This is a genomic window from Paenibacillus sp. AGC31 (genome assembly GCF_057334655.1).
Genome location: NZ_JBHFJH010000009.1, coordinates 1 through 57,671, shown reverse-complemented (window position 1 = coordinate 57,671; position 57,671 = coordinate 1). Strand labels below are relative to the sequence as shown.

The 57,671-nt window shown below is 48.0% G+C and carries 50 protein-coding genes; 29 read left to right on the top strand and 21 right to left on the bottom strand.

The window, feature by feature from the left end:
* The first annotated feature begins 121 nt into the window (after nt 1-121).
* Entirely contained in the window at nt 122-511 is a 390-nt protein-coding gene (locus ACE04G_RS05995) for a nuclear transport factor 2 family protein (RefSeq protein WP_339306065.1), read from the top strand.
* Nucleotides 512-738: 227 nt separating this feature from the next.
* Here the strand turns inward: ACE04G_RS05995 and gntK are convergent, their stop codons facing one another.
* The 4 genes from gntK to ACE04G_RS05975 all read right to left on the bottom strand — a co-directional run bounded on the left by gntK (nt 739) and on the right by ACE04G_RS05975 (nt 5,672).
* The gene (gntK, locus tag ACE04G_RS05990; RefSeq protein WP_339306063.1) at nt 739-2,289 is read right to left on the bottom strand and encodes a gluconokinase; all 1,551 of its coding nucleotides are present in this window, start codon (nt 2,287-2,289) and stop codon (nt 739-741) included.
* A 265-nt stretch (nt 2,290-2,554) separates the two neighbouring features.
* A complete protein-coding gene (locus ACE04G_RS05985; RefSeq protein WP_036612996.1) occupies nt 2,555-3,382 on the bottom strand; it encodes a carbohydrate ABC transporter permease in 828 nt (275 codons plus the stop codon).
* A gap of 20 nt (nt 3,383-3,402) precedes the next feature.
* Complete coding sequence (locus tag ACE04G_RS05980) at nt 3,403-4,269, bottom strand: carbohydrate ABC transporter permease (protein ID WP_449005175.1); 867 nt, start codon at nt 4,267-4,269, stop codon at nt 3,403-3,405.
* 128 nt (nt 4,270-4,397) lie between these two features.
* A complete protein-coding gene (locus ACE04G_RS05975; RefSeq protein ID WP_449005166.1) occupies nt 4,398-5,672 on the bottom strand; it encodes an ABC transporter substrate-binding protein in 1,275 nt (424 codons plus the stop codon).
* Nucleotides 5,673-5,995: 323 nt separating this feature from the next.
* Between ACE04G_RS05975 and ACE04G_RS05970 the strand changes: the two genes are divergently transcribed.
* From ACE04G_RS05970 to ACE04G_RS05950, 5 genes are all read left to right on the top strand, one after another.
* Nucleotides 5,996-6,763 (top strand): GTP cyclohydrolase II, encoded by a 768-nt coding sequence (locus ACE04G_RS05970; RefSeq protein WP_449005165.1) that lies wholly within the window; start codon nt 5,996-5,998, stop codon nt 6,761-6,763.
* Between the two features lie 184 nt (nt 6,764-6,947).
* Nucleotides 6,948-7,517, top strand: a complete 570-nt coding sequence (locus tag ACE04G_RS05965; protein WP_449005164.1) for a glycerol-3-phosphate responsive antiterminator — start codon at nt 6,948-6,950, stop codon at nt 7,515-7,517.
* A 28-nt stretch (nt 7,518-7,545) separates the two neighbouring features.
* Complete coding sequence (glpK, locus tag ACE04G_RS05960) at nt 7,546-9,033, top strand: glycerol kinase GlpK (RefSeq protein ID WP_449005163.1); 1,488 nt, start codon at nt 7,546-7,548, stop codon at nt 9,031-9,033.
* 400 nt (nt 9,034-9,433) lie between these two features.
* A complete protein-coding gene (locus tag ACE04G_RS05955) occupies nt 9,434-11,092 on the top strand; it encodes a glycerol-3-phosphate dehydrogenase/oxidase (protein WP_449005162.1) in 1,659 nt (552 codons plus the stop codon).
* Nucleotides 11,093-11,160: 68 nt separating this feature from the next.
* A complete protein-coding gene (locus ACE04G_RS05950; protein WP_449005161.1) occupies nt 11,161-12,165 on the top strand; it encodes a Gfo/Idh/MocA family protein in 1,005 nt (334 codons plus the stop codon).
* 104 nt (nt 12,166-12,269) lie between these two features.
* Here ACE04G_RS05950 and ACE04G_RS05945 read toward each other — a convergent pair whose 3' ends face one another.
* Nucleotides 12,270-12,569: a winged helix-turn-helix transcriptional regulator gene (locus ACE04G_RS05945; protein WP_026081419.1), complete on the bottom strand. Its 300-nt coding sequence runs from the start codon at nt 12,567-12,569 to the stop codon at nt 12,270-12,272.
* A gap of 423 nt (nt 12,570-12,992) precedes the next feature.
* Between ACE04G_RS05945 and ACE04G_RS05940 the strand changes: the two genes are divergently transcribed.
* Complete coding sequence (locus tag ACE04G_RS05940; RefSeq protein ID WP_449005160.1) at nt 12,993-13,373, top strand: DoxX family protein; 381 nt, start codon at nt 12,993-12,995, stop codon at nt 13,371-13,373.
* A 126-nt stretch (nt 13,374-13,499) separates the two neighbouring features.
* On the opposite strand, the gene ACE04G_RS05935 is transcribed toward ACE04G_RS05940, so the two are convergent.
* The 5 genes from ACE04G_RS05935 to ACE04G_RS05915 all read right to left on the bottom strand — a co-directional run bounded on the left by ACE04G_RS05935 (nt 13,500) and on the right by ACE04G_RS05915 (nt 16,910).
* A complete protein-coding gene (locus ACE04G_RS05935) occupies nt 13,500-14,303 on the bottom strand; it encodes a DNA alkylation repair protein (protein WP_449005174.1) in 804 nt (267 codons plus the stop codon).
* Between the two features lie 111 nt (nt 14,304-14,414).
* Nucleotides 14,415-15,110 carry a Crp/Fnr family transcriptional regulator gene (locus tag ACE04G_RS05930; RefSeq protein ID WP_449005159.1) on the bottom strand — a complete coding sequence of 232 codons (696 nt, stop codon included), beginning with the start codon at nt 15,108-15,110 and terminating at the stop codon, nt 14,415-14,417.
* Nucleotides 15,111-15,237: 127 nt separating this feature from the next.
* Nucleotides 15,238-15,756 carry an AbrB/MazE/SpoVT family DNA-binding domain-containing protein gene (locus ACE04G_RS05925; protein WP_047840820.1) on the bottom strand — a complete coding sequence of 173 codons (519 nt, stop codon included), beginning with the start codon at nt 15,754-15,756 and terminating at the stop codon, nt 15,238-15,240.
* A 105-nt stretch (nt 15,757-15,861) separates the two neighbouring features.
* A complete protein-coding gene (locus tag ACE04G_RS05920) occupies nt 15,862-16,542 on the bottom strand; it encodes an LrgB family protein (protein ID WP_076209664.1) in 681 nt (226 codons plus the stop codon).
* On the bottom strand, nt 16,539-16,910 hold the full coding sequence (locus ACE04G_RS05915; RefSeq protein WP_017691758.1) for a CidA/LrgA family protein: 372 nt from the start codon (nt 16,908-16,910) through the stop codon (nt 16,539-16,541). Before ACE04G_RS05915 ends, ACE04G_RS05920 begins: the two co-directional genes overlap by 4 nt.
* Before the next feature lie 161 nt (nt 16,911-17,071).
* Between ACE04G_RS05915 and cidR the strand changes: the two genes are divergently transcribed.
* From cidR to ACE04G_RS05895, 4 genes are all read left to right on the top strand, one after another.
* Nucleotides 17,072-17,956, top strand: a complete 885-nt coding sequence (cidR, locus tag ACE04G_RS05910) for a cidABC operon transcriptional activator CidR (protein ID WP_124116663.1) — start codon at nt 17,072-17,074, stop codon at nt 17,954-17,956.
* A 111-nt stretch (nt 17,957-18,067) separates the two neighbouring features.
* On the top strand, nt 18,068-18,925 hold the full coding sequence (locus ACE04G_RS05905) for a carbon-nitrogen hydrolase family protein (protein ID WP_449005158.1): 858 nt from the start codon (nt 18,068-18,070) through the stop codon (nt 18,923-18,925).
* A gap of 261 nt (nt 18,926-19,186) precedes the next feature.
* A complete protein-coding gene (locus tag ACE04G_RS05900; protein WP_449005157.1) occupies nt 19,187-19,861 on the top strand; it encodes a GNAT family N-acetyltransferase in 675 nt (224 codons plus the stop codon).
* Between the two features lie 43 nt (nt 19,862-19,904).
* A complete protein-coding gene (locus ACE04G_RS05895) occupies nt 19,905-20,576 on the top strand; it encodes a GNAT family N-acetyltransferase (protein WP_449005156.1) in 672 nt (223 codons plus the stop codon).
* 565 nt (nt 20,577-21,141) lie between these two features.
* Here the strand turns inward: ACE04G_RS05895 and ACE04G_RS05890 are convergent.
* Nucleotides 21,142-23,124 (bottom strand): LTA synthase family protein, encoded by a 1,983-nt coding sequence (locus tag ACE04G_RS05890; protein WP_449005155.1) that lies wholly within the window; start codon nt 23,122-23,124, stop codon nt 21,142-21,144.
* A gap of 170 nt (nt 23,125-23,294) precedes the next feature.
* The gene (locus tag ACE04G_RS05885) at nt 23,295-23,792 is read right to left on the bottom strand and encodes an antibiotic biosynthesis monooxygenase family protein (RefSeq protein ID WP_449005154.1); all 498 of its coding nucleotides are present in this window, start codon (nt 23,790-23,792) and stop codon (nt 23,295-23,297) included.
* Nucleotides 23,793-23,929: 137 nt separating this feature from the next.
* On the opposite strand from ACE04G_RS05885, the gene ACE04G_RS05880 reads away from it, so the two are divergent.
* Both ACE04G_RS05880 and ACE04G_RS05875 read left to right on the top strand, forming a co-directional pair.
* Nucleotides 23,930-26,242: an ATP-dependent DNA helicase gene (locus ACE04G_RS05880; protein WP_449005153.1), complete on the top strand. Its 2,313-nt coding sequence runs from the start codon at nt 23,930-23,932 to the stop codon at nt 26,240-26,242.
* Between the two features lie 204 nt (nt 26,243-26,446).
* Complete coding sequence (locus ACE04G_RS05875; RefSeq protein WP_449005152.1) at nt 26,447-27,928, top strand: alpha-amylase; 1,482 nt, start codon at nt 26,447-26,449, stop codon at nt 27,926-27,928.
* A gap of 115 nt (nt 27,929-28,043) precedes the next feature.
* On the opposite strand, the gene ACE04G_RS05870 is transcribed toward ACE04G_RS05875, so the two are convergent.
* Entirely contained in the window at nt 28,044-28,787 is a 744-nt protein-coding gene (locus tag ACE04G_RS05870) for an MBL fold metallo-hydrolase (RefSeq protein WP_449005151.1), read from the bottom strand.
* A 203-nt stretch (nt 28,788-28,990) separates the two neighbouring features.
* Between ACE04G_RS05870 and uxaC the strand changes: the two genes are divergently transcribed.
* The 4 genes from uxaC to ACE04G_RS05850 all read left to right on the top strand — a co-directional run bounded on the left by uxaC (nt 28,991) and on the right by ACE04G_RS05850 (nt 34,978).
* A complete protein-coding gene (uxaC, locus tag ACE04G_RS05865) occupies nt 28,991-30,433 on the top strand; it encodes a glucuronate isomerase (RefSeq protein WP_449005150.1) in 1,443 nt (480 codons plus the stop codon).
* A 401-nt stretch (nt 30,434-30,834) separates the two neighbouring features.
* A complete protein-coding gene (locus ACE04G_RS05860; protein WP_074092645.1) occupies nt 30,835-31,377 on the top strand; it encodes a MarR family winged helix-turn-helix transcriptional regulator in 543 nt (180 codons plus the stop codon).
* Nucleotides 31,374-33,101 carry an ABC transporter ATP-binding protein gene (locus ACE04G_RS05855; protein ID WP_339180245.1) on the top strand — a complete coding sequence of 576 codons (1,728 nt, stop codon included), beginning with the start codon at nt 31,374-31,376 and terminating at the stop codon, nt 33,099-33,101. Before ACE04G_RS05860 ends, ACE04G_RS05855 begins: the two co-directional genes overlap by 4 nt.
* Entirely contained in the window at nt 33,098-34,978 is a 1,881-nt protein-coding gene (locus ACE04G_RS05850; RefSeq protein ID WP_339180243.1) for an ABC transporter ATP-binding protein, read from the top strand. The genes ACE04G_RS05855 and ACE04G_RS05850 overlap by 4 nt, the downstream gene beginning before the upstream one ends.
* 356 nt (nt 34,979-35,334) lie before the next feature.
* On the opposite strand, the gene ACE04G_RS05845 is transcribed toward ACE04G_RS05850, so the two are convergent.
* From ACE04G_RS05845 to ACE04G_RS05835, 3 genes are all read right to left on the bottom strand, one after another.
* Nucleotides 35,335-36,198 carry an IS3 family transposase gene (locus tag ACE04G_RS05845; protein ID WP_449005149.1) on the bottom strand — a complete coding sequence of 288 codons (864 nt, stop codon included), beginning with the start codon at nt 36,196-36,198 and terminating at the stop codon, nt 35,335-35,337.
* 11 nt (nt 36,199-36,209) lie between these two features.
* A complete protein-coding gene (locus tag ACE04G_RS05840) occupies nt 36,210-36,527 on the bottom strand; it encodes a transposase (RefSeq protein ID WP_036673079.1) in 318 nt (105 codons plus the stop codon).
* 313 nt (nt 36,528-36,840) lie between these two features.
* Nucleotides 36,841-37,434 (bottom strand): hypothetical protein, encoded by a 594-nt coding sequence (locus ACE04G_RS05835; protein ID WP_339180241.1) that lies wholly within the window; start codon nt 37,432-37,434, stop codon nt 36,841-36,843.
* Between the two features lie 315 nt (nt 37,435-37,749).
* Between ACE04G_RS05835 and ACE04G_RS05830 the strand changes: the two genes are divergently transcribed.
* The gene (locus ACE04G_RS05830; RefSeq protein WP_405130984.1) at nt 37,750-38,646 is read left to right on the top strand and encodes a diacylglycerol/lipid kinase family protein; all 897 of its coding nucleotides are present in this window, start codon (nt 37,750-37,752) and stop codon (nt 38,644-38,646) included.
* 40 nt (nt 38,647-38,686) lie between these two features.
* Here ACE04G_RS05830 and ACE04G_RS05825 read toward each other — a convergent pair whose 3' ends face one another.
* The gene (locus ACE04G_RS05825; protein WP_449005148.1) at nt 38,687-39,277 is read right to left on the bottom strand and encodes a GNAT family N-acetyltransferase; all 591 of its coding nucleotides are present in this window, start codon (nt 39,275-39,277) and stop codon (nt 38,687-38,689) included.
* A gap of 160 nt (nt 39,278-39,437) precedes the next feature.
* On the opposite strand from ACE04G_RS05825, the gene pdxR reads away from it, so the two are divergent.
* Nucleotides 39,438-40,907 (top strand): MocR-like pyridoxine biosynthesis transcription factor PdxR, encoded by a 1,470-nt coding sequence (gene pdxR / locus ACE04G_RS05820; RefSeq protein ID WP_449005147.1) that lies wholly within the window; start codon nt 39,438-39,440, stop codon nt 40,905-40,907.
* Here the strand turns inward: pdxR and ACE04G_RS05815 are convergent.
* Entirely contained in the window at nt 40,904-41,530 is a 627-nt protein-coding gene (locus ACE04G_RS05815; RefSeq protein ID WP_221819673.1) for a TetR/AcrR family transcriptional regulator, read from the bottom strand. The genes pdxR and ACE04G_RS05815 overlap by 4 nt on opposite strands.
* A 178-nt stretch (nt 41,531-41,708) precedes the next feature.
* On the opposite strand from ACE04G_RS05815, the gene ACE04G_RS05810 reads away from it, so the two are divergent.
* Complete coding sequence (locus ACE04G_RS05810) at nt 41,709-43,940, top strand: MMPL family transporter (RefSeq protein ID WP_449005146.1); 2,232 nt, start codon at nt 41,709-41,711, stop codon at nt 43,938-43,940.
* 269 nt (nt 43,941-44,209) lie between these two features.
* Nucleotides 44,210-45,163, top strand: a complete 954-nt coding sequence (locus ACE04G_RS05805; protein WP_017691781.1) for a nucleoside hydrolase — start codon at nt 44,210-44,212, stop codon at nt 45,161-45,163.
* A 146-nt stretch (nt 45,164-45,309) separates the two neighbouring features.
* Here the strand turns inward: ACE04G_RS05805 and ACE04G_RS05800 are convergent, their stop codons facing one another.
* The 3 genes from ACE04G_RS05800 to ACE04G_RS05790 all read right to left on the bottom strand — a co-directional run bounded on the left by ACE04G_RS05800 (nt 45,310) and on the right by ACE04G_RS05790 (nt 49,287).
* Nucleotides 45,310-47,028, bottom strand: a complete 1,719-nt coding sequence (locus tag ACE04G_RS05800; protein ID WP_449005145.1) for a methyl-accepting chemotaxis protein — start codon at nt 47,026-47,028, stop codon at nt 45,310-45,312.
* A 273-nt stretch (nt 47,029-47,301) separates the two neighbouring features.
* Complete coding sequence (locus tag ACE04G_RS05795; RefSeq protein ID WP_405130978.1) at nt 47,302-48,048, bottom strand: DUF3105 domain-containing protein; 747 nt, start codon at nt 48,046-48,048, stop codon at nt 47,302-47,304.
* Between the two features lie 321 nt (nt 48,049-48,369).
* The gene (locus ACE04G_RS05790; protein ID WP_449005143.1) at nt 48,370-49,287 is read right to left on the bottom strand and encodes a hypothetical protein; all 918 of its coding nucleotides are present in this window, start codon (nt 49,285-49,287) and stop codon (nt 48,370-48,372) included.
* 374 nt (nt 49,288-49,661) lie between these two features.
* Between ACE04G_RS05790 and ACE04G_RS05785 the strand changes: the two genes are divergently transcribed.
* The 8 genes from ACE04G_RS05785 to ACE04G_RS05750 all read left to right on the top strand — a co-directional run bounded on the left by ACE04G_RS05785 (nt 49,662) and on the right by ACE04G_RS05750 (nt 57,644).
* Nucleotides 49,662-50,006: a DUF2294 domain-containing protein gene (locus tag ACE04G_RS05785; RefSeq protein ID WP_449005173.1), complete on the top strand. Its 345-nt coding sequence runs from the start codon at nt 49,662-49,664 to the stop codon at nt 50,004-50,006.
* A gap of 249 nt (nt 50,007-50,255) precedes the next feature.
* Entirely contained in the window at nt 50,256-51,326 is a 1,071-nt protein-coding gene (locus ACE04G_RS05780) for an ABC transporter substrate-binding protein (RefSeq protein ID WP_221820266.1), read from the top strand.
* 100 nt (nt 51,327-51,426) lie between these two features.
* Nucleotides 51,427-52,365: a nucleoside hydrolase gene (locus ACE04G_RS05775; RefSeq protein WP_339306029.1), complete on the top strand. Its 939-nt coding sequence runs from the start codon at nt 51,427-51,429 to the stop codon at nt 52,363-52,365.
* A 220-nt stretch (nt 52,366-52,585) separates the two neighbouring features.
* On the top strand, nt 52,586-53,407 hold the full coding sequence (locus tag ACE04G_RS05770; protein ID WP_036612869.1) for an ABC transporter permease: 822 nt from the start codon (nt 52,586-52,588) through the stop codon (nt 53,405-53,407).
* Between the two features lie 4 nt (nt 53,408-53,411).
* Nucleotides 53,412-54,203, top strand: coding sequence for an ABC transporter permease (locus ACE04G_RS05765; protein WP_017691790.1), 792 nt, complete (start codon nt 53,412-53,414; stop codon nt 54,201-54,203).
* Nucleotides 54,204-54,221: 18 nt separating this feature from the next.
* Complete coding sequence (locus ACE04G_RS05760; RefSeq protein WP_047840797.1) at nt 54,222-55,280, top strand: ABC transporter ATP-binding protein; 1,059 nt, start codon at nt 54,222-54,224, stop codon at nt 55,278-55,280.
* A gap of 174 nt (nt 55,281-55,454) precedes the next feature.
* Nucleotides 55,455-57,194, top strand: coding sequence for an adenine deaminase (locus tag ACE04G_RS05755; RefSeq protein WP_449005142.1), 1,740 nt, complete (start codon nt 55,455-55,457; stop codon nt 57,192-57,194).
* A gap of 129 nt (nt 57,195-57,323) precedes the next feature.
* Nucleotides 57,324-57,644, top strand: coding sequence for a transposase (locus ACE04G_RS05750; protein WP_221819655.1), 321 nt, complete (start codon nt 57,324-57,326; stop codon nt 57,642-57,644).
* The last annotated feature ends 27 nt before the right edge of the window (nt 57,645-57,671 follow it).

The window sequence follows — 57,671 nt, the reverse complement described above, 5'->3', positions numbered from 1 at the left end:
GTCTCAACTTATATATTTCTTGCAGGCAGTATAAGAAGTATGATACATTTCTTTTCAATAGTTCGAAAATATTCGAACTTAAAGATTGGAAATCGGATTTTTTATTCTAGGAGGAATATGAATGAGTACTATAAATACCACTACACTGTTGAACAACTATTTCCGTTTATTTGATGCTTCACGCACAGACGAGCGCGCCATGGAGGACTTATTGTCCCTGTTTACACCGGACGCAGAGATTGTGCTTAACGGCACCAGTCGAACAGGATTCGATGGTTTCATGAAGGCTTTCTACGAATACAATAAAGACGTAAAACATATGTGGGACGCGTGGGTGCAACAGCCTGACGGCAGCTACCAAACGAACTGGGCAGTATGCGGACAAACGGCAGACGGATCGGTATATGCCAAAGCAGGCATTGATATCGCGCGAGTGAATGATACGGGCCAGATTGTGTATCTGGAGAATGTACAGGCCGATCAGAATGCGTTCAGCAAGTATAATCAGTAATAGTGCAGAAGCCCCACAGTCTTTCGAACTGTGGGGCTTTTTTTGTGTGGCATATTTAGCTAATTTGATAGACACTGAGGACGAAGGCTTCATCTATCCAATAACACAGTTTCTGCAAGAAAATTGGTACATAAAAACTGTACATGAAGATATGTAAATGAAAAAGACCCTCCCGCATGTCTAAAACATGGCGGGAGGGTCCTCATAAACGTACATGCACGCCTTCCCTACCCCTGCATCGTCTTATTCTGAAAGGCAGCGATATCTGCATACTCTTCTTCGAATTTGCGGGAGATGCGGATGAAGATCGGCAGCAGTTCACGGTACACGCGGACACTTTCCGGGTCAGGCTGGTGCCGATGTGTTGATCCGATCATGCCGGAGACGGCACTCAGGGAATCGATGCGGCCAAGGGCGTACAAGCCCAGTACAGCTGCGCCGAGGCAGGAGCTTTCGATACTTTCAGGAATGATGACATCCTGATCGAAAATATCTGCCATCATCTGACGCCACAACTCAGAGCGGGCGAAGCCGCCTGTCGCCTGAATTTTCTTCGGACGACCGATCTTTTCTTCAATTGCCAGCATGACGGTATAAAGGTTGAACAACACACCTTCGAGCGCAGCGCGAATCATATGTTCTTTCTTATGATGCAGCGTCAGGCCGAAGAACGAACCCCGTGCGTTCGGATTCCAGAGCGGAGCCCGCTCACCTGTCATGTACGGATGGAACAAGAGACCTTCCGAACCGGGAGGTACGTTCTCAGCAACACGAGTGAGCACTTCATACGGATCGATGCCAAGTCGCTTCGCCGTTTCCACCTCGGAAGCCGCAAACTCGTCCCGAATCCAGCGGAAAATAACACCGCCATTGTTAACCGGTCCGCCAATGACCCAGGCATCCTCCGTGAGCGCATAACAGAAGAAACGTCCTTTTGGATCGGTCACTGGTTTATCCACGACCGTACGAATCGCTCCGCTAGTACCAATGGTTACGGCCACGACGCCTGGGTCAATGGCATTCACGCCCAAGTTGGAGAGCACACCATCACTGGCTCCGATGACAAATGGTGTGGTGACCGCAATGCCCATCTCCTTGGCGTATTCCGGGTGCAGTCCATGTTTCAACACATGTGTGGTTGGGACCAATCGGGATAGGTGTTCCGGCGTAATGCCCGCCACATGTAGCGCTTCTGCATCCCAGTCGAGTTTCTCCAGATTCATGAGCCCGGTGGCGGAGGCCATCGAGTGATCAATGACGTATTCAGAAAATAATTTATAGAAAACATATTCTTTCATGGATATGAATTTGTACGTCTGTCTGAACAGTTCCGGTTGATCCCGGGTGAGCCACATGATTTTGGTGAGAGGGGACATCGGGTGAATCGGCGTACCTGTTCTCAGATAGATTTCGTGACCATTCATCTCCAATTTGAGTGCTTCGGTCCACTCGGCACTGCGATTATCTGCCCAAGTCATGGCCCGCATTAGCGGTTTGCCGTGTTGATCGACAGGCAGAATGCTGTGCATGGCCGAACTGAAGGATACAAACAGGATGTCCTCTGGCTTCACTCCCGCTTTGGACGTGGCCTGTTTAACGGATTCGATGACTGCTTTGAAAATATCTTCCGCATCCTGCTCCGCAATCGCAGGTGTGGGGGTGTGTAGCGGATAATCGGCACTGCCTTGAGCCACAATGGTTCCGTTCTGTTCGAACAAGACGGCCTTGGTGGAGGTCGTGCCGATATCTACGCCGATCATATAGGGTGAAGAAGCCATTTTGTCATCCCTCTTTCTTAAATATATAAGTGAATGAATGCTGTTACACGTTAACACTTCGGGTACAGAAAGCCTTCCGATCGCGTAAATGCGAAGCATATGCTTTCGAAGTAGCTTTCCTCTGGAAAGCTTTTTACTCCATTTCTTCAGGCTCTTTCTGTCCCCTCCGCCAACGTGGCGCCATTCATCCAACTTATATGGCATCTGTTATTTCATCTATAGATAAGAATATCAGACTTGAGGGATGGATCAAAATGCCACAATCTTAGTCCTTCACTGCTCCTGCGGCGATATCCGAAATAAACTGACGGCTAATGAACAGGAACATGACGATAAGCGGAATAACGGCGAGCAATGTACCCGCGATAACCATGGCATAGTCTGTATTATACAGTCCGTTCAATTGAGACAACGCAATCTGCAACGTATACTTGCGTTCATCTGTCAGGACGATCAAAGGCCACAGGTAGTCATTCCATACCCCGATAAAGGTGAATGCGCCGAGGAAAGCAAAGGCAGGTCGCAAGATTGGCAGTGCCACGTTCCAATAGAGTCGGAAGAAATTACAGCCGTCGATGCGGCCTGCATCCAGCAGATCGTTCGGAATGGACTCCGTAGCATATTGGCGAATCCAGAAGATGCCGAAGGCGTTCACCATGCCCGGAATAATCAGGGCCTTGAAGGAACCGACCCAGCCGAACGTAGCCATCAGCACGAAGGAAGGCACCAGCGACAGCTGCGAAGGTACCATCATGGTGGCGAGTAGCAGGATGAAGAGCCACTTTTTGCCGGGAAATTCAAACTTCGCAAACGCAAACCCCGCCAGTGAGTCAAAAAACAGCACCAGGATCGTTACGAGGCCTGACACAAACAACGTATTCAGAAAAGCTCCCCAGAAATCAATCTGCTGCAACACCCGCGTGATGTTATTCCACAGTTCACCCCCGAACCAGAGCTGGGGCGGGAACTTATAGATATCGGACGTTGTCCGGGTGGACATTACAATCAGCCAATAGAACGGGAACATGGATATGAGCATGCCCCCGATAAGACCGGTATACAACACCAGCGATTTGAGGTGTTTGGTCGCCATGTGCGCTCCCCCTTATCACATCAGGATGATTTGCCTTGAACAAGCTTCCAGTTCACAATCGAGAACAGGGCGATAATGAGGAACATACCCCAGCCAACAGCAGCCCCATATCCGAAGTAATTGTTAATGAAGGATTCACGGTAGAGGTACAGTACAATCGTCATACCTGCTGCACCCGCGCCACCATCGTTACCTACCAATACTTGTGGCTCGGTGAACAGCTGCATACCGCCAATCGTTGATGTAATGACCGTAAACAGGATCACAGGACGCAACATCGGAATCGTAATTCGGAAAAAGGACTGTATCGCTGATGCACCGTCAATTTTGGCTGCTTCGTATAATGTCTGCGGGATACTCTGTAATCCCGCCAGATAGATGACGGCGTTATATCCGGTCCAGCGCCAGACCACCATGGAGGAGATTGCGACTTTGATGCCCCATGGTGCATTTAGCCACTCCACAACCGGTAGCCCGACCGACTGCAACAGATAATTGAGAAAGCCATAATTGTTGGCAAACAAGGCACCGAAGATGATGGCCACCGCCACGATGGACGTGACGTTCGGCAGGAAATAACCAACCCGAAACAGGGTGCGGAACTTCACAAATGGTGCATGCAGCAGAAAGGCAATAATCAGGGCGAAGAAGAGCATTGGAATCGTCGAATAGATCCAGATCATGAACGTATTGCCCACGGCTTGCCAGAACTCGGCATCGGTCAGCATGTAGTTGAAATTGTTGAACCCGTTGTACGTCATGACACCGATGCCATCCCATTTATGAAAGGCCAGATAGAGTGAGAACCCGATCGGGAACAGGCCAAATACCGCAAACAGAATATAAAACGGCGATATCGCAACATAAAGTGCACGATGCTCCCACATCCTGGACCACAGTGACTTCTGCCGATCCAGATCAGGTCTTGCATTTCCGGGATCGGGAGTAAGACGAGGTTCAGTTACAGCCATATGAATTCCTCCTTTGCGGATAACGAAACCACACGTTCTTCAGGTTAACGCTGTAATTCCCGCTCGACGCGGTGCACCGTATCCGTCCAGACCTGCTGAGGATCGGCATTTTGCTTCGCGACATCATTCAGCCGCCGGGTGATAATGTTGTGTACGGATGGGTATCGTTCGCCAAAGAAAGCATCCGGCACCTCCTGTGCCGATTCGGCAAATACAGGCCCTGTCGCCTGTCCACCGAAGAAAGGTTCTTTTTCTTTCATGGCAGGATCATCAAATACACCTGGGGCAGAAGGGAACAGGTTCAATGTCTGATATTGCTCGAGCTGATTCTCGGGACTTTGCAGCCAGCGAACCAGTTCAAAGGCTTCCTGAGGATGTTCACTCGACTTCAGGATGGACAGGAAGGATCCCCCGTTATTGCCATCTCCCCCTGGTGCCCGAGCGACCCGCCACTTCCCGGATGTATCGGGAGCGGCTTCCTGAAGAACTTGTTTCATCCAGACAGCACCTACGAACGAGGCGATTTCGCCATTATTCATTGCGGCGTTCCAGCCCGGAGTCCAGCCGTCTGCATTGGCAAGTAGTCCCTTCTCTTTGAAAGCTATGGAGGTATCCCAGCTTGTTCGTACCAGAGCAGAATCCATGCCGATGAATGAACCATCCGGACGGAAATAACGTTCAGCTCCTTGGGACAGCACTTGGTTGTAAACGCTTCCAATGTTATCGGTCAGATATACCTTGCCTCCGAATTTCTCCTTGAGCTGTTCTCCAGCAGCGGCATATGCATCCCAGCTGTTAATCTGGCGTGTAACGTCTTCGGGTTCAGATGGCAATCCGGCTTCCTTAAACAGATCTTCCCGGTAGAAGAGGGCAGTCGGTCCGGTATCCATCGGAAACCCGATCATCTGTCCACTTGGTGTAACGCCTTGCTTCCATTTCCACGGCAGATATTGGTCTTCAATATCTCCTGCACCGAGATCATACAGATTATAGAAACGGTCCTCACTGGGGAATAGCTCCATGATCCAGTCGTTCAATGCCACAATGTCTGGTTCACCTGAGCGTGCAGCGAGTGTTGTTTTGAGCTTTGCTTTGAAATCACCGCCGATTTTCTGAGCTGTCAGTTCAATATTGGGGAACTTTTCCTTAGCCCTGGCAATCAACTTATCATCGATGGAACGATTCCAGTACCATAGTGTAAGCGCTACCTTTTTGTTGTTCGCTGAATCGTCCTGTCCGGGCCAGATGGAGCATCCGCTTATGAGCAGGACGCAGACCATCAGTATGGCTGTCCAGCATGTTCTTTTCCGGCGGATCATGTGCATAACCCCCTCATTGTTAAGTTCGAGGCATGAAGTGCTTTGGACTACAACATTAGTGTATGAGCAGTTTATAAACTCATACCCAATATTCCCGAAATGAAACACATATTTGTGTCCGTTGCGTAACATAATTTTAGTAGTTACTTTAAAAATAAAAGTTACTTGACACTTTATAATTTTTATTCTAAACTAACTTACATAAAGTAACTAATGATGATGAGAATAATATAGATACGTACTATATAACATCCAAGTGATCCAATTTCACGCTGGATGCGAATCAATCAACATACAAGTTGGCCTAAACAGGAGGAACGACAATGATCAATTCACATATTATTCAACTACTTGCCCCCAAAATTCAGACTTTTCCGAGTGGAAAAGAGTTTATATACCTCGTGGGGCCGATTAAGCTCCCCGTAAACCTCAATGGAGAGACCAAGACATTCCAGTGGTACAGCTGGATGAAATCAGACAAAGCGATGGAGAGCGGCGAGTTAATTGAATCTCTTGCTGAAGCTGAACTGGCAGAGCGTCAACAATCCAGTGTTCTGGTGTATGGTGACTTTGCCAACGCACAAGAAGCGCTGATCCGGATGCATAGCATCTGTCATACAGGCGACATCTTTGGCAGCAAACGCTGTGATTGCGGCTTCCAATTGGAGCAATCCATGAAAATGATCGCCGCTCATGGAGCGGGTGCACTGTTTTATCTTGCGAACCATGAGGGACGTGGCATTGGTCTGTTCAGCAAAGCGATGGCGTACATTTTGCAAGAAGAAGGTCTGGATACGGTAGATGCGAACTTGCAGCTCGGATTCACGGACGATGCTCGTAATTATGATGATGCAATTGCTGTGTTGCGTGCGCTTCGCTCTGCACCAGTTACACTGATCACCAACAATCCACGGAAGCTGGCTGCCTTGCAGGAAGCGGGATTGAATGTGGGCGGACGTGTCCCACTCTGGGGAGATCGCTCTGCTTTCAACGAGAAATATCTGCAAACAAAAGTGAATCGTTCCGGTCACTTGTCAGAAAATGATGGCTGGGCTGGGGCAGAGACGCTACTTCCGCATGCGCAGGCTTAATCATTATTAATAGACGTAATTGATTAGTCGTTGTAGTACTCTTCGTTCTGGAGAAGTACAGCAGCGGCTTTTTGCTATGGATGATAGGGTAGCGATCAGGGTTTCCTGATTCACGGAATGGCTTGCCGTTCCCGCAGTGCGGATTATACAATATAGGCATCTGATGAATGCGGGAGGAACGAAGGTGCCATTTGAGGGACAACGTATATTGCCGGCTGCAAAGAGCATGAGGCAGTTTGAAGCGATGATTGAAGGCCCTTATACCTATGGGGTGATGCTGGAAACCCATATTGCACAGCTTCAGAGTGTAATGGACGAGGCGCGGCGGTATGACAAAAAGATACTTTTGCATGCAGATCTGGTACAGGGATTGAAAAACGATGAGTATGCGGCAGAGTATCTGTGTCAGCACATTCGTCCGGCAGGACTGATCTCTACAAGGGCAAGTGTAATTCAAAAGGCGAAGCAGAAAGGCATTACAGCCATACAACGTATTTTTCTGCTGGATACCCATGCACTGGAGAAAAGTTATCTGCTGCTGGCTAAAACCCAACCGGATTATATTGAAGTACTACCTGGTGTCATTCCGCATATTATTGCGGAAGTATCTGTACGTACAGGTATCCCCATTATTGCGGGGGGACTGATCCGTTCACCGGAAGAGGTTGAACTTGCGCTTGGCGTCGGGGCTACGGCAGTGACCACATCCAACACAGATCTGATCCGACACTTCGAGAAATCGCTTACATCGTAAAAAGAACCCACAACTGGAGGTTGTCTGTATGGAAAAATATATTTTGGCTCTGGATCAAGGAACGACGAGCTCCCGGGCCATTCTATTTAACCACGGCGGGGAGATTGTGCACATTGCTCAGCAGGAATTCCCCCAATATTTCCCTAAGCCGGGTTGGGTAGAGCAGAATGCCAATGAAATCTGGAGTTCCATTCTTGCCGTGATGGCTTCATGTCTGGCAGAGAGCGGGATCAAACCTGTTCAGATTGCCGGGATTGGAATTACCAATCAGCGGGAGACCGTTGTGGTATGGGACAAAGAAACAGGCAGACCCATCTATAATGCAGTGGTATGGCAATCCAGACAGACCGCAGATATCTGTGAAGAATTGAAGACGCAGGGTCTCGGGGACCTTTTTCGCCGCAAAACAGGATTATTGATCGATCCCTACTTCTCGGGAACGAAGGTCAAATGGATTCTGGATCATGTCCCTGGTGCCCGAGAGCGGGCAGAGAAGGGTGAACTGTTGTTTGGCACGATTGATAGCTGGCTGATCTGGAAACTAAGCGGGGGCACCCACGTTACGGATATATCCAATGCTTCACGTACACTGATGTATAACATCTATGATCTGCAATGGGATGACGAATTGTTAAGTATTCTCGACATTCCTAAGGCCATGCTGCCAGAGGTGCGAGGTTCATCCGAGGTATATGCACACACGACAGACTATCATTTCTTCGGTCATCGGATTCCGATTGCGGGGGCCGCAGGAGATCAGCAGGCAGCGATGTTTGGTCAGGGCTGTTATACCAAGGGCAGTATGAAAAATACATATGGTACCGGATGTTTCATGCTCATGAATACAGGAGAGAACCCGGTAGAATCGGATCACGGACTGATTACGACCATTGCCTGGGGGATGAATGGCAAGGTTGAATATGCGCTTGAAGGCAGCATTTTTGTTGCAGGCTCAGCGGTTCAATGGTTGCGTGACGGATTAAGAATGCTTCGCTCTTCAAAAGATAGTGAGGACTATGCCTCACGCGTGCCTTCGACAGATGGCGTGTATATGGTACCTGCATTTGTGGGACTGGGCAGTCCGTATTGGGATAGTGAGGTCAAGGGTGCAGTGTTTGGCCTGACCCGCGGCACGACGAAGGAACACTTTATCCGCGCTACACTGGAAGCATTGGCGTATCAGACCAAAGATGTACTGGAGGCTATGGAATCCGACTCGGGTATTCCTGTGCATGCTCTGCGTGTCGATGGCGGGGCGGCGGCTAATGATTTTCTCATGCAGTTCCAGAGTGATATTCTGGGCATTCCTGTCGAACGCCCAACGGTGAACGAAACGACTGCATTGGGTGCGGCTTATCTGGCAGGTTTGGCGGTTGGGTATTGGACGAACGCGGATGAATTGGCCGATCATGAGAATACGGAGCGTGTCTTCCATCCTGTTATGGCTGAGGAACAACGGACAGAACTGTATACAGGCTGGAAGCGTGCAGTGAATGCAGCAATGGCTTTTAAATAAAAGGAATGAAATGAATATCTCTTGGTGTGGGTATTTGTACTTTTTAACTAAACATATGTTATAAATGATATTTACTGGTGGAAAATGATGCATGATTTACAGGGTTATTCTTCCTGGAGAGAGCAAAATATATACCCACTATAAGGAAAAAAACAAGGTTAGTGGATTCATTTGAAATTCCATCCTTTGGCAGAACAACTTTTTGAATTTTTTTTGAATAATGTGTCATTTCAGGACTTCACGCCGTCAAAAATCTGTGATAGGATAAAGGCACAAGTTAAAAAATGATGTCTGGAGATCGGGAGGGACCACGTGCCGCTCAGCAATTGCTGAGCGAATGACGTGGTCCTTTTTTTGTTTTTTTACGGAAAGATTAAGGAAATCAGTGGGAGGTTCAAGAATGACAGAAACGTTCTCGTCAGCACACCGGACCGAATATTTGCAAAGCATGGCGAATGCACATTTTGACGTATTAATTATTGGCGGCGGGATTACAGGCGCAGGGATTGCATTGGACGCGGCTTCCCGTGGATTGAAGACGGCGCTTGTCGAAATGCAGGATTTTGCAGCAGGTACATCCAGTCGTTCGACCAAACTTGTCCATGGCGGATTGCGTTATTTGAAGCAATATGAAGTGAAGATGGTTGCTGAGGTAGGACGGGAGCGGGCTGTCGTTTATGAGAATGGGCCACATGTGACAACACCGGAACCGATGTTGTTACCGATCTATACGGCAGGTACGTTCGGCCGCTTCAGCACATCCATTGGATTGATGGTGTATGACCGGCTCGCCGGGGTGAAGCGCAGTGAACGGCGCCAAATGTTGAATGCTGGAGCGGTGTCGGATAGTGAACCTTTGCTGCGCAAACAGGGGCTGTTGGGTGGTGGACTCTATGTGGAGTACCGGACTGATGATGCCAGGCTCACCATAGAAGTTATGAAAGAAGCTGTCAAACGCGGGGCACAGGCAGTGAACTACGTCAAGGCGAAAGGTTTCCTGAAGGAGAATGACAAGATTACAGGTATTGAAGCCATGGATCAGATCGATGGGCAGATCTATACGCTAAAAGCAAGCAAGGTGATCAACGCTTCCGGTCCATGGGTGGACGGTCTGCGGGAATTGGATGGTTCGCGCCAGGGGAAAACGCTACAGATGACCAAAGGCATTCATTTGGTCTTTGATGGTGAACGATTCCCATTAAGACAGGCCGTCTATTTTGATACACCAGATGGTCGAATGGTGTTTGCTGTCCCACGTGATGGCAAAACCTATGTAGGCACAACCGACACCGTGTATCAGGACGATCCTGCACACCCGCTAATCTCCGACTCGGACCGCGATTATGTGATTGATGCAGTTAATGGCATGTTTCCAGATGTACACATTGGTACCGAGGACGTGGAATCTGGATGGGCGGGTGTACGACCACTAATTCATGAGGAAGGCAAAAATCCTTCCGAAATTTCACGTAAGGACGAAGTCTGGGTATCCGATTCTAACCTGATTACGATTGCCGGGGGCAAATTAACCGGATACCGTAAAATGGCCGAGATGGTTGTTGATCTGGTCGCACGCCAGATGGAGCAGGAGAGTGGGCATTCCATAGGCCCTTGTGTAACGAAGAAGATGCCCATCTCCGGCGGTGATGTAGGGGGATCGGCTGGATTTGTATCGTATGCGGAGCGCAAGATCAAGGATGGTGTTGCCCTGGGGCTTGCTCGACCTGCTGCGGAGCGGCTGGTCCGTACGTATGGTTCCAACGTGGAAGCATTATATGAGCGAATGCCCGATCCACGAACCAAGTCAGAACTTCATGGCATGCCACAGGAGCTATTGCTTATGCTACATTACGCGATTGATGAAGAGATGGCTGTAACCCCATCTGACTTTTTGGTACGAAGAACAGGTGATTTATTCTTCCGTATTGATGAAGTTCGTCGCTATAAAGCAGCAGTTATCTCGTATATGGCTGGTCGTCTGGACTGGTCTGAAGAGCAAGCGATTAAACATACACAGGATCTGGATCAGCTGTTGCTGGAAGCATCCGGCAAAATCTGAGGCAGGATTTCAAGGCCGAGAGTCGAATGGAACATGTAAGCGTGTAACATAGAGAGGGGATTACATCCATGACATTACAGATCGGAATCATTGGAACAGGCTGGTTCAGTAAGGTACACGCGGATATTCTCGCACGGATGGAAGGTGTTCGTGTTGCGAGTGTCTGTGGAACATCGCTCGAAAAGGCAGAGGCTATGGCCTCCGTATATGATGCTGTTGGTTACGGGGAACTTGAACATATGCTGGATGGTGAGAAGCTGGATGCGGTGTATATCTGTGTGCCTCCGATGTCTCACGGATTGATTGAGTCCGAATTAATCCGCCGCGGTATTCCATTCCTGGTGGAGAAACCTTTGAGCACTGGAATGGATGTTCCGCGTCAGGTATTGGATCAGGTACAGAAGAGCGGTTTGTTAACCTCTGTAGGTTACCATTTCCGTTATCAGGAGGCTGCGCAGGTCCTGCAGCAAGCGATGAAAGAACAGACGGTTGGCATGGCACTTGGCCGCTGGATGGGCGGAATGCCCGGAGTTTCCTGGTGGCGGCGTCAGGAAGGTTCAGGAGGACAATTCGTAGAGCAGACTACACATATTGTAGATTTGCTTCGGTATTGTGCAGGAGAAGTTACGGAGGTATATGCTGTAGCAGCTCAGCGAAGCATGCATGAGAAGCATGAGCATGTCACCGTTGCCGATGTGGCAAATGTGACGCTCAAGCTGGAAAGTGGAGCAATTGCAAGTATCGCCAATACATGTCTGTTGCCAGATGGAGAGGGCGGTGCTGGGCTCCAGTTCTACACGGATGCAGGTGTGTGGGATTGGACGCCGGAACGTTTGCTTCTGCCAAGTGCGGCAAAACATGCGATGGCAGGCCTGGAGATTCCGGCAGGACATAATCCATACGAGCGTGAGAATGAAGCATTCATTCACGCCCTGCGTACGGGAGACCGTTCACGAATTCTGTCCGATTACACGGATGCCTGCCGTACACAGGAGATTACAACGGCAGCGCTCGCATCGGCAGATTCCGGTCTGCCTGTACAGCTTCAGCCTTCTAAACATCTTTCTCATTAAAAGGTTGAAGGTAATATAAATACGCCTGAATCAGGGAATGATCCGCAGATCAGCCTGATTCAGGCGTATTTGTGTTGAGTAGAGATTATTGAGCAGCAATTCAACTACTCGGATTTCTGCTGTTTCAACCAGTCGGATGACCAACTGTAGATCTGATCAATGACAGGTTCAATGGCTCTGCCTTTCGGTGTCAATTCATACTCTACACGGGGAGGTATCTCGGGAAACATGTGTCGGGTTACGATACCTTCCGTCTCCATTTCCTTCAATCGCTCCGATAAAAGTCGTCCACTGATCGCCATCTCTGCTTCAAGCTCCGTAAACCGCTTGGGTCCGGACAACAGTTGGTACATGATTAACAGTACCCACTTCTTGCCTATGATGTCTATGGCTTGAGTGATCATACAGGGACTTGGTGCTTTTACTTTTTTCAGCTTCAACGTGTTCACCTCGATTCATAATTATTTTCTTCAAAGTTGTATATGAAAGGACATGATTTCTGCCGCTTTAAGAATATAGGACATCCAAGTAAATGAGGGTTACTACAAAATATACTGTAACATACCTTTTGTATGTATTATACATCATACTGCGAAAAATTACTTGAAGAAATTATCTTATCATTGTATACTAACTTCATAAAAGTAAGTTGGTGATAAATAATACGTATAATATGAACGCGTACTATTCTGAAAATTGAACTGGGCTGAACGGTTGAAAACAGAGTGACCTTTGGGAGCTTTTACATAGATTCTTTTTTTACTATTTATCGCAAAAATAATCATTACATAGTGGGAACATTCAATTCGCTTTAGGAGGATCTACATATGAACAAGATTTTGGGTTATATTTTTCTGGTTGTGCTAGCAGGTGTATTCGTCATGACTGGGTTTAACAAGATTAGTGGGGCGGACATGATGATTCAGACCTTCGAGAGTTTCTCTTATCCGACATGGACGATGTATCTGCTCGGTGCTGCGGAGTTGCTTAGTGCAGTAGGATTGCTGATTCCACGTACTCGCATCCTGGCTTCTGGCATACTGACATTCATTCTGATTGGGGCCGTGGGAAGTCACCTGATCTATGCACAATACGCTGCTGTTCCGTTCCCGGCTGTGTTGTTGGTAGCTAATATCATTGTCCTGATTGTGGGCATGCGCAGATTGGAAGCGGAAGAAAAAGGCCAGATGGACGCGATTCAGGCGTAAGTCAAAGGTTAAGAGGGAACGTTATTGGGCTGTTCACCGTGGAAAAGGTATTCCTGTCAAAAGGAATGTAAACGCGGATGCCTATGCAGAAGATGACCACTGCCAGTGGAGCGGTGGTCATCTTTTTTATGTAAGACTTCGCGTGGCACGTGTAACGATTCGCCGCGTATGTTGGGTATCCGACTGCTGAGTCCAAGTGGCACAGACCTGCTTCACCCACTCTGGATTGGTCTTGCTGGCATCGTTCAGCCAGTTACTTACCGAATCCTGCACATACTTATGGGCATCGGATTTCACCGCGTCAAGCAAGGGAAGGGCCATGGCCGGATTTTCTTTTAACTCCTGAATATGCTTGGCCCAGACGCCGCGAGGTCTGATTGATTCTATGGCAAAGCGACGGATCAGTGGATCAGGGTCAACGCTCCATGGGATTAATTGTTGCAATGCTGAGGCTAATTTGGCAGAGATGGACTCCCGTACAGCCATCCAGGCGATTTCTCTCACACCAAAGTGATGATCTGCTGCAAAGAGCCGAATATGCTCCAACTTTTCAGTCAGGTTCAGACCGGAATCCAGCCCAATGATATAAGCCGCCCAACAGCGAACGCTGTCTGAACGATGTTCTGCAATGGAACGAAAGAGATTCGTTTGTTCATTGACTGATAGACGTTCCAACAGATCAAGCCATTGCATGGCTATGACCGGGATGATTTTCATGATCCGCTGCTCATCCATCTGTTTTAACTGCTCTGTAATTGCGCTGGTTTTGGCATCCATTCCCCATTCATGGGTAACCTTCTGAAAAAGAGAAACATGATCTACAGCCAGCCATTCGGTCAAATTAACCGATTCAATATGTCCTGCTTGCAGCCCATTGCGGATATGCTCCGGGATTTCCGTTGCTTTACGGGCACCTTTGCGAAGAAGAATGTCTTCAGGGATAAATAGATCTGATTTAGCATCCAACAGTATTCCTCCTTGGTTGTATAACATGATCAGTTATACAATACAACTTGCTGGAGAACAGGGATGTAAGGCATCTTACAAGTGGGCAGTGATTTTCCGGAGGGTAGCAATTTCGTCACGATGAAGGGAAACTGATTTGAATCCGGTACGAATACGGCCAGATTTTGCCAAGTCTTGCATGACAATCGTAACCGATTCCCGTGTGGCTCCCGCCATCCAGGCAATCTCCTGATGGGTAAGCCCAAGTTGAATCCGGCAGTACTCATCTTCTTCGATCCATCCCATCTGTTCAGCCAGCCGGAAGAGATTATGTATCACCTTTTCATGCAGGTTTCCGAGTGCGAGCGTCTGTGTCAACTCGCTCATTCGTTTGATCCGCTCGCTTAGTACGTTCATCAGTCTCATCATAAACTGTGGATGTTCAATCAGAAACTGTTCAAAACGTTGTTTGTTCATCAGGCAAATATCACACTCCTCCATTGTTTCGATATAAACAGCACGTGTTCCGAGTGAGATCCCGTTCATTTCTCCAAACACGTTACCTTCCGTCAAAATATCGAGAGTGAACTGCTTGCCCTCCGGATTTAATGTATATAAACGAACCTTTCCCCTTTTTACAAAATAGAAACCTTCTGTAAACGTATCCGGTGTCTGGATCTGTCTGTTTTTGGGTATGGTCGTAATAGAAGTCATCCCATCCATTTCAATCAGGTCTGCCTCGGACAAGGAGGACATGAGGTCGAATTGTGATAAATACAGAAGTTTATCCATAGAACTCCTTTTCATGACAATATGAATATAAAAAAAAGAAGAACCCACGAAAAACAACGGGTTCTCTTGCAGCGGGACTTCCTGATCGGAAGGTCTTCTGACTATAAATGATCAAATGCCATTTTAATTATAGTAACTTTTTTAATTGAGAGACGCGTCCTTGGCTGATGCCAAGCTTTTCCGCAATTTGCTGTTGAGCCAAACCGGGATTCTGTTCAACAATTTCTTTCATCTGTTGCAGCATACGTGCCGTCTTGGGCCGCAGGTCCGGGTATTCTTGGTTGTCAGCTGTGGTCCCTTCTTCCCTAGCGGGAGATGAGACTGGGGCGGATTTGGAAGCAGGACGCTCCACGGGTGCAGGAGCCTGTTTGTTCTGAGGTACGAACCAGTCGGGAGAGTCATCCGGGTGTTTTAATTGAATTGCACAAGTCCGGCAGATGAATTGTTCTTTGAAATACATTTCCGTATCTACATCACCGCAAAAAATACATAATGTTGATTTGTACTTTCTTAAAATCAACTCTTTTCCTTCAATGAAAAACTCAAGCGGATCGCCGATATGGATTTCCATCGTATCCCGCATTTCTTTGGGAAGGACAATTCGTCCAAGACGGTCCAGAGATCTCTTCATTCCGGTTCTTTTCATCGCATCTCCCCCGCAATATTCACAATTAAAAACCTGTCCTTATTGTAAGGAAGAAAGGGCTTTAATACAACAATAATATTTCAAAAAAGTGGATAATTCCATCCATTATGGGAAAATAAGTTTAGAAAGGACGGGTGCAACGGCTAAAGTGAACAAGGCAGCGAGCACCATGGAGATGCTGGAGATGGTACCCGTCAGGGAACTCAGTTCAAACGCCTTGGATGTCCCTGTGCCATGGGCACCGGTTCCAAACAGTGTGCCTCGTGCAATCTCCCCATCGATGCGCAGCATCTTAACGATCGAAGGGCCCATAATCACTCCGAGCAGACCAGTCATAATAACAAAAACAGCTGTCACTGCGGGAATGCCACCGATGGTAGCCGAAACGTTCATGGCAATCGGGGTGGTGATCGATCTTGGGATCAGACTATGAATGAGACCGGAATCCAGGCGCAACCATTTGGCGAGCAGGGCAGAAGAAAGTACAGCAACCACCGAGCCGGTCATGACACTGAAGACAATCTCGGAAATATGTTTTTTGAGTACATGGAAAAAGGTATAAAGCGGTACGGCAAACGCCACGGTGGCCGGTTGGAGAAGCAGACTCAGCCATTTGCCGCCACTGCTATACGTGGTATAATCCGTTCCCGTTGCGAGCAATATGCCAACGACAAGCAGCGGCGTAATGAGCAGTGGAGACAGATATACTTTTGGCAGACTACGATACATTCGTTTGGCGACCGCATAGATACCGACGGTTAACAGCAGGCAGAGAAATCCAATCATCCGGTGTGACGCTCCTTTCGTTTCGCGATTCGTGTAGCCACCAGGCCTGTGCAGGACATGACCAGAAATGTACTAAGCAGTACGATGAATAAAATCTGCAGACCGTCATGCTCCAGCATGGGCATATAGTTCATAATGCCAACGGCTGACGGGATAAAAAATAACAATAGTTCACCGAGCAGCCAGGCAGCTCCAACTTCAATCCAGCGCAGCTTCACGACACGAGTCTGAAGCAGAATGAATAACACGACCATACCGAGTATTGAACCTGGTACAGGAAGATGGAGAGTACGGGCCAGCAGGTCCATGAGCAGTGAAAAAACCATTAAGAGCGCAACTTGTGCAATACCAAGGCCCCATTTTTTCACTTCAATCCCTCCTTGTATAATCAACGTAATCCTTTGAGTTAATATGAAAATGAAAATGATTCATTTGATATCATAAATTTTACATGGCATTCTTTCATGAGTAAAATGCATATTAAGAATGTTTACTATTCCATTTATCTATGAGAGGTGGGAATCAACCGATGGATATCCGCCATTTGCAATATTTTCTGGAAGTTGCCCGGCAGCAGAGCTTCACTAAAGCCGCCGAAGTCCTGTATATCACTCAGCCCACGATCAGCAAGACGGTCAAGAGTCTTGAAGAGGAGTTGGGTATCACGTTGTTGGACCGTTATGGTAAGAAAGTGGAACTAACCGATGCAGGTCATGTGTTTTTTCGGCAGGCACTGGAGATTGAAAAATCATTCCGCAGTCTGTCGTCCGAATTGGACGATCTAATGAACTTGAAGAAAGGACATCTGCGGATCGGCTTGCCACCGATGGTAGGATCAAGCTTTTTCCCCATGATCATTGGTGAATTTCACAAAGCCTACCCGCAGGTGACCATTCAGCTGTTTGAGGATGGTGCCAAAAAAGTGGAGGCCGATGTGATCAGTGGTGCACTGGATATTGGCGTTGCCGTATTGCCAACCGTGGATGAGCTGTTGGATCATTTTGTGTTTGTGAAAGAGAAGCTGAACCTGCTTGTACACCCTTCACATCCGCTTGCAGGTAAAGAGTCGGTTGCGCTGCATGAACTGGAGAACGACGCCTTTGTGCTGTTTCGGGAGGATTTTGCGCTGCATGACCGGATTATTGTGGCCTGTCAGCATGCTGGGTTCCAGCCCCGGGTGGTATATGAGAGCTCCCAGTGGGATCTGCTCAGCGCGATGGTTGCCGCCAATCTGGGGGTGGCCTTACTGCCGGAGACGATCTGTCGTGAGGTGGACCATATGCGTGTACGCATCATACCGGTAGTGGAACCGGTGATTCCATGGCAGCTTGGTATGATCTGGCGGAAGGACCGCTATCTTTCATTTGCCACGAGAGAGTGGATCGCATTCACACAGTCGATGCTGGGTGAGTAAGGAAGCGATCGGAAGGTAGTTCTGTCATTGTAGTGACCGGTGTAAATACTCTTTTGTTGACCCCGGATCGTTGTTACAATGGAAGCATAATCATGATGGAGGTGTACGAACATGAAACTGCGGGTATCCGCTGTACAATACCAATTGCACACAATTAGCTCGTTTGAGCAGTTCGCCGCTCAGGCTGAGCATTACATACGGACAGCGAGCGAATACGGAACCGAATTTGTGCTGTTTCCGGAATTTTTCACAACACAGTTAATGTCCATTGGGGACAAACAAGGCAATGCACTGACAATTGAGGATCTGCCTAACTTTACGGAGCAATATGAACAACTGTTCACGTCACTTGCTGCCAAGTACGGCATGCACGTCATCGGGGGAACCCACGTCATTCGCCGTGAAGGGAAGCTGTATAATACAGCCCACATGTTCTACCCGGATGGTCGCATCGCGCGCCAGGACAAGATTCACATTACGCCAACCGAAGTAGAGGAATGGAATATGGCTCCCGGAGACGGACTTGAGGTGTTCGACACCGATAAAGGCCGTATTGCGATGCTGACCTGTTACGATATTGAATTCCCGGAAATTGTACGGATGGCCAAAGCCAAAGGCGCTGATGTGATTTTCTGTCCTTCCTGTACGGACGATCGTCACGGATTCTTCCGTGTACGTTATACGAGTCATGCCCGCGCGGTGGAGAATCAGGTGTATGTTGTGTTAACCGGAACAGTGGGTAACCTGCCAACAGTAGATTTCATGCGTGCCAACTATGGACAGGCTGCCATTATTACGCCGAATGATATCCCGTTCCCGCCACGTGGCATTCTGGCCGAGGGTGAGATTAACAACGATATGATCGTGACCGCCGATCTGGATCTGGACTTGTTGTATGAGGTGCGTGAACGTGGATCGGTAACGACTTGGCGTGACCGCCGTACTGATCTGTATACCGATTGGGAGTAGGCAGCAACGCTTATAGAGGTTGTTCAAAAAGTCCGCTTTTGATTACGAAGGATGCCCAGTGGCATCATCAGCATCGAATATGGAATTCAGCCGAAATGTCCGTTGCTCACGTAGTCTTCCCTACGCTCCGCTACTCCATTTCTAGCTTCATCCCATCTTCTCGGTACTGAAAACCGACCTTTTTGAACACGTAATAAAAACTGAACGGAACAGAGCAGAGCAGGAAATTCATTTGTCAGTGGAAAGGGGTGACCCGGCAACATGTATACCAAAGAAATGCTGATCACCGACCCGGAGCAAAGTGGCAAAAGGGGAAAGGCAGTTGTTCGCAATTATATTGCAGCCGACTTTGAGGAACTCATTCGCATTCAGGCGGAGAGTTTCCCTCCTCCTTATCCAGAAGAGCTGCTCTGGAGTCACGAGCAGCTCACCAGTCATGTGCAGCATTACCCGGAGGGTGCTATCTGCATTGAAGTCGATGGAGAGTTGGCTGGCTCAATGACTTCGCTACGAATGCAGTGGGACTCTGCACATCCAGCAAGTCATACTTGGGCCGAAGTAACGGATGACGGCTATATTCGTAACCACCAGCCAGATGGCAGCACGCTGTATATTGTGGATCTCTGTGTTCGTCCAAAGTACCGCAAATGGGGACTGGCTCAGCTTATGATGCAGGCGATGTACCACCTTGTCATCGCTCAGGGGATGGATCGGTTACTGGGTGCGGGTAGAATGCCCGGTTATCATCTGGTTGCAGACCAACTGTCTGCGCAGGTATATCTGGATCAGGTAGCAGCGGGAGAGAGGCGTGACCCGGTAATCTCGTTCCTGCTTCGCTGTGGTCGCATGCCTGTTGGTGTGTCTGCAGACTATCTGGACGACGAGGAATCCTGCAATTATGCTGCCCTGATGGAGTGGCGGAATCCGTTCAAATAAAAATTCAAATGAAATACATCATCAATTGAGGGGGTATTTATTCATGGAGTTCACGCGTATTACATCTATTAAAGATCCATTGTTTGCCCAAATGCACAAGTTGATGCAGGAGATTTTCCCGCGGGAAGAAGTGCTGGACTTCCCCCTTTGGGAAGAACCACTGGAAGATCCGGGTATTCGGGTGTTCGTGGCTGTGCATGAGGGACAGGTTGTTGGAGCGACAGAGTACCGTTATTACGAGGACTGGAACGTTGCCATGACGGACTTCACGATTATTGGGCGCGAAGGTCTGGGAATTGGCAGTTTCCTGGCGAATCACCGCAAGCGTGATCTGCAAAAGCTGGCTGCGACAAACGGGAAAGAATTGTTCGGTATGTTTGCCGAAATCTATAATCCTTATCTGAGTCAGGATCACGAGTTTGGCGGCATTAAGCCAATGGACCCGTATGTACGTCGTGAAGTATTGTCCCATCTGGGGTACCAGCGTCTGGACTTCCCGTATGTTCATCCATCTTGGCAAGGTGACGGTGAAGCAGTTGGCGGACTGGATCTGTGCTTTATGCCAGGCGATGAGTCGCTTGGTGAATTGCCAGCAAGTCTGGTGGCTGATTTCCTGAATCGATATTATGCGGTGTTACCAAACAAACCGCAGGAATGGCTTGCCATGGTAGACCAATTGACTGCTCGCAAGTCGGTTGCGCTACTGCCGTTGTAAACGGAAGCAGGGCTGTCACAGAGAATGGCGTTGTAATGTCCTAAGCCACAATAAAACCAAGAAAAGACCCGTTAATCAGACCGTGATCGGTTCTGTTTAGCGGGCTTTTTCGGTTGTATTAAGGATATTGGAAGTAGATATAAAATGATCGCTAAACTTGTGGTTGGAGCAAGGCACGAAGCGAGTCCTAACGAATCTGAGGCGCCTTATTCAGGGATTTGAAGCATCCGCAGAAATCTAAGGAACCTGAGAAACGCTATATCCGAATAAACAGCCGTTTGCAGCATTTTTTCGGGGGATTTTGGGAAATAACGTGTCTGATGTTCTTTACAATGTATAAAGAGGATCTAAAGGTCAAATAAGACGTCCTGAGTTCCTTAGAAAATTGTCTACCCATTCGCCAGGATCCGGCCGGCAAGCTGGGACCTCAAGATGGGACTTCGAAACTTTACTTTCTGTATGCTGATATCTATCATCATATAGCTTGCCTAATTTTGAAGACATACTTTAGATTATTATCTATTGTTAATGAAGCCTATTTAACAGTACATTTAACGATTAGTTTTTATTTCGCTTCCTTTCGGTCCGGTAACTGGCTTAAATAACTGTTGGACAAGTGTGCAAGATCCAATGCCCGATCATATTGTTCCTTCGTTATAAACCGTGAAGAAGACTGCCCACTGTTATTGGGTGTGGTGATAGTTGGAGATTCCTCTTCTCCTGAATTCTTCGGCATCTCTTCTGAAGGAACATTCATCTGCTGTTGCTGGGCATCTTGTCTGCCCGCATCAGCTAGGGAATAATGCGTCCCATCCCCGTATCCTTTCGCCGGAATGAAGAGAGAAGCGTCGTTTAGCACCGACCCGGAGGGAAGGTAATAGCGTTCGGGTAAGAGATTTCCACCTTCGTGTAACAAATCCTGTCCGAAGTGTAATTGGTCCTTCAGCGATACTCCGGTGAGTCCCGCAATCGTTGGCAGAATGTCCACCTGGCCTCCGATCTGCTCCAGCTGTACACCGGGAGTAGCACCCGGGGCCGAGATAATGAGTGGAATATTAATCATATCTGCTGATGTGTATTCCCGACCATACAACTCTTTCATAAGGACTTTGTCATCCCGATCCAGTGAGTAGATGGGAAGCCCCAGGTGATCCCCGTACAAGACGAACAAGCTATTTTCCCATAATCCCCGTTCTTTCAATCCAGCAATCAACTGTCCAACTGCCTCATCCGCATAATGCTGTGATATCAGATAATCACCGGGCAACGTATCCTTGTAACGCTCTGGCAGCGTCAGCTTCACCTTGTTTTTAGGCAAAGTGTACGGGTGGTGGGCTGACATGGAGATGATATGGGCATAGAAGGGATCACCCGAAGATTGCATGGATTCCAGCTTATCCAGTGTTTTGGAATATAAGACTTCATCCGAGGCCGAAAACGCGATAGAGTCCTGCATGCCGAAATAATTAATATCATAATACTGGTCGAATCCAAGTGCCTTGTATAACTGATCCCGATTCCAGAAACGAACATCATTTGTATGGAATGTAGCTGTCTGATATCCGTTTGCTGACATTAGCTTGGGTAGACTCGGCAGAGCTTTATCCGCATATACAGTTGTTGCTGCCCCGTTTGGCGGGGTGTAGAACGATGTGTTCACAACAAATTCTGCATCTGATGTATTTCCCTGTCCCACTTGCTGATAGAAGTTCGGAAAATACAGGCTCTGTCTAGCCAATTGATTCAGATTAGGCGTGATCTCCTGTCCATCTACCTCTAATCCAATCAGAAAGTTCTGGAACGATTCCAACTGGAGCATAATCACGTTGCGTCCGCTCGCGGCACCCTGCTCCACAATCGAAGGAAGTTCGGTCGTTTGTTTCAGTTGGTCAATGTCAGTCTGATCGATGTGAGCAATGGGTACAGGTTTATCAGGTCGATCCAGGATGGTATATGCCTCGTAACCGAGGATACCCATCTGTTCTGCTTGTGTAAGCTCACTCATGCTGGCCCGATTGGGATAGATGTTGAGCATGCACAGGATCATGGACAAGGTCAGAATGACCGAGGCAACCCGTCTTCTGGCACGTCGTTCAAGCGGAATGCGGTTCGGGCGTTCTGTACTCCCGAGCTTGATCCGGCGACGAATGAGTATCCCCCCAATGATCAGAACGTCTGCAAAAATAAACAAATAATAGGGATCAAGCAAAGAGAACATGCTGCTCTTGACCGAGGTCACCTGATTCACCTGTGCCAACGCGTGATAGTTAACGATTACGCCATAGTATTTGTAGTACATGATGGCTGCAAAGAAAATCCCTGAGAGCAGCAAATTCATGGCAAGGTATATCCACATCCGCCGCTTGGCAGCAAACCACTCAATTAGACAGAAGCCGATCCAGATGAGCGGCAATTCGGTCAGCAGTGGTTTCCAGACAGGGATGTCATCGAAGATAACAATCCAGGCCAGTGAACTTTTGATCATCATGATAATGGTAAAGAATATAAACGGTCCGCTTAGAAATCGGGTGAGTGAACTGCGTGACAAGGTACCGCCTTCCCTTCCGAAGTTTCATTTAACAAGTATTATCCTATCTGAGCATGGCTGTGTCAAAAATGAGAGCCTTCAACAATTGACGGCAAAAAACCTCTTCCATACAGGAAGAGGTTTGGAAAAACATGGGCTACTGCGATAAACGCCAGAGGTGACCCAATCCGTTATTCTATAGTGTACGTTGTAACGTAAGAAGGTCTAGGGAACATGGTGGGCTTCTGTGCGGTCAGCCCTTCGCTTGTACTGCGGTTACGATGAGCGTGACTATATGCTTGGGATTCCTGCCAGCCTTTGAAATTTTCCTCCGACTGCCAGAGTGTAAGTACAACATATGTGTCATCCTTCAGAGGACGAAGCACACGAATACCGACAAAGCCAGGCTCTTCTTCTACCTTGCGGGCACGGTTCTTAAACCGTTCTTCAAAATCGTTACGACCATCCTCTGTAACAGGGATATTGTTGAGAACAGCGTAACCACCGCCAGTCCAGGAGCCTGCGGCATCGAAAGCTTCATATGCGGCTATTTTATCATCAGACTCGATATTCATCAGGCGTTCTGCGGATTCAATAGCCAGACGCACGTGCTCTTCGCTTCGCAGAGTCAGATGCGGGTATGCAGCAAGTGCATCCGGAATCGGTGAAGGAACCAAATAGATATACATAGAAGCGGCCTCCTCATTAAGTACATACTATCTCAAGATAGCATATGGGATTGTGCGAGTCCAATCGGCGGATCAACTGGTTTGAGTACGTCTTTTCATGATAAAGTATAATCACTACAAACAGAACGGGTGATCGTATGACAACAACAATTCGGATATCGGTTAGACCTTTGGTGGAGTATGTGTACCGCAGTGGCAGCATACGTCCAGGGTTCCGGACCAATGCCTCGATGCAGGAGGGAACTCGAATTCATCAGCGGGTACAGAAGGAGTACACGGAAGAGGATCTGAAAGAGATTGTGCTCGAAGCTGAGATTCAACATGGGGATCTGACCTATGTGGTGGAGGGACGATGTGATGGCCTGATCCGGTTGGAGGGTCAGTTGACGGTGGATGAGATCAAATCGACTGCGGGCAATCTGGATGATCTGGGAGAAGGTCTTCCCGTGCACTGGGCGCAGGCCATGATGTATGCCTACATGTACGCCGTTCAACAAGATGAACCACGCATGCAAGTGCAGTTGACGTATGTGCATTCGGTAACCCATGAAGAAAGACGGTTTCGCCGAATGGCAGAGCGACAGGAACTGGAGCAGTTTGCGGCAGAAGTGATTGCTGGTTATGCGCCATATGCAGAGATGATCGCTGCATATGAAGAAAAGCGAGATGTCAGTGTGCGAGAGCTGCCGTTTCCTTTTCGCAAATATCGGGAGGGACAGCGGAAGCTGGCAGGAGCTGTGTACAAGACCATTCGTGAGGGCCAGGGATTGATGGCCAAAGCACCAACAGGCATTGGTAAAACGATGTCCGTACTGTTTCCCACGGTCAAAGCGATTGGCGAAGGCGAAGCCAGCCGATTGTTCTATCTGACCGCGAGGACGACGACACGAGTGGCGGCAGAAGAAGCTTTTGCCCGGATGCAATCGGAAGGATTGAAGATGCATGTGATCAGTCTGACCGCGAAGGACAAGATTTGTTTTAAGGAAGAGGAAGCTTGTGATACGGGGCAGTGTGGCATGTGTGAAGGATATTATGACCGTATTAACGGGGCCGTGCTGGACATGCTGGAACATGAGACGTTGATGACACGTCCGGTCATCGAGCAGTATGCGCGCAAACATCGGGTGTGTCCGTTTGAGTTTTCCCTGGATGCGGCGTATGCAGCCGATGCGGTGATCTGCGATTATAACTATATTTTCGATCCGAGGATCTCTCTGAAAAGAATGTTGGAGGAGCAGAAACGCAAGACGGTGTTACTGGTGGACGAGGCTCATAATCTGGTCGATCGTGGCCGAATGATGTTTTCCGCCGAGCTGGAGAAGGCAGTATTTCTGGATGTGAAAAGAGAGTTCCAGTCGCTGGACAGCAGTGTGCCTGCTGCCAAAGCCATTGTTGATTACACCGGGGCCATTGATAAGTATCTGATTACCCTTCGGAAAAACGGTGGAGAAGAAGGGAAGATCATCCAGCAGGAAGCACCGGAGGAACTGATTGAACGGCTGGAGCCTTTTGTCAGGGTCGCGGAGCAATGTCTTGTTGAAGGTGGCTCGGGGAATGCCGAGACGGATCAACTGCTGTTGGATGCCTACTTCACGGCACAGAATTTCCTGCGTATTGCCAAGCTGTATGATGAACGTTTTATTACGTATGCAGAGTGTGTTCGAAGTGAAGTGAGAGTGAAGTTATTCTGTCTCGATCCTTCGGTACTGCTTCGTCAGACGGCCAAAGGATTCCGCTCCCTCATTCATTTCTCGGCCACATTGTCACCCCTTCGCTATTATCGGGATATGCTGGGTGCAGAGGAAGAGGATTATACATTGCAGATTCCATCTCCATTTCAGCGGGAACAATTGGATGTGAGGCTCCTGCCCTTATCCGTGCGTTATAAGGATCGGGAGCAATCCCGGCGACCCATTGCGGAGATGCTGCAACAGCTGGTGACCGAATGGCCGCGCAGCAATCTGATGGTGTTCTTCCCTTCTTACCCTTATATGCGCGAGATATACGAAACCTATGCACAGCTTCCAAGTGAAGCGGATACGGTCATACAAAAACAAGGCATGAACGAACTGGAACGGGAGCAGTTTTTGGATGGATTCCAGCCAAACCCTGAACGGACACGATTGGTATTTGCCGTCATGGGTGGTGTATTCTCGGAAGGTGTCGATCTGCCGGGAGACCGCTTGAATGGCGTCGTTGTGGTAGGTGCGGGGTTGCCGCAGATTGGTCTGGAGAACAATGTGCTTCGTGATTATTATGACCGTACAGGCCGCAACGGGTTCAATTATGCTTATATTTTCCCCGGTATGAACAAGGTGCTGCAGGCAGGAGGAAGGCTGATTCGAACGGAAGAGGACAGGGGCGTGCTGGTGCTGGTCGACGATCGTTTTATCCAAGAGCCGTATCGTTCCCTGCTGCCCGAGGAGTGGCGGGACTACAAGCGAATTTGAACATGATGTATCTTCACAGCAATTTCAATGGAATCAGGCAAATGCTGAACCAAGAAGTTTAACATTTTTCTCAGATTTCTTTCCTTTACATGATTGAAGGGTAGGGTGAAAGGGTTATAACTTGGTTAGCAACGAACGAACAACGGCGAATTACCCTATCCGTTCCGCGGTCCGCTTCGAAAGCAATCAAGGAGGTCGGTTATAATGAAGAGAAATCATACCATGATGCAGTTTTTTGAATGGCACCTGGCTGCAGACGGAGATCATTGGAAGCGACTGGCTGAAATGGCCCCGGAACTGAAAGCCAAAGGTATTGACTCGGTATGGGTACCACCCGTAACCAAGGCAGTGTCAGCAGAAGATACAGGTTATGGTGTATATGATCTGTATGATCTGGGCGAATTTGATCAAAAGGGTACCGTACGAACCAAATATGGCACCAAGCAGGAATTGGTGGAGGCCATTGCTGAGTGTCAGAAGAACGGCATAGCCGTCTATGTGGATCTGGTTATGAATCACAAGGCCGGAGCAGATGAGACGGAAGTGTTCAAAGTGATTGAGGTTGATCCGAATGATCGGACGAAGGAAATTTCCAAACCGTTCGAGATTGAGGGCTGGACCAAATTCACATTCCCGGGTCGCGGAGATCAATACTCCTCCTTTAAGTGGAGCTCTGAACATTTCAACGGTACAGACTTTGACGCCAAGGGAGAACGAACAGGTGTATTCCGCATCGCAGGAGAGAATAAAAAATGGAATGAGAATGTCGATGATGAGTTTGGCAACTATGACTATCTGATGTTCGCCAATATAGATTATAACCACCCGGATGTAAGGCGCGAGATGATCGATTGGGGGAAATGGCTGATCGATACCCTTCAGTGTGGTGGGTTCCGGCTGGATGCCATTAAACATATCAACCACGAATTCATTAAGGAATTCGCAGCAGAGATGATCCGCAAACGCGGTCAGGATTTCTACATCGTAGGTGAGTTCTGGAACTCGAACCTGGATGCGTGTCGTGATTTCCTTGATACGGTAGACTATCAGATCGACCTGTTTGATGTGTCTCTTCACTACAAGCTGCATGAGGCTTCACTTGCAGGCAGAGACTTTGATCTCTCCAAAATTTTTGACGATACCTTGGTGCAGACCCATCCTACCCATGCGGTAACTTTTGTAGATAATCATGACTCCCAACCTCATGAAGCGTTGGAATCATGGATTGGTGATTGGTTTAAGCCGAGCGCGTATGCCCTGACGCTATTACGTCGCGATGGTTATCCGGTTGTATTTTACGGGGATTATTATGGCATTGGTGGTCCTGAACCTGTGGATGGCAAAAAAGAAATTCTGGATATTCTGTTGTCTGCCCGTTGCAATAAGGCATATGGAGAGCAGGAAGATTACTTCGATCACGCGAATACCATCGGCTGGGTACGTCGTGGCGTAGAGGAAATCGAAGGCTCCGGTTGTGCGGTGGTCATCTCCAACGGGGATGACGGTGAGAAGAGAATGTTCATCGGAGAGCATCGTGCTGGTGAAGTCTGGGTGGATCTGACGAAGAGCTGTGATGATCAGATTACCATTGAGAAAGACGGCTGGGCCACCTTCCATGTGTGCGGTGGAGGCGTCTCGGTATGGGCTCTTCCCGAACAGAATGAGGACTGTGCTGACGCTGAGTAACAGATTAGAATAAATGATATTAGAAACGACCATATACACCATTATTCCACCTGAGCCGACCAGTTTCTGCCGGGCAGGTGGTTTTTGGTATGTTCCTAATAAGTTCTCCGTTTACCTACTCCAGTTCAAATGATTCCAATGTGCCAACCATTCGCAGATCATGCTCGAGGTTGAACTGATCCCGTCTGTCGGCATCCGCGTACTCATCATGATAATGCATCAGTACGGTTTTCTGTCTCACTTCAGCGGGTAACTGCTCCATATCCTTCAATGAGGTATGGGATTTGATCACCAGATCATGCATATGACATTCATGGAAAATCAGCTGCACATCAGCGGCAACCTGCTCCACCCGTTCCTGGTCGAGTGTACTGTCTGCACTGTAATAGAAGTAAGGCTTGGCGAGAAGCCCATTGCTGACCATACCGGGAACATGTTGGGTCCGAAACGTCTCAAACGTCACGCCGTCCAGTTCAAATGTGCCTCCATCTGGCAGGGGGACGACATCGTAGTAATCACTCATGGTACGTTCACCATCCGTGGTGTAGCGCATGCCGGGGGATAGAATGTTCCAGAGCGGATCTACCAATTGTTCGTGGATGAACAGGCGGGGTTTGCGGTCGCCTACGATCTGTGAGTAGTATCCGAGCATCTGTACACCGTTAATATGATCCTCATGCAGGTGGGTAATGAACACATTGTGGATATCGGTCATGGCGAATCCATATTCCTTAAGTGCTTTGGCATTCGATTCCGGAAAATCAATGACCAGATGCGTTCCTCCAAATTCAGCCAACATACTATTGTGGTGCTGCTCCACGCTGAACATATCTCCTGTGCCGAGAAAAGTGATTTTCAATTCATTTCATCTCCTTGTGTGATCTTCAGATCAGCATCCTTGCGTTAAATCCAGTATACCTTGTTCCCGAATATATGCCTAAATCAACCTTTTTTGATAACGCTATCATTTTATATTGAACTTTGATGATAAACAGTGTAGCGTAAAGATGGGAAGTGAACCCATATGAACGTAAACTCACCTAAAGGGAGCGTGCGAGGCGAATGAAATCTTTTCTGGATGAACAATTTTTGCTGCACAATGAAACGGCGATCAAGTTATATGAGGATTATGCCAAAGACATGCCGATTATTGATTATCATTGCCACCTCAGTCCTCAGGAGATCTACGAGAACAAAACCTTTGGCAATCTTACAGAGGCTTGGTTATACGGTGATCACTATAAGTGGCGGCTCATGCGCGCAAACGGAATTGAAGAGCAATATGTGACCGGCGGCGAGGGAGTAACCGATTACGATCGTTTCCTGGCTTATGCCAAAACGGTACCGATGATGATTGGTAATCCGCTGTACGCCTGGTCTCACTTGGAATTACAGCGATATTTCGGCGTCTACGAAGTATTGAATGAGACAAGCGCACCGGCCATCTGGGACAAAGTAAATGTCAAACTGAACAGTGACGGATTCGGTGCACGTGATTTGATTACCAAATCCAATGTCACTGTTGTGTGCACAACCGATGATCCAACGGATTCTCTGGAGTATCATCTGAAAATTCAGGAAATCGAAGGCTTTGATACGGCGGTATTACCTTCTTTCCGCCCGGATAAGGGCTTGGAATTGAACCGGGATACCTTCGTGGAATGGGTGGGCAAGCTGTCGCAGGCATCTGGCACTGCCATTTCAGATTATGAATCCTTCCTTGCTGCGCTGGAGTCCCGGGTGGAATTCTTCCATTCTGTCGGCGGCAGAGTCTCTGACCATGCACTTGATTATGTTCCTTACGGCGTGGCTACACGCGAAGAAGCAGCTGCCATCTTTGCAAAGGTACTTGCGGGTCAGAAGGTAACTCGTGAGGAAGAGGACAAGTACAAGACGGTAACGCTGACGTTCCTTGGCAAACTGTATGCAGATCGGGGCTGGGTGATGCAGTTCCACATTAATGCAGCCCGTAACAACAACACACGGATGTTTGCCAAGCTTGGGCCGGATACGGGTTACGATGCCGTGAATGATACGCCGCTTTCCGCAGCGATGATTGGATTGCTCGACGCGTTGGAGCAGCAACAAGCACTGCCCAAAACGATTCTGTATTCTCTGAATCCAAGGGACAACGAAGTGCTCGCGGCGATCATCGGCAGCTTCCAGGGCGGGGGTATTCCGGGTAAAATCCAGCTTGGTGCAGCCTGGTGGTTCAATGATACCAAGGATGGCATGTTAGCCCAGATGAAAGCCCTGGCGAATGTTGGTCTGCTCAGCCGATTTGTCGGCATGCTGACCGATTCACGCAGCTTCCTGTCCTACACGCGGCATGAGTATTTCCGTCGTCTGGTCTGCAATCTCATTGGTGAATGGGCTGAACAGGGCGAAGCACCGCAGGATATGGAACTGCTCGGTCAGATTGTCCAAGGCATCGCCTACAACAACGCAAAAGAATATTTCCCGTTTGCCTCAGTGCTCAAAACAGTCTCTGCTTCACAGTCTTAATGAGTAACAAACGCACCTAATCATGCAATTTATGCAATAAGAAGATTCTTTTGTGTCTACTTTTCAATCGTAATAAAAATGCTCCCATTCTATACTCCCGGGTCATCATCCACCGGAGTATAGAATGGGAGTTTCTTTGTAAGTTGAATTCATGGAATTGCACATAATAAGTATAACGGGCTCCAATGACGGCAAAATGACAAAACCCAAAATCAAGCGCGTATAGGCTCTTGGTTATGGGTTTATATTGGTTATTTTTAGATGTTTGACATTGGCTTCTTACGATAATATACTTAGTACACCTAATTAATTGTGCATCTATTTAATTGTACTGCTATTTAATAGATGTCCTATGATGTTGGATGTCTATGGAATGATAAAGAAAGAAGGAGGGACCCATTATGACTGGTATAGATCCGGTCGCTCAGAAGCTTTTGTACTCCATTATGCAGTTTAATAAAGGCAAATGGAGGCAGCATAAACCTCATGGGCGCAATCACAATGAAATTATGGTGCTGGGTTGTTTACTCCACGGGATGCATCCAGGAGAACAATTGAACTGGCAGGACAATCCGCCTGATTTCAATGACACGATCGAATCCAATCATCCCGGGATGAAAGTCTCGGAAATCAGCGCATTGCTACGAGTGAAGTCACCGACCATTACACCTGTTATTCGTGGCCTTGAAGATGAGGGGCTGGTCAAACGGACGATGGACCCGGAGGATAGACGTGCTGTCCGCATCACGATTACTGAAGCAGGTCGTGAAATTATTCGAGCTGCTCACCAAGAGCGCATGGAAATATTCAATAAGTTAGTTGAGCATTTGGGTGAGCAAGACAGTACTCAGCTGGCTGAGTTGTTGACCAAGGTATACACCTTTTTTGATACATTAACTTCCTTGCAAAAGGATGATTCGACAAGAGGAGATGATACGCCATGATGAAACTGTTTCGCATGCTGAAGCCATACCGAATTCCGATTATTTTCATTCTGGTTTTGGTACTGTTTCAGTCGCTTGCTGAATTGTACCTGCCTACGTTAATGGCGGATATTGTGAATGACGGCATCATAAAAGGGGATATCCCGTATATCTGGCAGATTGGTGGATGGATGTTGGTCATCGCGATTGGCGGAACGGCGTGTTCGGTGATCGCCAGTTACCTCTCATCTCGAACAGCGGGCGGATTTGCCAAACAACTGCGTAGCAGAGTTTTCCGCCATGTGGAGAATTTCTCGCTCCAGGAGTTCGATAAGATGGGTACTGCTTCACTGATTACGCGTACGACGAATGACATCACACAGGTACAGAATGTACTTACGATGATGCTGCGAATGATGATTATGGCTCCGCTCATGTGCATCGGGGGTATCTTCATGGCGGTATCTCAGGACGCCAAATTATCTACGATTTTCCTGGTCGTGCTTCCGGTACTGGGCGGAGCCATTGCGCTGATTGGTGCCAAGGGTTTACCTTTGTTCAAAACCATTCAGAAAAAGCTGGACCGTCTCAACCTGGTGCTGCGTGAGCAGTTAACAGGGATTCGGGTTGTTCGTTCATTCAACCGTGGGGAGCATGAGAAAGTGCGCTTTAACGGTGCCAATACAGAACTGAGAGATTCTTCGATCAAAGTTAATGTACTCATGGCGACCATCATGCCTGTGATGATGCTGGTTATGAACTTTTCGATGATTGCCATCCTTTATTTTGGTGGAATGCGGATCGACAGCGGCAATATGAACATCGGTGCATTGATTGCCTTCATCCAATATGCAATGCAAATCATGTTCTCACTGATTATGGTTTCGATGATCTTTGTCATGATTCCAAGAGCTTCAGCATCGGCGGAACGGATCAACGAAGTGCTTGATATGCAGCCGGATCTTAGCAATCCCGAGCAGCCTCGTGGCATGAAATCCATGCAGGGTATGATTGAGTTTGAGAATGTAACTTTCCGTTATCCGGGCGCAGAGAATCCAGCTTTGTCCGATATCTCCTTCACAGCTCGCTCAGGAGAGACAACAGCCATCATTGGCGGTACGGGTTCTGGGAAATCGACATTGCTCAGTCTTATTCCACGATTTTATGATGTGACCGAAGGTAGTGTTCGGGTCAATGGTACGGATGTGCGTGAAATTCGGCAGGAAGATCTGCGTGCCAAAATTGGCTTTGTACCACAAAAGGCAGTCCTCTTTACGGGTACGATCACGGAGAATATTCGTCACGGGAAAGATGATGCCACAATGGATGAAGTTGTTCATGCGGCCCGTACAGCTCAGGCGGAGAACTTCATTACCGAGATGAAAGAGGGATATGACAGCCTTATCGCTCAAGGTGGTAACAACGTATCTGGTGGACAAAAGCAACGTCTGTCCATCGCTCGCGCACTTGTTCGCCGTCCGGAAGTCTATATCTTTGATGACAGTTTCTCTGCTCTCGATTTCAAAACGGATGCTAAACTTCGTGCTGCGCTGAAGTCCGAAACGACAGAAGCAGCTGTGCTGATTGTTGCGCAACGCGTAAGTACAGTAATGGATGCCGATCGCATCCTGGTTATGGATGAGGGCCGAATTGTCGGTTCAGGAACACATAAAGAGCTGCTGGAGCACAATGAAGTGTATCGTGAGATTGTATCCTCCCAGCTGACAGAGGAGGAGATCGCATGAGTGAACGTACAGAACGCAAGTCGGCTCGTTCCCCTGGTGGGCCGGGTCACCCTGGAGGCGGAATGGGTATGCGGCCTCCAGTGGAGAAAGCGAAGGATTTCAAAGGCACACTGCGGCGCTTGATTCGTTATCTCCAGCCCCATAGTTCTCGTCTGTTAGGTGTGCTGGTTGCAGCTATTTTGAGTACCGTATTCAGCATCATCAGTCCAAAAATTATGGCCGAAGGAACGGATATTCTCAGTAAAGGCGCCATTGCCATCCTTCAGGGTGTACAGGGAGCCGGAATTGATTTTCCTGCATTAATGAAAGTATTGTACCTGCTTGGCGGACTCTATCTGTTCAGTGCTGCATTTATGTATGTTCAGCAATACCTGATGGCCGGTGTGGCCCAACGTGTTGTGTATGACATGCGTGAGCAGATCAGTGCGAAGGTTGGACGTCTTCCTTTGAAATATTTTGACTCCCGCACAACTGGGGAGACACTTAGCCGTGCCACGAATGACGTGGACAATATCAGTAATACACTTCAGCAAAGTTTGGCACAGTTCATTACGTCTATCGTCACGATTGTCGGCGTAATTATCATGATGCTGACGATTAGTCCATGGATGACGCTAATCACGATTTTGACGCTGCCACTCAGTGTGGTTGTTGTTATGCTTGTTGCTTCCCGTTCGCAAAAACACTTTGCCGGTCAACAGAAATCCCTTGGGGAACTGAATGGTCATGTCGAAGAGATGTACACGGGACACAAGGTTGTCAAAGCTTTTGGACGTGAAGAACAATCCGTACAGCAATTTGAGAAGGTCAATGAAGAATTGTATGAATCCGGCTGGAAAGCCCAGTTTATCTCGGGTATTATTATGCCGCTCATGAGTTTTGTGGGCAACCTGGGTTATGTGCTGATCTGTGTGGTTGGTGGGATTTTCGTTACACGCGGCTCTATCTCTATCGGGGATATTCTGGCCTTCACACAGTATTCCCGTCAATTCACACAACCGATTAACCAGATTGCAAATATCTCCAATATCATTCAATCAACGATTGCTTCGGCAGAACGGGTATTCGAGTTGCTGGATGAAGAGGAAGAAGTTGCTGAGTCTAAACAACCTGTGCAATTACGGCAGCCTAAAGGTGCGGTTGCATTCCAAGGTGTTAACTTTGGATATAAAGAAAATGAACTGCTCATTCATAACATGAATATAGATGTAAAACCGGGACAGACGGTCGCCATTGTTGGACCAACGGGAGCCGGTAAAACAACCCTGATCAACCTGTTAATGCGTTTCTACGAAATTCAGGATGGTCGGATTACGATTGACGGTGCCGACATTAAGGACATGGAGCGTGGCAAGCTGCGCAGTCTGTTCGGCATGGTGCTTCAGGATACCTGGTTGTTCAACGGAACGATTCGGGACAACATCGCCTATGGTAGAGAAGGTTCTACGGAAGAGGATGTAATCAAGGCAGCCGTTGCGGCACATGCGGATCACTTTATCCGTACACTGCCTGATGGTTATGATACGGTGCTGAATGAAGAGGCGTCGAATATCTCTCAAGGGCAGAAACAGTTGCTGACCATTGCAAGAGCGATTCTGGCGAACCCGGCCATCCTCATTCTGGATGAAGCGACGAGTAGCGTGGATACACGGACCGAAGTATTTATCCAGAAAGCAATGAATGATATGATGAAGGATCGCACAAGCTTTGTCATTGCACACCGTTTGTCCACCATTCGCGGCGCCGATCTGATCCTGGTTATGGATCATGGTAACGTGATTGAACAGGGCAATCATGATGAATTGATGGCAAGTCAGGGCTTCTACGCGGATCTCTACAATAGTCAGTTTGCGGAGCAACAACCGCAGGCGATCTGATCACAATGTAACTAACAAGAATAGCCGGGAGCACCCCTAGGGATGTTCCCGGCTATTTGTCGTGTATCCAGAGGAGTGGATTCTAATGTGGAGCTGATTGGATTCGTTTCGATATGATGGATCTATAGGATATGAAAGAACGTTGCATGGTATCTGGGTTGAGGTGCTTATGGAGGATTACCAAGCACTCCCATTTCTAACGAACTTGAGACATGTTATTTCTCGGATAAGCAGCACAAAGTGGTAAAAGAAACCGCAGAATGAGGAAATAAAGTGTCTACGATTCGTTAGAATGCCGGAATTGTGAAATTGTGCCTATTAGAGTGTGCTGTGGACCTATGTCAAAAAAGTAGACACTACGCTGCGGATCTGTCCGTAAATTTCATCGCAAAACGAGCAGGGGAAAGATACCCTAGCGCGCCATGCATTCGCTTGCGGTTGTAATAGAACTCAATGTACTGGTAGATGGCAGTATAAGCCTCTTCCGGCGTCTTAAAACGAGGGTTGCAGTAAATGAGTTCCTTCTTTAAAATACTGTGCCATGACTCAATACAGGCGTTATCATAACAGTTTCCTCGGCGGCTCATGCTTGATTCCATTCCGTATGATTTTAGTTGCTCCACGTATTCTTTTGACGTGTATTGAGAGCCGCGATCCGAGTGATGGAGTAATCCCGGAGCGGGGCGTTTGGCCTTGTAAGCTTCCTCCAGTGCACCCATCACCAAACTGGTTTCCATATGGTTATATAGACGCCAGCCTACAATTTCACGTGTGCACAAATCCAGAACGCTGGCCAGATATAGACGACCTCCTCGGCAAGGAATGTAGGTGATGTCGGTAACCCATACCGTATTCGGTTTGGACGTTTTAAATTGCTGATTCAGCGTATTTGGCGCAAGGGGATGGTCGTGTTTGGAATCCGTAGTCTGAACGCGATATTTGGGCATGACCACAGAACGTAGATTCATTTGACGCATGTATATACTGACGGTACGGGAAGAGATTCGCAACCCTTCTAAATGGAGCAGATACGTAATTTTAGGGCTTCCACACCGCATCTGGTGGTCGTAAAAATGATACCGAATACGCTTCATGACCTCGTCTTTGCGGTTCTGCCGCTTGCTGGTTCGGTCCATTCGCCATCTGTAATATCCGCTCCGTGATACTTGAAAGGTTCTGCACATCTTCTCCAAAGAAAACTCGGAGCGATGATCTTCCACAAACTGAAATCTTAGCTCTTTGGTTTGCTGAAGATGTGCACTGCTTTTTTTACAATCGCCAGTTCTTCTTGTGTATCCGCAAGCGTGTGCTCTTTCTCTTGAAGCAACCGGCGCATCTCTTGAAGCTCTGCTTCCAGTTCCTTCACTCGATCTACACTGGCAACAGGCTCATGTTTTAGTTCGCGGTACTTACTCATCCATTGGTGCAACGTACTTTTTGGAATGTTGAGTTCTTCTGCCAAATCTCCAAGTGTCTTCGTCTGCTCTTGAATGAATTTGACCGTTTGTTTCTTGAATTCTTCGTTATATCGTTGCCGCTGTTCTCCCATGTGGACACCTCCGTTAGTCTTATTATCCTTCCGTCCGTTAACGGGTGTCCACTTTTTATTCTAGCTCCACTGAGTTCGTTAAAATATTCTAGTAAACCATAGTCATAATTGTCTTATATATGCCATGCTGCAAAAATAAAAACGGGACGAAGCGGTGTAACTATACTGCTTTGTCCCGTTTGTTTATATTTTGAATTCATCGTACACCGATCTAGATACAAGCACCCGAGTATAAGCTCACCGATTGAGGGACATTCAGATTGGTCATGAGATACTTTTTAAGCTTCTGTTTGGGCAGGATATGGTCCGCATTTTATTGATCCTTAGAATCATTCGCAGGAAGATCAGCATCGTTGCTAGAGACCGACTTTACTTCTACCTTCAGGTCGTCGCTGTTAGCTTCCTCCAGCGCAGACGGAGCGGGTTCACCCGGAATCAATTCGCGCTGCTCAATCATGCGTTTGACGACTTCATAACAGTCATCGACATGTTTGTTACCTACATAGCGCATGGCTGTGAAGCTGAGTGCGGCAGCCAGTCCCTGTCCTGCAAACGGAACAAATTTGGCGACCGATTTGGTGGCTACGCGTACGCCGACTCTTTTCAGAACCTGTACCACCAATTCCTTGGTGATCATACGACCGATGACTTTGCTTCCGATGGACATCACGAATCCATAGATCATGGATTTGGTCTCGGGGTCCATACCGTCCAGCTGTTTTTGTGATAATCCGAATTTATTGTTAATGGCAGGCAACAGCTGCATCAGCATCCCCACATCAGCCAGTACGTCTGTACCGGGCAGCGGAACGAGTGTTGTACCGGCAGAAGCGGTAGCTCTTTTGCGAACCATGGTACGGCATTCCTTGCGAACTTGCTCCAATTGTTCCAACGTTGCTGGAATCATAGGGAATCCCTCCATTCGTATATGGTATAGATATAACCGTTTTGACTCGATTTGAATGGGTTCTCACCAGCAAAATTTGCAGCCTTATGACATTAAGGTGCGGAGAAACCCTTTTTCTCATGCATACCTCTGGTTAAACAAGGAAATGGTTTATGGATAAACGGGTCATCTAGCTATTACGAATGAATGAGCATTAGGATGCATACCTGATTGGGAAACCTATTTGGAATCATGATGAGTGCTTAGCGAAGGGCTTGTTTACGGCTTCAACCTTTGTGGGTAAAGGGTAACAAGCATTGGAATGGAGGAAGAGGGATGGAGTTTAACAAAGCGTTGTTAATTCATCATCATCATTCGGGCAAGGCCAATCGTGAGAATACAGTGGGTCCTGTGGCTGGTGTGCTGGCTCCCGCTGTCCATGAACTCGTCATTGTGTGTACGGATGAAGCTGGTGAAGGAGAGAAGCTGTGTCGTGAGCGCGGGGAGCAATTCGATGTGGTGTTTATCCTGGGTGGGGATGGCACGGTGCATGAATGTGTGAATGGACTGGCCGATCTGCAACATCCTCCGTTGATTGGTATATTGCCTGGGGGCACCTGTAATGACTTTGCACGTTCGCTCGGGATTTCATCGGATGCAGAGACTGCGGCACAAGAAATGCTGGCAGGTCGGGTAGTGTCCATTGATGTTGGACGGGCTAATGATCGGGTGTTCACGAACTTTTTTGGCATTGGTTTGATCAGTGATGCATCGCAGAATATTAACGAGAATCTGAAAGGCGCGCTGGGTAAGCTCAGCTACTTCATCAGCACGTTGCAGACGATTAGTCATACGGAACCGTTTCGTTACCAACTGGAGGCGGATGGGAAAGAGATGGAAGGCGAGGCGGTGATGATCTACGCAGCCAATGGCCGTTTTCTGGGAACAAATGCATTGCCCTTTGCACCGGATGCGTTGCAGGATGGCGAACTGGACGTGCTCATTATTCATGAGACAGGCATTCCGCTGCTGCGAGAGGTTCTGTCGCACAAGCCAGAGGGAGAATGGCAACCTCAGAGTGAAAGCATTTCATACTTCAAGGCATCTACGTTAAAAGTGAAGACAGATACGCAGATGTCAGCTGACACGGATGGCGAATTGTATATGAAGACACCCGCCGAGCTATCGGTGCTGACGGGTCATCTGAAGTTTCTAACCGGGGAGGGTTATTAGATCCCCCGGTTTTTTAGTTTGATTTTGACTGATCGAAAAATCAAACATTCCCTGCCTGATCTTTCAGATGACGTTGCCTAAACTCATCCTCCAGCATGCTCATCTGTATGGCATCATGGTATTGATGATTGTAGAACAAGACATCCCGCTTCACACCCTCGCGCTGGAATCCAAGCTTCTCATACGTGCGAATGGCTCGCTTGTTGAAGGCGTACACCTCAAGCTCAATTCGATGCAAGTTACAGATTCCGAAGCCGTAGTCCAGCATAAGCAGCAACGCCTCGCTACCGTAACCTTTTCCTTGATGTTCTGCCTGATCGATGGCAACCCGGATATGTGCACTGCGATTCTTGGCATGCATGTCCATCAGGACGACATCTCCGATGATCTGGTCATTCTCCTGTAAAGCAATAAGTAGCATGAGTCTGGAGTCATCTTGTGCAGCGCTCTCAACATAACGTTCAACCTGAGCGCGTGTGAAACTGTTCTGTGTTCCCGTCAGCCTGCGCATCTCGGCGTCAAACAGGCTGGGGAAATAAGCATCCACATCTGTAATCTCGAAAGGACGCAGATATATGCGCGACGTTTCCAGCAGACGGGGGATACGTGGGGATGGTTTTGGTGGTGACATAAGTTGTTCCTCCTATAGGTTCAAGGCGGGACAGATTGAGATCGCCCTGCCTCTTAAAGTTGGCGTTACATATTGATGATGACATGAGTATATCCCAATACTGTATACTTCCAAATATACAGTTTTAATTAATTTTACAGGACAGATGAGGTGCAGCAGTATGATTCAATTGCTAAAGTTGGATGAGAACGATAGTGCGCCAATCTATGTACAGCTCTCGGATCATATCAAAAGGGGAATCATTCACGGGGCATTGGCTGAGCATAGCCGATTGCCTTCGGTGCGAAAGCTTGCCGAGATGCTTGGGGTAAGCACCACTCCTGTGGAATGGGCCTATCAACAGTTGATCGCCGAAGGATATGTATACAGTCAGCCACGACGCGGCTATCGTGTTCGTGCCTTGGTAGACAGCTATCATGCCATGCAGATCGGGAAGACAGACACACAGACAGCCGGGAAAGCTCCCGAGGCTCGAACGACATGGTCAGAACAGCAGGCCATACGCCCTGCTAGAGAAGTACAATATGATTTTCATATGTCACGCAATGATTTCAGCCTGTTCCCACTTGCCAAGTGGCACCAATATGTTAATCGGGTATGGCGGGAAGAAGCGGAGGAGCTATTGTTCTATGGGGACCCTCAGGGAGAATGGGGGCTACGATGTGAAATTGCTGTCTATCTTGCGCATTTCAGGGGAGTCAGCTGTTCTCCAGAGCAGATTGTTGTGGGTGCTGAACAGCATCTGCTAATGTCCCTATTAGCACAGACCCTGCTTCACAAGGGAGAATCAACGCATTCCATCGGTGTAGAGAATCCTGGATACCGACTGTTACCTGGCACATTCCGCAATTATGGTTATCAGGTTGTCCCGATCTCTCTGGACCCTGATGGCATAAACTTGACGGAGCTGGAACAGGCCGGGGTGAAATTGGCGGGTGTGTCGCCCTCTCACCAATTTCCACTAGGTATGACCATGCCGATTACCCGCAGATTGGCGTTGCTGGATTGGGCGGAACGAACAAAGGCATATATCATCGAGGATGATTACGATGGGGAGTTCCGGTATCATGGAAGACCAATCCCTTCCATGCAGGGGCTGCAAGAAGGAAGCCGCGTGATCTATATGGGTGGGTTCTCGCAGGTCCTCGCACCTGCTCTTTGTATACACTACATGGTACTTCCCAGAGAATTAATGGATCATTTTCGCCAAATGTATAAGACTATTCTATTCGAGCAATCAGCTTCCCGGCTCCATCAGCGAACATTGGAGATGTTCATGCGTGAAGGAGAACTGGGTAAGCATATCCGAAAAATGCGTAATGTCTACAAACGAAAGCATGACCTGATCGTTCAGGCCATTCAGATGCATTTTGGTGATCGGGTTGAAATAAGGGGTCAACATTCTGGATTCCATCTGGTATTGCGAATGGCGACGAAACAGTCAGCCAAAGAATTGGTAACCATAGCGATAGAGGCAGGGATACAAATCAGTTCAACGGAATATTTGTGGGCAAACGGGAGCGAACCAGTAGATGGCAAAAGAGAGTTCATTATCGGTTTTGCCGGAATAGAGCCGGAACGCATTGACCCGGGTATTGCCGCATTGGCTAGAATCTGGGGCGATTATTAGTTCCGCTTAACCGCTCCATCCAGAAATAGCCCCACCAGTTCCCGTGCAAGTTCCTCGATGCTGCCGCCATTCATGTTGCGTACATCTTCGCGGTTCGCGAGCATCAGCAGTGACGTAAATGCATGGGCAAGCAGCATAGGGTTCCCGACCCGCAAATAACCGTTGTCCATCTCCTTCTGAAAATGGGTGGCTAGTACTTCAAAGATGCGAACCTCTGCTTCCCGAATCTGAGCGAGTTGCTCCGGGTCCAGATGTTTCTCGGCTTCTCGCATCATGGTCTCCGTTTCAATATGGGAGTGCTGCATCTTCGCTTCGGCAACCTTAACCAGACGTTCTTGCAATGGACCGGGTTCATCCAGACGGAGAGAAGTCTGCTGCATGCCCATCGCCATCATACGGGTAATGGCAACGGTGAACAGCTCGGCTTTGCTGGAGAAGTGATAATAGATCGATGCTTTGGTCACATTACATAACGAAGCGATCTGCTGGAGAGAAACGGGTTCATACCCGTATTCCATAAACAATCGTGACGCGGTCATTAATATGTTGGTTTGCACAGACGCTTGATCCACACCTGCTTTGGGTCTACCCGGTGAACGGGGAATGTTTGTTTTTTTGCTCATAAGTACATACCTCTTTACGTATTTAATTGCTTGTTAGAAGTGTTCACAAAATTAGGCATTGCAAAATTAACCTTCCGGTATATATAATTAACTCAATTATACTATGACCCGTGGTTCATTACTACACCATCATATATATTAGGGCTTCATAGAAACAAAATAGGGAGATGAAGAGACAATGCAGGAAGGTTCGGGTTACGGCCGCTGGGTTGCTGGCAAACGAAGCAAATGGATTACGCTGTTGGTATGGATCATTATCGCCGTTGTGCTTGGCATGGTATGGCCTGCTGTAGGTGAACGTGAAACCAATAACGCACAGGATCTGAGTGAATCCAAACCATCGGTTCAGGCAGCTGCACTTGCCGAGAAGGAATTCCCTGGCGGTGAAGGACTGCCCGCGCTGATCGTATGGCGTCAAGCCGGCGGTCTGACGGATGAGCAAATTGAGAACATTCAGGCATTAACGGAGCGACTGGATCAAGATCCGGTAGAACAACAACAGTCCGTTGTGCCACTCTATCAATTACCACCACAGGCATTGAAAGGCCAGCTTTCGGAAGATGGAAGTACCTTGGTTATGCCACTTTTCTTCAATGAAGGTGCCGATTCGGAACAATTGAAGGAAGCTATTGAAGCACTTGAGCAAAAAACACAAGACATCTTCGGGGCAAACCCGTTCGATGTAGCCATAGATGATACCAATACACTGATTGCCCGTGTGACAGGGCCAGTAGGGATATCCATTGATGCGAGCGGGCTATTCTCCTCCGCCGATGTATCCTTGCTGATCGCTACGGTTGTTCTGGTATTAGTCCTGCTGTTGTTGATCTACCGCTCGCCGGTATTGGCAATTATCCCGATTATTGCGGTTGGTTTCGCGTATATGGTGACAAGCCCGATTCTGGGATTCATGGCGGATAAGGGCTGGATTACGGTAGACGCACAGTCGATCTCGATCATGACGGTATTGTTATTTGGAGCAGGAACAGACTATTGCTTGTTTATGATCTCCAGATACCGTCAAATTCTCTATCATGAGCCGGACAAAAAGAAAGCCATTTTTCAGGCAATTACCGGATCTTCCGGCGCCATTGCCATGAGTGGATTCACGGTCGTTGCAGCACTACTCGTGTTGTTGCTGGCTGAATACGGTGCATATCAACGCTTTGCCGTACCATTCAGTCTGTCCATCTTTATTATGTTTATTGCAAGTCTGACGCTGGTTCCGGCGCTCCTGGCGATCTTCGGTCGGGGTTCATTCTACCCGTTCGTACCACGTACACATGAGATGGAAGTGGAACGTGCGAAGAAAAAAGGCAAACCGGCTCCGGCCCCGCGCAAAATCAAGGAAAGCTGGATTGGCCGTGTTGTAGTAACAAAGCCATGGACCGTTCTTGCAATTACGTTGGTATTGCTGGGAGGACTGGCGGCATTCTCTACTCAGGTTAAATTCACGTATGATCTGTTGTCTTCCTTCCCGGAGGATGTGCCTTCCCGCGAAGGTTTCACCGCCATCGGTGAACAATTCTCCCAAGGTGAGCTGGCTCCAGTCAAAGTGATCGTTGATGCCGAAGGCAAAGAAACTGATCTGAAGCAACGTCTCGAATCGCTGGATTACATTAGCAAAGTAGGCGATGCTCAGCAGGGTGCCGAGAATGCCAACATTACCGCCTTTGATGTGGAATTCAATCTGAATCCATATTCCATGGAGGCAATGCAGCATATTCCTGATCTGCGGGCTACTGCGGAACAGGCGCTTCAAGATGCTGGTGTAGCTAATGTGGACAGTCAGGTCTGGATCGATGGTCAGACGGCTGAACAGTATGACATTGAAGTAACCGGAGAACGGGATGCCAAGATCATTATTCCGGTAGTCATCGGCATGATTACATTGTTACTACTGTTGTACTTGCGTTCAATCGTAGCCACAGCGTACTTGATTGCGACAGTCGTTCTGTCGTATTTCTCTGCACTGGGTCTGGGTTGGATCATCATTCACTACGGACTTGGCGCAGATGCCATTCAGGGAGCGATTCCGCTGTATTCCTTCGTATTCCTCGTGGCACTGGGTGAAGACTACAACATCTTCATGATCTCTAGCATCTGGCAGAAACGCAAAACGATGCCGCTTCGTCAAGCGATCAGAGAAGGTGTTGGCGAGACAAGTTCGGTTATTACATCTGCAGGTCTGATCTTGGCAGGAACGTTTGCGGTACTTGCTACATTGCCAATTCAGGTGTTGGTGCAGTTTGGTATAATCACAGCTGTTGGTGTGATGTTGGATACCTTCCTGGTTCGTCCATTCATGGTACCGGCGATCACCGCATTACTGGGCAAATGGGCCTTCTGGCCAGGCAAGTATGTGCCGATTGCCGAGAAGAATGAGGAGAAACAGAACCAGTCCATGTAATGCATGGATGGGGTGAGATGGACGGCAGGGCTTCAAGCCTGCTGTCCATTTCTTTATTTTCCGAACGATGATGACCTCTACCAGTTGTCCTCCTGAGATGGAATGGTGGAACTGTAAAATATCCGCAGGATGAGGCGTGATCCTTGTTTTCTTTGCATGGGGAAGGTTTACGTAGCTAAGGGTTATGGGACATAATAGAGAGAGCGTCGGCCTTGGGCAGACGGATGATCAACATCAATGGGACAACCAGGGGAAGGATGAAAGCAAGCATGACGAACCAACTTAATGTGTATTTCAACCATGACGGCGGCGTAGATGATCTCGTATCGCTGTTCATGCTTCTGCAAATGGACAATGTACATGTAACCGGCGTATCGGTTATCCCGGCAGACGGATATCTGGAGCCAGCAACAGATGCCAGCCGCAAAATTATCGATCGTTTCGGTACATATTCCGTAGAGGTATCCAAATCCAACTCCAGAGGGAAAAATCCATTTCCTGCGGCGTGGAGACTGCATTCCTTCTATGTAGATGCACTTCCTGTACTGAACGAGTCCGGCAAAATGGAAGCACCACTCTCTGCCGTTCCGGCTCATCAGCATCTGATCGAGAAAGTTCGCAATACCGAAGGCAAAACGTTGCTTCTGTTCACAGGCCCACTGACTGACCTTGCGCGTGCACTGGACGAAGCACCAGACATTGAAGAGAAAATCGACAAGCTGGTATGGATGGGTGGTACATTCGAGCGCGGTAACGTAGAAGAGCCTGAGCATGACGGCACAGCTGAATGGAACGTATTCTGGGACCCGGAAGCGGCTTACCGTGTATGGCAGAGCGGCATCCAGATCGATCTGGTTGCACTGGAAAGCACGAATAAAGTACCTCTGACTCCAGCCGTTCGTAACCGCTGGGCAGCAGAGCGTCGCTTCGAAGGCGTCGATTTCCTGGGTAACTGTTACGCAGGTTGTCCGCCACTGGTGTACAGTGAGACGAATTCCACATACTATCTGTGGGATGTACTGACAACGGCTTCCGTTGGACGCGAGGACATCGTGAAGAAGAAAACCGTGAACTGTATTGTCATCCCGGATGGTCCTAGCCAGGGCCGCACGGTGGAGCAAGCAGACGGACGTCCAGTACAACTGGTGTATGATACCGATCCGGAAGCGTTCTTTACGTACATGACGGATTTGGGTAAAAAAGCTGCTCCGCAGCGCTACTAATTCAGGCAGCCTTGGGGCTTGCCATCCTTAAAGGTACAACAAAAATAAAGCCGCAGGCAGTGGTCTGGGTATGGGGTTGAACCCCATAATCCCGTCCCTGCCGTGCGGCTTTTTGTTTTGGGCTGATCTGCAATCTAAGCTGCCTGCTATATTTTAAATCGACTAATCAACCCGTTCAACTCACTGGACAATACCCGCAGAGATTCGGCGGATGCACTCATCTCATCCATGGATTGCAGTTGGCTTCCGGTAGCATGAGACACCTTCTGTATGCTGGAAGAGGATTCGCGTGAGATATGTTCCATATCTTCCACAGAAGCGGATACTTCTTCTGCACTGGCAGACAGCTGCTCAGATGCTGCGGATACTTCGTGCAGACGTTCATTCATCGTCTCAATCCCGGTATGAATGGATGTGAATGAACGGCCTGCCTCCTGAACAACCGCGAGACCGGATTGGACTGCTGATGTGCTGGCAGACATATGTTCTGACAACAGGGCAGTCTGGCGTGTCATCTCGGCGATCAGTTCGGTGACATGCTGAGATGATTGCTCTGATTCCCCCGCAAGCTTGCGAACCTCTGAGGCAACCACCGCAAATCCGCTGCCATACTCTCCTGCACGTGCCGCTTCAATACTTGCATTAAGTGCGAGCAGATTGGTCTGTGAAGCGATGCCTTTCATCAGGTGTGCTACCGACTCAATTTTACCTGAGTACTGCTCCAGCTGAGAGGTGGAGGCCACCATCTGCACATTTGCTTGATGAATTTTGTCCATGCTGTCCATCGCCGTGTTGATGTTGGCTTGACCTTGCACCGCGTTATTGGTCGTTTCCTGTGATACATCCGCGACTATAGAAGAAGAGTTCGCAATGTGCTGCATGCTGCGCGTGATCTCTTCCATGGCTACCGTAACTTCGCCCGCACGAGCCACCTGTTCAGCAGCGCCACTGGCCGTATGATTCGTATGCTCGGCAATACGCTGGCTAGCTTCGGCAGTCGCCTGTGAATGTTTCGATACACCTTCTGCAGCCTGTAGCAGAGAATCGGAGCTTTGACGGATGCCCGTCATGACATCACGAGTACCTGTAACCAGATGTTTGAACTCCGAAGCGAGCTGTCCTACCTCGTCCTTGCGACTAAGTTCAACGTTGACGGTCAGGTCGCCTTTTCCTACCTGGGTGATTAACTTCTTCAACTTTACCAATGGACGGGTCAAGTAGTGGGCGAATCCATACACCAACAAGACACTCAGCAGAACAATAGCCAAGGCTGTCCAGATCATGGTCATTCGGTTGCGGGACATCAGTTTATAGACCGCAGTGGAATCCAGATCCGCACCGACCAATCCTAGTACTTTTCCGTCATCCCCATGGATTGGCACATATGCTGTAATGGTAGCGCCATATTCATCCTGTGTGAGTTCGCCCCGAATAGGCTCATTCTGTTCAAAAGCTTGCAGCATTCCTTCATAATGGGTCTCTTCTGCGGAACCGTAAGGAGAGAAGTCATCCTCTGCCACATCGGCAGCAGCCCCATCCACAACGTAGAAATATGTATTTGTTCCATTTTCTTCGCGTGTACCAAGGGTGTACAGATACTTGAGCCCATTGGCCTCGCGCAGTTGACTAAGCTGCTCACGCAATGTGCCATAATACGCTGTCTCGGCCTGTCCGGTACTGAGTGGTGCATACAGCGAGGTGTCAATTAATGCAGCTGCACGTTCAGCCACAGCCTGTGCCTGCATCCCCATGGATTGCTCGACCAATTGAGCCGATGAACGGTACATGGTAATGCCAAGAACCGCACCCGCGGCCAGCATCAGACAAGAAAAAAATAAAAAGATCCTCATAAACAAACTGTTCATTGGTAAAAGTGTTCCCCCTTGATCTGTTGAATCAATCTTCTCTTTGTCTCTTTACTTGATGCTTGTCGTTCTTCTTTGGTTCGTATGTATTGTATATCAAATATACCATTTTCTACTTGAAATATCGGCATCCGGTCCATAAAGAATTAGCCCCCGAGTCAATTTGATCCGGGAGCTAGTTTTGTTTCAATCCTATATTGACCATGCCCATCATTGGAAGAAGCCTCATTGTTACTCCTTAGAGGGGCTTCATATGACTGAGTGATTACGTCATTACATCGTTCCGCCGCCCTGGCGAACAGAGGCAGGAATCTTTTCAGGTCCCTGATTAATATATTTATTGATAAAAGTACCCACCTTGGCATCGTCGAATTGGTCGAGCTTCATTGTTTTGGTCCATGCGGTCACCACGACTTCACTGCCTTCGGGAATATCCTTGTTGGGTACAGCCAGAATACCTGCTCCGGCTTCGCGGAATTTAGCGAGGTATTTCAGATGTTCCTTCAAATCCTCGCTTGCGTTCTCACGATAATAGATGATGATATCCCCGTGCTCCAGATTGTGTACCAGGTAATTGTAGCCCGGGAAGTCGGTGTAAAATCCAAACTTGATATCATGCGGATTATGCGGCCCCGATGTTGGAATTGTCATCTCATACTGGATAGGGTCCTCCGTATGGTCAGCCCCATAATATTTATCGTCTGTAACATCGATGGTCGCGTTGGATGCCAGATCGGCTACATTATATGTTTTACCTGCTCCTTGCATAAAGAACAGGCCAAACATAATTATCGACACAGCTATCATTACATGTGCAGCCAGCCGAAGGGATCGACTTTTTTTCTGGATGTCCGCCCGCTCTTTCTTTTTCATGTGGCCCAGGATTTTGCCCTGTGTGCGTGATGCCCAGATATAGGCGGCGATGGAGAACAGTAATACGATTACACCTACGATGAGCCACAGGTAGGATGTACCTGCCTCGTGCTCCATTTGCATATGATTCATATGAGTCATGTCCATAGAGAGTTCCTCTGCTTTCTGTGTAAAATGAGTGATTAATACACTACATAATGTAGTGTTAGTGGCAACGGTGAATCCGCTCATTACGTAACGGGAGTTGCTGGTTCCGTGTTTGTTACGTAAATAAGAACATACCTGTTGCACTACACATTATAGTGTATGAAACATGCTCGGCGCAATGCTGCCTTAGAAAACCAAAAAAGACGTTCCCCGAGTGAGCAGGGAGCGCCTTAATATAATCTAATGGGATAACAGCGATCGGAAGGTTGTTCTGTCATCGAAGTAACAAGTGTAAATAATCTTTAGTTAAACTTATATAATTCACAGACGACCAAACGGTGAAAGCATTAGGCGGATCAGTCCAATGATAATCTCACCCAACAATCGATACAGAATAAAGAATACGACCACATTGGCGATCAGCACACTGTACATGCTATCGATGGCTGCTTGGGTACGATTCAGTGGATATTGGAACAGCACCGAGTTCAGAGCAACAAAGATAATGATATACGAGACAGCAAGCAATGAGATCGCGATGGAATACGAGATGATAATAAACAAATTCGCCAGAACAAGGGATACGACAGCAGGAACAAGCAATGTACCAAACTGGGCAACCAGTGTTTTGGGGCGGAAGGTTATTTTTTCAATCTTCAGAATAGCGTACATCAGTGCAATAGAGGCAATCAGGATAATGACGGTGAACAATAGCGGCCTTAAAAATCCACCAATGAACAAGCCGTCCATGCCTATGCGACTAAAGGTAATTAAGAAGTATGTAGAAGATAGAACTGCAATTAGCGCCATCGTTAGCCATCCATTTAGTGAATGCTGGTCGCCAACGGTTTTCATCGTCTGATAAGGACGGGCCAATACACTGAGGAAATAGGACAGATACTGTTTACTTACTTCTTTGGCTTGCTGAACTTTCTCATTCTGCACAATATTATTCCACTGATTGGAGCTATTGCCTCCTTCAGAAACATGGTCATTGGTACCTGTTGATTCTCTCGCCTGTTCCTTGTGAATGGAGACGGATGGTGTGTTGGATGGAGCAGATGTCTGGGAAGAGGTAGCCTGCGTGCTGGACCAACGGGTATATTCGGGTTCGGAAGTAGCAGCAGATTCCGGGTTCGGTACAGGAGTTGATGATGAAGTTGTTTGGGTTAGATTAGAGCCGCACCTCTCGCAAAAATGGGCATCTCCATTTTCATGATTACATACTGGACATTTCATGGTATAAGCCTCCAATTTCTAGAAAATAAAAACATGTCAACATTGTGTCTCATTTTAACGGTTAATGACGAAGTTTGTCTATGTTTCGCAGGAATAAGTGCCCATTTAGGGAAAGTTGAAACAAAGCCACGAATCCTCTGTATGAAAGCGGAGTGTAGAAGCAACAATAGTATAGGAATGACATGCAGGCATATTAATGTAAATTCACTGTGGTATAAGCCGATTTGTTTTCTGCTGTTAATGTCTCATCGTTCGCTTTTATGTGTTATTATCATGTTAACTATATCTTTTGGGTTGCCTATGATCGTATATTTATGTATAATCAATCGTGTTAACACGTCGAATGTACGGTAGTAAGAGATGTGGGTGAGTTCATGGAACAACTGGACAGCAATGAGAGCAAGAAGAAGATGTGCCAGTATTATAACGAAATTTCGAAGGAACTGTTCGGATTTGGCACCACTCTCCTGAGAGTGACCATTGACCAGAATATTGTGACCTTCTACGCGAAGCACCGACGTTCACCGCGCTCTGACGCCCTGGAAGGGGAGGCCCCCGGCTTAAAGCTGGAAGTGGACTTCCGCATGTCTGTCTTATATAAGAAGAAATTCCGGGAGAAGCTCGAGCAACACATGGGTTTGCCAATCGAAGCTATATTGCGGGATTATGATGCGTCCACTCAGTGGGCGATCACGAATGTGATTCTGGAACAGGCCTAGGATGGATCGGCAGGATTGATTCTTGTTGATATATACGGAGGTTATGGCCCGGATTCATGATCAGGTTCCGTACAATTTCATATGATGGCGTCTGTCTTTGGATTGATTCTGAAGCAGAAACCGATGATGTACCGGCAGCGGGTGTCGCTTTCCTTTGTTTACGAAGAAAAGTGTTCTTGTTTATACAAGAGCACTTTTCTTTTTGTTTTTTCATACACATCACACATATCAGGGGGAATAAGGATCATGATGAAAAAGTGGATTAGCGGTTTGGCAGCAGTGGCAATGACATCGGTATTACTTGCAGGTTGTGGCAGCAGTACGGAGGATGCAACAGGCGGATCAGGCAGTGGGGGAACCGCAGCTAACAAATTGGTTATCTCCACTTGGGGCTTCTCCGAAGATTTCTTCAATGAAGAAGTATTTGGTCCATTCGAAAAAGAACATAATGTAGACATCGTGCTCGAAGTCGGCAATAACGCTGAACGTCTGAACAAAATTCGTCAAGGTACATCAAATGTTGATGTTATCTACCTGTCTGATTACTATGCACAACAAGGTATCGATGAAGGTCTGTTTGAGAAAATCGACCGCTCCAAAATTCCAAATGTAAATGACATTTATGATATTGCCAAAGCACCACTTGGTGAAGATTATGGCCCGGCCTACACCGTTGGACAGCTCGGTATTGCTTATAACCCGGATCTCGTATCCAAAGAAGTGACTTCATGGAGTGACCTGTGGGACCCGGCGTTCGAGGGTAATCTGACCATCCCGAATATTACAGCAACAGCTGGCCCAATGGTTGTGGATGCAGCTTCCCGTGTAGCTGGGAACGATACGTTTAATGAAGATGCGGCATTTGCTGAACTGAAAAAACTGAGCGGCAATGTGGTTAAATTCTATAGCCAAACTTCCGAGTTCGTGAACATGTTCTCCCAAGAAGAGATTGCGGGCGGACCGATCATGGAAATGTATTTCAAAGATCTGAAAGCAGCCGTGCCTAATGCCAAGTTTGTTACACCTAGCGAAGGTGCATATGCCGTGATGAACACAATCAATGTCGTGAAAGGCAGCAAAAACAAAGAGCTGGCTGAAGAGTTCATCAACTGGCAGCTGAGCCAGGATGTACAAGCGAAATCTGCTAAAGCCAAGGTCGATTCCCCGGTTAACACAAAGGTTGAACTGACTGCTGAAGAAGCAGAAGGTGTAACATACGGCGCTGAAGTTGTTGAGAAGCTCAACAAGCTGGATATGGAATTCGTGAATCAACAGGTTAAGGGCTGGACAGATCGCTGGAACCGTGAGATTGCACAATAAAAACAAGTAACCGACTGATTTAAAAGTATCTTTGATCAACATGTTCAACTTATATCATTTGCAGCAAGCAACCATATCACCGTATAGGAGTTGAGAACGGATGAGTGAAGCGCAAAATCGCATCATTCTGGACGTGGACACGGGGATTGACGATGCACTGGCGATCTTGCTGGCGGTCAAAAGCCGGAAGCTGGACATCCTCGGTATCACCACAGTCTGTGGGAACGTATCACTCCAGCAGGCAACAGAGAATACGTGCAAAATTCTTGAACTCGCGGGTGCACCAACGATCCCGGTCATTGCCGGAGCAGCTGGACCGCTTACTCGCAAGTCGCATTATGAACACCGGGTACATGGACAGGACGGGTTGGGCGGTGCGCTGCCTGATCCGGCCGTGTCTAAGAAAGCCGAGGAAGGTTTTGCGCCAGACTTTATCGTGGAGCAAGCCAAGTTGTATCCAGGCGAACTGACATTAATTATGACCGCACCATTAACCAACTTGGCCCTCGCGTTGATGAAGTGTCCTGAACTGCCTTCTTTATTGAAGGAAGTCATCTTCATGGGTGGTGTTGTTCGCGGACATGGCAATATTACACCGACTGCCGAGTACAACACATACGCTGATCCAGAAGCAGCTCGCATCGTACTGCACGCAGGCATCGAGAAGCTTACTCAGGTCGGACTGGATGTGACGCGTCAAACATTGCTGAATGAAGCAACGATTGAGCGCCTCACAGATCCTGTAATTCGTGCATACGTCGCTCAAAGCACAGAGATTTATATCAACCGTTATGAACAAATGAACGGCGTCCGCGCTTGCGCTTTACATGACCCACTAGCCGTGGGTGTAGCCCTTGCCCCGGAACTGGTAGGACGCAAATCGTATTATGTCGATGTCGAAACCGCCAGCCGCCTGTGCGATGGTCAGATGGTATGCGACTTCCAAAACCGTTTGGGTGAGCAACCCAACACCCTCGTCTGCGAAACTGTAGATGCAGAAAGCTTCCTTGAACTGTTTATCAACGCGTTAAACGCGTAGTTATGATAGTTAAATTCATATTTTACACAATAACGTAGTGACAGAAGAAAGCTGGAGAAGCGAAGCGTTCGCCTTTATCCCCGGATTTCCCCTTTTAAATAAGGATCAAAAAATCTGGGGATAACAGCGATCGAAAGATTCTTCTGGCACGGAGTGAGCTAGTGTAAAGTTGTGCTTTTAACGTGTGAATAAAACCATTTTAAAAGTCAGGAGTATCGCGATGAAGAAATCAGTAATCTACTGGCTATTGCTGCCGGGATTTGTGTTTTTGGCGGCATTTATGATCATTCCGATTGTCCTGACGATCGGGTCGACGTTTTTCCAAGAAAACTCCTTTACGTTTGAAGGATACATGCATTTTTTCAGAGACCCATACTTTTTGAAAATATTGCTTACGACGCTGCAAGTCAGCGTGGTCACCACCATCGTCTGTGTGGTGCTCGGATTCCCGACAGCTTATTATATCTCGCAGAAAGCGCCGCGCCGTAAAGGCATTTTGCTGGCACTGGCGATCTTCCCACTGCTGACGAGCCCGGTCGTGCGCTCGTTTAGCTGGATGATCATTCTTGGACGCAAAGGGCTGATTAATAATACCCTTGTTGGTCTGGGTATCGTGGACAAGCCGCTGGACATTCTGTACACGCCGGCAGCGATGATGATCGGTCTGACACACCTGTTCCTGCCATTGATGATTATCTCTCTGGTGGGTGTGCTGGAGAACATTGACGGTGACCTGCTCAAAGCAGCACAAAGTCTGGGTGCATCGCGCATTACGGCATTCCGCCGGGTCGTGTTCCCACTGGCTGTGCCAGGACTTGTGATCGGAGCCGTGCTTGTCTTTGTTGGAAGCCTGACGGCGTATACCACACCTGCCCTCCTTGGAGGCAAGCAGCGTGTAATTGCTACGTTCCTGTATCAGAACGCCATGACTCTCAACGACTGGTATCTGGCCTCGGTTGTTGCCGCGATTATGATTGTAATTACATTTGTCGTGGTCGGTGTCATGAACAAAATGGCCAAAACTTTAAATCCGAAGGGGTAGACATATGCGGGAGAAACATATCGGGCTGGGCCTGTTCAGTCTGCTGGTCTTTATCTTTCTGCTGGGCCCGCTTCTGATCATATCGGTCACTTCGTTTGAACCGGGAACGGTACTCAAATTTCCGCCGGAAGGGTTCTCCTTCCGCTGGTATGAGAATATTTTCAACACAGGCGGTTTCCTTCGCACATTCCAGACGTCCATCATCATTTCCTTACTGGGAAACTTGTTGGCACTGGTGCTCGGAGTTCCGGCTGCGTATGCACTTAGTCGTTACGATTTCAAAGGCAAGTCCGTGCTGAACGCACTGTTCCTGTCCCCGGTACTGATCCCGGGAATCGTGCTTGGTTTTACATTGATGAAATACCTGATCGTAATCTACCATCTGCCGATGTATCTCGGACTGTTGATCGGTCATACGATTATCATGCTTCCATTCATCATTCGGGTTATCGCGTCGAGTCTGTCGAGCTTTGACTTTGCAGTGGAAGAAGCTGCGCTGAGTCTTGGTGCGGGACGGGTAAGAACGTTCTTCACGATCGTGCTTCCCAACATCCGCTCAGGAATTATCGCTGCCGTGCTGATTGCTTTCCTGGAGTCCTTCAACAACGTGGACATCTCGGTGTTCATGACCGGACCAGGGGTAAGCACATTACCGATCCAGATGCTGACGTATGTGGAGAATTATTTTGACCCAACGATTGCAGCGATTTCCGTGCTGTTAATGGTGCTGACCGGACTCTTAATGTTTGTGATCGAACGGATCATGGGCGGATTTTCATACTTTACTAAACGTTAATTGGAGGCGCAGAACGCTATGGCATTGCTGACATTAGACCACGTATCCGTGGCATACGATAAGCAGACAATCCTGAAGGATTTTCAGTTGGAGCTGGAAAAAGGTAAACTGCTCTCCCTGCTCGGACCGAGCGGTTGCGGCAAAACAACTACGCTGCGCCTCATCGCCGGATTCCTGGAAGCATCACAGGGCAAGTTTATGTTTGGCGGCAAGGATTATACGAAGGTTCCGGCGAACAAGCGGAACTTCGGATTTGTATTTCAGAGTTATGCGTTATTCCCGCATCTGTCTGTCTATGACAACGTGGCCTTTGGCCTGCGGATGCGTAAAGTAAAAGACAAGGATATCTCTTCCCGTGTGATGCGAATCCTGGAAGTGGTTAACCTGAATGGATTTGAGAAACGTTTTCCACAAGAATTGTCTGGTGGACAGCGTCAACGTGTGGCGATTGCCCGCGCATTGGTCATTGAACCTGACCTGCTCTTGTTCGACGAGCCACTCAGTAACCTGGATGCCAACCTGCGACTCAACATGCGGGTGGAGATTCGCCGGATTCAGCAAGAGCTGGGTATTACAACGCTGTATGTCTCTCATGACCAGGAAGAGTGCTTCTCGATCTCGGATCAGGTAGCGATTATGAACAAAGGCGTGGTTGAGCAGCTCGACCGCCCGGAAACCATTTTCAAATATCCGGCAACGGAGTTTGTAGCACGATTCATCGGGTTCCATAATTTCATTGAATTCGCGGAGCGCAGTGATGCAGGTGAAGTGATTACACTGACCGCAGGTGGACGTACGTTTACAGCAACGGCGCATCCTGGAACAGCACGTCCCGGTGCACGCAAAGGTGCGATTCGCCCGGATGATCTGATCGTTAGTGGAGATACTTCTGCGGATGTGGTGAATGCTTTGCCGGGGATTATCAAGGTCAGCACGTATCTGGGACGCAGTTATCAGTATGTAATTGAGACGGAACTGGGTGACTTTACAGCAAATCAGGAGATGGAAACACCGTACCTTAGTGGGCAACGTGTTAGCCTGATCTTCCCACAGGACAAGCTTGTGCTGGTGGAGTAGTCGTGATTGTAAGGAACAGTATTAAGAAATAAGAGCAGCAAAGAAGGCATTTCATGCGATGATTCCGGGCGAGACAGTGATACGCAATCAAGTGCAGTGCATCAGATTAAAATACAGGTTCATTGTCCAGTCCGGATCGTGGTGAAATGCTTGTGAAGAAGGAGATTATGCCCCATGCGTGCAGATCAACTAATTGTGAATGTACATGTGTATAACAGTTATTATAAACGGTTTGAAATGAACAACGTTGCAGTACTCGACGGCAGATTCCTATATGTTGGACCCGGCGGACCGGAGATGATTCAGGCAGACGAAGTCATTGATGCGCGGGGAAGATACATGATTCCTGGCTTGATCGATATCCATCTGCATATCGAAAGTACAATGGTGACACCGGAAACCTTTTCCCATGGTCTGATTGGCTGCGGGGTAACATCCATTGTAGCGGAACCGCATGAGATGGCGAATGTGTTCGGGCTGGAGGGTGTGCAGGAGATGATGGTTGCGAGTCGGGAGACGACAGTGGACATGTTCTATGCGATCCCAAGTTCCGTTCCGGCAACCCCGATGGAGACAACAGGCGGTTCGATTGAAATCGAAGATATGGACGTGCTGCTCGCGACTGGCGAGATCATCTGTCTGGGCGAGATCATGAACTATGTCGATGTCATCCGTGATCCGGAATGCAAGACAAACCAGATTCTACAGCATATCCGCAAAAACTATCCGGATCTTGTGATCGAAGGACATACACCGAAACTGCTTGGACTCGATCTGCATCGACTGATCTACGCAGGTATTGATTCCGATCATACTCATCAGAGCATTGAGGGATTACAGGCGCGGATTGCGGCAGGTATGTTTATTGAAATTCAAGAGAAATCAATGACCCCGGAAGTCATGGAGTACCTGATTCAACATGATGTGGCGCAGCATTTCTGCTTCGTAACAGATGATGTAATGCCGGATTCACTGGTGGAGCGTGGTCATCTGGATCATATCGTACGCAAGGCAATTCAGATGGGGATGCGTCCGGAAGACGCGATTTATGCAGCAACATCAACCCCTGCTTCCCGGATGAAAATGACCGATCGTGGCAGCGTTGCCCCAGGCAAAGTAGCCGATTATGTGTTGTTATCTAACCTGGAGGAGCTCGCTATTGATCAGGTGTACAAAAACGGCCGCAAAGCTTATGACGATTACGAACCGTATAAGCAGGAACGCATAACCGGGCAGTTCCCACCTCACTTCTATAAGAGTGTACAGTTGGAGAAGCTGGGCGTAGCGGATTTTGCAATTCAGTTGTCAGACCCAAAAGTCAGTGGATCAGGGGTTGATCTCGCTGGTGAAGGTGAGTACCAATGCCGTGTCATGATGGTCAAGGATGGTTCTACTTTTGTGGAAGAGCATATTGCATCGGTTCAGTCCTCAGATGGCGAATTGCAGTGGGAAGAAAGTGGATATGCGCAGATCGCGACCTTTGAACGTTATGGCGTGAACGGCAATCGTGCACGTGGCCTGATCGGTGGAGACACCATCAAACGCGGCGCCATTGCAACGACATATTCACACGACAATCACAACCTGCTGGTTGTAGGACGTAATCGTGAAGATATGATATTGGCAGCTAACACGGTAATTTCGAGCCAGGGTGGGTTCTGTGTGGTGGAAGATGGCAAGGTGCTGTCCCATCTGGAACTTCCTGTAGGTGGCATTTTGACGGAAGAACCACTTGCAGTGGTTTCCCATCAAGTGAAGGAATTGAGAGCAGCGATGTTGTCTCTTGGATATGTGCATTACAACCCAATCATGTCGATCAGCACCCATTCCCTTGCGGTAAGTCCCGCGTTGAAGATTACGGACCATGGCTTGATTGATGTGAATGCAGGTAAGGTTGTATCGTTGATTGTATAGTTTGAAGACACATATGTCGTGATGCACATGAAAAAACACCCTATTTGGTATTATCCCCTTTAAGTAGACACTTGAAAAAGCCTTCATGTTATCATGAGGGTTCAAGTGACACTTGGAGGGGATATTTTTATGGCAAAAAAAGGACAAACATTTCAGACGTATACCGAAGAATTTAAATTGAATGCGGTTAGATCCTATGTCGAAGGGTCTTCAAGTTATAAAGTGGTAGCTGAACGCGAAGGAATTCGAAACTGTTCACAACTGAAGGTGTGGGTGAAAAAGTGGAAAAACGGGGAAGCGTTCGATGAGCGAAAAAACAATGTTCCGAATCCAATGAAAGGACTTCCCCGTACTGCCTTTAGCAGTGTAGAAGAAGAACGTGACTACCTTCAAGCACAGGTGGATTATTTAAAAAAGCGGTATCCAAATCTAGTAAAGGAGAAGCGCTGAGCCAACGGGAGAACTACGATATCATTG

What these genes read in the sequence shown, in the direction of transcription:
- ACE04G_RS05785 (WP_449005173.1), top strand. Translation starts at nt 49,662, where the DNA reads ATGGAACAACTGGACAGCAATGAGAGCAAGAAGAAGATGTGCCAGTAT.
- ACE04G_RS05905 (WP_449005158.1), top strand. Translation starts at nt 18,068, where the DNA reads ATGAAACTGCGGGTATCCGCTGTACAATACCAATTGCACACAATTAGC.
- ACE04G_RS05995 (WP_339306065.1), top strand. Translation starts at nt 122, where the DNA reads ATGAGTACTATAAATACCACTACACTGTTGAACAACTATTTCCGTTTA.
- ACE04G_RS05895 (WP_449005156.1), top strand. Translation starts at nt 19,905, where the DNA reads ATGGAGTTCACGCGTATTACATCTATTAAAGATCCATTGTTTGCCCAA.
- ACE04G_RS05920 (WP_076209664.1), bottom strand. Translation starts at nt 16,542, where the DNA reads ATGATTGGATTTCTCTGCCTGCTGTTAACCGTCGGTATCTATGCGGTC.
- ACE04G_RS05975 (WP_449005166.1), bottom strand. Translation starts at nt 5,672, where the DNA reads ATGATCCGCCGGAAAAGAACATGCTGGACAGCCATACTGATGGTCTGC.
- ACE04G_RS05885 (WP_449005154.1), bottom strand. Translation starts at nt 23,792, where the DNA reads ATGTATATCTATTTGGTTCCTTCACCGATTCCGGATGCACTTGCTGCA.
- ACE04G_RS05775 (WP_339306029.1), top strand. Translation starts at nt 51,427, where the DNA reads ATGAGTGAAGCGCAAAATCGCATCATTCTGGACGTGGACACGGGGATT.
- ACE04G_RS05805 (WP_017691781.1), top strand. Translation starts at nt 44,210, where the DNA reads ATGACGAACCAACTTAATGTGTATTTCAACCATGACGGCGGCGTAGAT.
- ACE04G_RS05850 (WP_339180243.1), top strand. Translation starts at nt 33,098, where the DNA reads ATGAGTGAACGTACAGAACGCAAGTCGGCTCGTTCCCCTGGTGGGCCG.
- ACE04G_RS05860 (WP_074092645.1), top strand. Translation starts at nt 30,835, where the DNA reads ATGACTGGTATAGATCCGGTCGCTCAGAAGCTTTTGTACTCCATTATG.
- ACE04G_RS05840 (WP_036673079.1), bottom strand. Translation starts at nt 36,527, where the DNA reads ATGGGAGAACAGCGGCAACGATATAACGAAGAATTCAAGAAACAAACG.
- glpK (WP_449005163.1), top strand. Translation starts at nt 7,546, where the DNA reads ATGGAAAAATATATTTTGGCTCTGGATCAAGGAACGACGAGCTCCCGG.
- ACE04G_RS05980 (WP_449005175.1), bottom strand. Translation starts at nt 4,269, where the DNA reads ATGTGGGAGCATCGTGCACTTTATGTTGCGATATCGCCGTTTTATATT.
- ACE04G_RS05940 (WP_449005160.1), top strand. Translation starts at nt 12,993, where the DNA reads ATGAACAAGATTTTGGGTTATATTTTTCTGGTTGTGCTAGCAGGTGTA.
- ACE04G_RS05790 (WP_449005143.1), bottom strand. Translation starts at nt 49,287, where the DNA reads ATGAAATGTCCAGTATGTAATCATGAAAATGGAGATGCCCATTTTTGC.
- ACE04G_RS05875 (WP_449005152.1), top strand. Translation starts at nt 26,447, where the DNA reads ATGAAGAGAAATCATACCATGATGCAGTTTTTTGAATGGCACCTGGCT.
- ACE04G_RS05855 (WP_339180245.1), top strand. Translation starts at nt 31,374, where the DNA reads ATGATGAAACTGTTTCGCATGCTGAAGCCATACCGAATTCCGATTATT.
- ACE04G_RS05955 (WP_449005162.1), top strand. Translation starts at nt 9,434, where the DNA reads ATGACAGAAACGTTCTCGTCAGCACACCGGACCGAATATTTGCAAAGC.
- ACE04G_RS05780 (WP_221820266.1), top strand. Translation starts at nt 50,256, where the DNA reads ATGAAAAAGTGGATTAGCGGTTTGGCAGCAGTGGCAATGACATCGGTA.
- gntK (WP_339306063.1), bottom strand. Translation starts at nt 2,289, where the DNA reads ATGGCTTCTTCACCCTATATGATCGGCGTAGATATCGGCACGACCTCC.
- ACE04G_RS05985 (WP_036612996.1), bottom strand. Translation starts at nt 3,382, where the DNA reads ATGGCGACCAAACACCTCAAATCGCTGGTGTTGTATACCGGTCTTATC.
- ACE04G_RS05880 (WP_449005153.1), top strand. Translation starts at nt 23,930, where the DNA reads ATGACAACAACAATTCGGATATCGGTTAGACCTTTGGTGGAGTATGTG.
- cidR (WP_124116663.1), top strand. Translation starts at nt 17,072, where the DNA reads ATGGATATCCGCCATTTGCAATATTTTCTGGAAGTTGCCCGGCAGCAG.
- uxaC (WP_449005150.1), top strand. Translation starts at nt 28,991, where the DNA reads ATGAAATCTTTTCTGGATGAACAATTTTTGCTGCACAATGAAACGGCG.
- ACE04G_RS05770 (WP_036612869.1), top strand. Translation starts at nt 52,586, where the DNA reads ATGAAGAAATCAGTAATCTACTGGCTATTGCTGCCGGGATTTGTGTTT.
- ACE04G_RS05925 (WP_047840820.1), bottom strand. Translation starts at nt 15,756, where the DNA reads ATGAAAAGAACCGGAATGAAGAGATCTCTGGACCGTCTTGGACGAATT.
- ACE04G_RS05755 (WP_449005142.1), top strand. Translation starts at nt 55,455, where the DNA reads ATGCGTGCAGATCAACTAATTGTGAATGTACATGTGTATAACAGTTAT.
- ACE04G_RS05825 (WP_449005148.1), bottom strand. Translation starts at nt 39,277, where the DNA reads ATGTCACCACCAAAACCATCCCCACGTATCCCCCGTCTGCTGGAAACG.
- ACE04G_RS05815 (WP_221819673.1), bottom strand. Translation starts at nt 41,530, where the DNA reads ATGAGCAAAAAAACAAACATTCCCCGTTCACCGGGTAGACCCAAAGCA.
- ACE04G_RS05750 (WP_221819655.1), top strand. Translation starts at nt 57,324, where the DNA reads ATGGCAAAAAAAGGACAAACATTTCAGACGTATACCGAAGAATTTAAA.
- ACE04G_RS05950 (WP_449005161.1), top strand. Translation starts at nt 11,161, where the DNA reads ATGACATTACAGATCGGAATCATTGGAACAGGCTGGTTCAGTAAGGTA.
- ACE04G_RS05945 (WP_026081419.1), bottom strand. Translation starts at nt 12,569, where the DNA reads ATGATCACTCAAGCCATAGACATCATAGGCAAGAAGTGGGTACTGTTA.
- ACE04G_RS05760 (WP_047840797.1), top strand. Translation starts at nt 54,222, where the DNA reads ATGGCATTGCTGACATTAGACCACGTATCCGTGGCATACGATAAGCAG.
- ACE04G_RS05900 (WP_449005157.1), top strand. Translation starts at nt 19,187, where the DNA reads ATGTATACCAAAGAAATGCTGATCACCGACCCGGAGCAAAGTGGCAAA.
- pdxR (WP_449005147.1), top strand. Translation starts at nt 39,438, where the DNA reads ATGATTCAATTGCTAAAGTTGGATGAGAACGATAGTGCGCCAATCTAT.
- ACE04G_RS05765 (WP_017691790.1), top strand. Translation starts at nt 53,412, where the DNA reads ATGCGGGAGAAACATATCGGGCTGGGCCTGTTCAGTCTGCTGGTCTTT.
- ACE04G_RS05795 (WP_405130978.1), bottom strand. Translation starts at nt 48,048, where the DNA reads ATGGACATGACTCATATGAATCATATGCAAATGGAGCACGAGGCAGGT.
- ACE04G_RS05830 (WP_405130984.1), top strand. Translation starts at nt 37,750, where the DNA reads ATGGAGTTTAACAAAGCGTTGTTAATTCATCATCATCATTCGGGCAAG.
- ACE04G_RS05970 (WP_449005165.1), top strand. Translation starts at nt 5,996, where the DNA reads ATGATCAATTCACATATTATTCAACTACTTGCCCCCAAAATTCAGACT.
- ACE04G_RS05800 (WP_449005145.1), bottom strand. Translation starts at nt 47,028, where the DNA reads ATGAACAGTTTGTTTATGAGGATCTTTTTATTTTTTTCTTGTCTGATG.
- ACE04G_RS05810 (WP_449005146.1), top strand. Translation starts at nt 41,709, where the DNA reads ATGCAGGAAGGTTCGGGTTACGGCCGCTGGGTTGCTGGCAAACGAAGC.
- ACE04G_RS05835 (WP_339180241.1), bottom strand. Translation starts at nt 37,434, where the DNA reads ATGATTCCAGCAACGTTGGAACAATTGGAGCAAGTTCGCAAGGAATGC.
- ACE04G_RS05930 (WP_449005159.1), bottom strand. Translation starts at nt 15,110, where the DNA reads ATGGATAAACTTCTGTATTTATCACAATTCGACCTCATGTCCTCCTTG.